55 protein-coding genes are annotated in these 54,894 nt (G+C 65.9%); 20 read left to right on the top strand and 35 right to left on the bottom strand.

Going from position 1 to position 54,894, the window contains the following annotated elements; all coding sequences use genetic code 11:
* Positions 1 to 419, top strand: a 419-nt coding sequence (locus tag QE494_RS13655; RefSeq protein WP_336619442.1) for a cation transporting ATPase C-terminal domain-containing protein, incomplete at its 5' end; no start/stop codon positions are given.
* Between the two features lie 20 nt (positions 420 to 439).
* Here the strand turns inward: QE494_RS13655 and QE494_RS13660 are convergent.
* Both QE494_RS13660 and QE494_RS13665 read right to left on the bottom strand, forming a co-directional pair.
* On the bottom strand, positions 440 to 808 hold the full coding sequence (locus QE494_RS13660; RefSeq protein WP_300044077.1) for a dihydroneopterin aldolase: 369 nt from the start codon (positions 806 to 808) through the stop codon (positions 440 to 442).
* A gap of 19 nt (positions 809 to 827) precedes the next feature.
* Entirely contained in the window at positions 828 to 1,619 is a 792-nt protein-coding gene (locus QE494_RS13665) for an SDR family oxidoreductase (RefSeq protein WP_300044078.1), read from the bottom strand.
* A 149-nt stretch (positions 1,620 to 1,768) separates the two neighbouring features.
* Between QE494_RS13665 and QE494_RS13670 the strand changes: the two genes are divergently transcribed.
* The 4 genes from QE494_RS13670 to QE494_RS13685 all read left to right on the top strand — a co-directional run bounded on the left by QE494_RS13670 (position 1,769) and on the right by QE494_RS13685 (position 3,854).
* Complete coding sequence (locus QE494_RS13670; RefSeq protein ID WP_300044150.1) at positions 1,769 to 2,917, top strand: class I SAM-dependent methyltransferase; 1,149 nt, start codon at positions 1,769 to 1,771, stop codon at positions 2,915 to 2,917.
* Positions 2,918 to 2,935: 18 nt separating this feature from the next.
* The gene (locus QE494_RS13675; RefSeq protein WP_300044079.1) at positions 2,936 to 3,130 is read left to right on the top strand and encodes a DUF2905 domain-containing protein; all 195 of its coding nucleotides are present in this window, start codon (positions 2,936 to 2,938) and stop codon (positions 3,128 to 3,130) included.
* Positions 3,131 to 3,262: 132 nt separating this feature from the next.
* On the top strand, positions 3,263 to 3,544 hold the full coding sequence (locus tag QE494_RS13680) for a BrnT family toxin (protein ID WP_300044080.1): 282 nt from the start codon (positions 3,263 to 3,265) through the stop codon (positions 3,542 to 3,544).
* On the top strand, positions 3,519 to 3,854 hold the full coding sequence (locus QE494_RS13685; protein ID WP_300044081.1) for a DNA-binding transcriptional regulator: 336 nt from the start codon (positions 3,519 to 3,521) through the stop codon (positions 3,852 to 3,854). The genes QE494_RS13680 and QE494_RS13685 overlap by 26 nt, the downstream gene beginning before the upstream one ends.
* Before the next feature lie 69 nt (positions 3,855 to 3,923).
* Here the strand turns inward: QE494_RS13685 and QE494_RS13690 are convergent, their stop codons facing one another.
* The 3 genes from QE494_RS13690 to QE494_RS13700 form a co-directional block, all read right to left on the bottom strand.
* A complete protein-coding gene (locus tag QE494_RS13690) occupies positions 3,924 to 5,147 on the bottom strand; it encodes a multifunctional CCA addition/repair protein (RefSeq protein WP_300044082.1) in 1,224 nt (407 codons plus the stop codon).
* Between the two features lie 62 nt (positions 5,148 to 5,209).
* Positions 5,210 to 5,896: a glutathione S-transferase family protein gene (locus tag QE494_RS13695; RefSeq protein WP_300044083.1), complete on the bottom strand. Its 687-nt coding sequence runs from the start codon at positions 5,894 to 5,896 to the stop codon at positions 5,210 to 5,212.
* 30 nt (positions 5,897 to 5,926) lie between these two features.
* Positions 5,927 to 7,969: a lytic transglycosylase domain-containing protein gene (locus QE494_RS13700; protein ID WP_300044084.1), complete on the bottom strand. Its 2,043-nt coding sequence runs from the start codon at positions 7,967 to 7,969 to the stop codon at positions 5,927 to 5,929.
* 9 nt (positions 7,970 to 7,978) lie between these two features.
* Between QE494_RS13700 and QE494_RS13705 the strand changes: the two genes are divergently transcribed.
* A complete protein-coding gene (locus QE494_RS13705) occupies positions 7,979 to 8,566 on the top strand; it encodes a 5-formyltetrahydrofolate cyclo-ligase (RefSeq protein WP_300044085.1) in 588 nt (195 codons plus the stop codon).
* A 44-nt stretch (positions 8,567 to 8,610) separates the two neighbouring features.
* On the top strand, positions 8,611 to 10,023 hold the full coding sequence (gene glmU, locus QE494_RS13710; RefSeq protein ID WP_300044086.1) for a bifunctional UDP-N-acetylglucosamine diphosphorylase/glucosamine-1-phosphate N-acetyltransferase GlmU: 1,413 nt from the start codon (positions 8,611 to 8,613) through the stop codon (positions 10,021 to 10,023).
* 139 nt (positions 10,024 to 10,162) lie between these two features.
* Here glmU and QE494_RS13715 read toward each other — a convergent pair whose 3' ends face one another.
* A complete protein-coding gene (locus QE494_RS13715) occupies positions 10,163 to 10,666 on the bottom strand; it encodes an Lrp/AsnC family transcriptional regulator (RefSeq protein WP_300044087.1) in 504 nt (167 codons plus the stop codon).
* Between the two features lie 124 nt (positions 10,667 to 10,790).
* Here QE494_RS13715 and glmS point away from each other — a divergent pair, with 124 nt between their 5' ends.
* The 3 genes from glmS (at position 10,791) to QE494_RS13730 (ending at position 14,281) form a co-directional block, all read left to right on the top strand.
* Positions 10,791 to 12,659: a glutamine--fructose-6-phosphate transaminase (isomerizing) gene (gene glmS / locus QE494_RS13720; RefSeq protein WP_300044089.1), complete on the top strand. Its 1,869-nt coding sequence runs from the start codon at positions 10,791 to 10,793 to the stop codon at positions 12,657 to 12,659.
* 117 nt (positions 12,660 to 12,776) lie between these two features.
* Positions 12,777 to 13,178 carry a hypothetical protein gene (locus tag QE494_RS13725; RefSeq protein WP_300044090.1) on the top strand — a complete coding sequence of 134 codons (402 nt, stop codon included), beginning with the start codon at positions 12,777 to 12,779 and terminating at the stop codon, positions 13,176 to 13,178.
* Between the two features lie 281 nt (positions 13,179 to 13,459).
* Positions 13,460 to 14,281, top strand: coding sequence for a hypothetical protein (locus tag QE494_RS13730; protein ID WP_300044092.1), 822 nt, complete (start codon positions 13,460 to 13,462; stop codon positions 14,279 to 14,281).
* Positions 14,282 to 14,316: 35 nt separating this feature from the next.
* Here QE494_RS13730 and QE494_RS13735 read toward each other — a convergent pair whose 3' ends face one another.
* A complete protein-coding gene (locus QE494_RS13735; RefSeq protein WP_300044094.1) occupies positions 14,317 to 15,249 on the bottom strand; it encodes a LysR family transcriptional regulator in 933 nt (310 codons plus the stop codon).
* A 133-nt stretch (positions 15,250 to 15,382) separates the two neighbouring features.
* Here QE494_RS13735 and QE494_RS13740 point away from each other — a divergent pair, with 133 nt between their 5' ends.
* On the top strand, positions 15,383 to 16,354 hold the full coding sequence (locus QE494_RS13740; RefSeq protein ID WP_300044095.1) for a TerC family protein: 972 nt from the start codon (positions 15,383 to 15,385) through the stop codon (positions 16,352 to 16,354).
* A 125-nt stretch (positions 16,355 to 16,479) separates the two neighbouring features.
* Here QE494_RS13740 and QE494_RS13745 read toward each other — a convergent pair whose 3' ends face one another.
* On the bottom strand, positions 16,480 to 16,989 hold the full coding sequence (locus QE494_RS13745; RefSeq protein WP_300044097.1) for a phasin family protein: 510 nt from the start codon (positions 16,987 to 16,989) through the stop codon (positions 16,480 to 16,482).
* A gap of 430 nt (positions 16,990 to 17,419) precedes the next feature.
* Positions 17,420 to 18,598: a methionine adenosyltransferase gene (metK, locus tag QE494_RS13750; RefSeq protein WP_300044099.1), complete on the bottom strand. Its 1,179-nt coding sequence runs from the start codon at positions 18,596 to 18,598 to the stop codon at positions 17,420 to 17,422.
* Between the two features lie 213 nt (positions 18,599 to 18,811).
* Between metK and QE494_RS13755 the strand changes: the two genes are divergently transcribed.
* Together QE494_RS13755 and QE494_RS13760 are read left to right on the top strand one after the other, a co-directional pair.
* Positions 18,812 to 19,648, top strand: a complete 837-nt coding sequence (locus QE494_RS13755) for a lysophospholipid acyltransferase family protein (protein ID WP_300044101.1) — start codon at positions 18,812 to 18,814, stop codon at positions 19,646 to 19,648.
* A complete protein-coding gene (locus tag QE494_RS13760) occupies positions 19,645 to 20,559 on the top strand; it encodes a lipid A biosynthesis acyltransferase (RefSeq protein WP_300044103.1) in 915 nt (304 codons plus the stop codon). The genes QE494_RS13755 and QE494_RS13760 overlap by 4 nt, the downstream gene beginning before the upstream one ends.
* Before the next feature lie 37 nt (positions 20,560 to 20,596).
* Here QE494_RS13760 and QE494_RS13765 read toward each other — a convergent pair whose 3' ends face one another.
* Together QE494_RS13765 and yihA are read right to left on the bottom strand one after the other, a co-directional pair.
* Complete coding sequence (locus QE494_RS13765; protein WP_300044105.1) at positions 20,597 to 21,517, bottom strand: alpha/beta fold hydrolase; 921 nt, start codon at positions 21,515 to 21,517, stop codon at positions 20,597 to 20,599.
* A complete protein-coding gene (gene yihA, locus QE494_RS13770) occupies positions 21,514 to 22,230 on the bottom strand; it encodes a ribosome biogenesis GTP-binding protein YihA/YsxC (RefSeq protein WP_300044151.1) in 717 nt (238 codons plus the stop codon). Before yihA ends, QE494_RS13765 begins: the two co-directional genes overlap by 4 nt.
* A 340-nt stretch (positions 22,231 to 22,570) precedes the next feature.
* On the opposite strand from yihA, the gene QE494_RS13775 reads away from it, so the two are divergent.
* From QE494_RS13775 to QE494_RS13795, 5 genes are all read left to right on the top strand, one after another.
* Positions 22,571 to 23,209 carry a cytochrome c gene (locus QE494_RS13775; protein ID WP_300044107.1) on the top strand — a complete coding sequence of 213 codons (639 nt, stop codon included), beginning with the start codon at positions 22,571 to 22,573 and terminating at the stop codon, positions 23,207 to 23,209.
* Positions 23,210 to 23,355: 146 nt separating this feature from the next.
* Entirely contained in the window at positions 23,356 to 25,500 is a 2,145-nt protein-coding gene (locus QE494_RS13780; protein WP_300044152.1) for a cytochrome c biogenesis protein ResB, read from the top strand.
* On the top strand, positions 25,497 to 26,849 hold the full coding sequence (ccsB, locus tag QE494_RS13785) for a c-type cytochrome biogenesis protein CcsB (RefSeq protein ID WP_300044109.1): 1,353 nt from the start codon (positions 25,497 to 25,499) through the stop codon (positions 26,847 to 26,849). Before QE494_RS13780 ends, ccsB begins: the two co-directional genes overlap by 4 nt.
* A gap of 213 nt (positions 26,850 to 27,062) precedes the next feature.
* Positions 27,063 to 28,064, top strand: coding sequence for a protein-methionine-sulfoxide reductase catalytic subunit MsrP (msrP, locus tag QE494_RS13790; RefSeq protein WP_300044111.1), 1,002 nt, complete (start codon positions 27,063 to 27,065; stop codon positions 28,062 to 28,064).
* 130 nt (positions 28,065 to 28,194) lie between these two features.
* Positions 28,195 to 28,824 carry a sulfite oxidase heme-binding subunit YedZ gene (locus QE494_RS13795; protein WP_300044112.1) on the top strand — a complete coding sequence of 210 codons (630 nt, stop codon included), beginning with the start codon at positions 28,195 to 28,197 and terminating at the stop codon, positions 28,822 to 28,824.
* Between the two features lie 81 nt (positions 28,825 to 28,905).
* Here QE494_RS13795 and lysA read toward each other — a convergent pair whose 3' ends face one another.
* A complete protein-coding gene (lysA, locus tag QE494_RS13800) occupies positions 28,906 to 30,195 on the bottom strand; it encodes a diaminopimelate decarboxylase (protein WP_300044113.1) in 1,290 nt (429 codons plus the stop codon).
* Positions 30,192 to 30,473, bottom strand: coding sequence for a lipoprotein (locus QE494_RS18525; RefSeq protein ID WP_369289724.1), 282 nt, complete (start codon positions 30,471 to 30,473; stop codon positions 30,192 to 30,194). The genes lysA and QE494_RS18525 overlap by 4 nt, the downstream gene beginning before the upstream one ends.
* On the opposite strand from QE494_RS18525, the gene cyaY reads away from it, so the two are divergent.
* Positions 30,447 to 30,776: an iron donor protein CyaY gene (gene cyaY / locus QE494_RS13805; RefSeq protein ID WP_300044115.1), complete on the top strand. Its 330-nt coding sequence runs from the start codon at positions 30,447 to 30,449 to the stop codon at positions 30,774 to 30,776. The two genes, QE494_RS18525 and cyaY, sit on opposite strands and share 27 nt — an antisense overlap.
* 37 nt (positions 30,777 to 30,813) lie before the next feature.
* On the opposite strand, the gene QE494_RS13810 is transcribed toward cyaY, so the two are convergent.
* The 18 genes from QE494_RS13810 to QE494_RS13895 form a co-directional block, all read right to left on the bottom strand.
* Positions 30,814 to 32,025 (bottom strand): acetyl-CoA hydrolase/transferase family protein, encoded by a 1,212-nt coding sequence (locus QE494_RS13810; protein ID WP_300044117.1) that lies wholly within the window; start codon positions 32,023 to 32,025, stop codon positions 30,814 to 30,816.
* The gene (locus QE494_RS13815) at positions 32,025 to 32,642 is read right to left on the bottom strand and encodes a hypothetical protein (RefSeq protein WP_300044119.1); all 618 of its coding nucleotides are present in this window, start codon (positions 32,640 to 32,642) and stop codon (positions 32,025 to 32,027) included. The genes QE494_RS13810 and QE494_RS13815 overlap by 1 nt, the downstream gene beginning before the upstream one ends.
* Before the next feature lie 24 nt (positions 32,643 to 32,666).
* Positions 32,667 to 33,167 carry a hypothetical protein gene (locus tag QE494_RS13820; protein ID WP_300044121.1) on the bottom strand — a complete coding sequence of 167 codons (501 nt, stop codon included), beginning with the start codon at positions 33,165 to 33,167 and terminating at the stop codon, positions 32,667 to 32,669.
* A gap of 9 nt (positions 33,168 to 33,176) precedes the next feature.
* Positions 33,177 to 33,632, bottom strand: coding sequence for a hypothetical protein (locus QE494_RS13825; protein ID WP_300044123.1), 456 nt, complete (start codon positions 33,630 to 33,632; stop codon positions 33,177 to 33,179).
* A gap of 34 nt (positions 33,633 to 33,666) precedes the next feature.
* On the bottom strand, positions 33,667 to 34,719 hold the full coding sequence (locus QE494_RS13830; RefSeq protein ID WP_300044124.1) for a phosphotransferase family protein: 1,053 nt from the start codon (positions 34,717 to 34,719) through the stop codon (positions 33,667 to 33,669).
* A 3-nt stretch (positions 34,720 to 34,722) separates the two neighbouring features.
* On the bottom strand, positions 34,723 to 35,784 hold the full coding sequence (locus QE494_RS13835) for a hydroxyacid dehydrogenase (RefSeq protein ID WP_300044125.1): 1,062 nt from the start codon (positions 35,782 to 35,784) through the stop codon (positions 34,723 to 34,725).
* Positions 35,781 to 36,767, bottom strand: coding sequence for a tripartite tricarboxylate transporter substrate binding protein (locus QE494_RS13840; RefSeq protein ID WP_300044127.1), 987 nt, complete (start codon positions 36,765 to 36,767; stop codon positions 35,781 to 35,783). Before QE494_RS13840 ends, QE494_RS13835 begins: the two co-directional genes overlap by 4 nt.
* Before the next feature lie 52 nt (positions 36,768 to 36,819).
* Complete coding sequence (locus QE494_RS13845) at positions 36,820 to 38,502, bottom strand: thiamine pyrophosphate-binding protein (RefSeq protein WP_300044129.1); 1,683 nt, start codon at positions 38,500 to 38,502, stop codon at positions 36,820 to 36,822.
* 47 nt (positions 38,503 to 38,549) lie between these two features.
* Positions 38,550 to 38,975, bottom strand: a complete 426-nt coding sequence (locus tag QE494_RS13850) for a Zn-ribbon domain-containing OB-fold protein (protein ID WP_300044130.1) — start codon at positions 38,973 to 38,975, stop codon at positions 38,550 to 38,552.
* A 3-nt stretch (positions 38,976 to 38,978) separates the two neighbouring features.
* On the bottom strand, positions 38,979 to 40,136 hold the full coding sequence (locus tag QE494_RS13855; protein ID WP_300044131.1) for a thiolase family protein: 1,158 nt from the start codon (positions 40,134 to 40,136) through the stop codon (positions 38,979 to 38,981).
* A gap of 1 nt (position 40,137) precedes the next feature.
* Positions 40,138 to 41,526 carry an NAD(P)/FAD-dependent oxidoreductase gene (locus QE494_RS13860; protein WP_300044133.1) on the bottom strand — a complete coding sequence of 463 codons (1,389 nt, stop codon included), beginning with the start codon at positions 41,524 to 41,526 and terminating at the stop codon, positions 40,138 to 40,140.
* Between the two features lie 5 nt (positions 41,527 to 41,531).
* Complete coding sequence (locus QE494_RS13865; RefSeq protein WP_300044135.1) at positions 41,532 to 42,521, bottom strand: tripartite tricarboxylate transporter substrate binding protein; 990 nt, start codon at positions 42,519 to 42,521, stop codon at positions 41,532 to 41,534.
* 71 nt (positions 42,522 to 42,592) lie between these two features.
* The gene (locus tag QE494_RS13870; RefSeq protein WP_300044136.1) at positions 42,593 to 43,750 is read right to left on the bottom strand and encodes an acyl-CoA dehydrogenase family protein; all 1,158 of its coding nucleotides are present in this window, start codon (positions 43,748 to 43,750) and stop codon (positions 42,593 to 42,595) included.
* A gap of 54 nt (positions 43,751 to 43,804) precedes the next feature.
* Positions 43,805 to 44,716: a cyclase family protein gene (locus QE494_RS13875; RefSeq protein ID WP_300044138.1), complete on the bottom strand. Its 912-nt coding sequence runs from the start codon at positions 44,714 to 44,716 to the stop codon at positions 43,805 to 43,807.
* On the bottom strand, positions 44,716 to 46,311 hold the full coding sequence (locus tag QE494_RS13880; RefSeq protein ID WP_300044139.1) for an AMP-binding protein: 1,596 nt from the start codon (positions 46,309 to 46,311) through the stop codon (positions 44,716 to 44,718). The genes QE494_RS13875 and QE494_RS13880 overlap by 1 nt, the downstream gene beginning before the upstream one ends.
* Before the next feature lie 224 nt (positions 46,312 to 46,535).
* Positions 46,536 to 47,432, bottom strand: a complete 897-nt coding sequence (locus QE494_RS13885; protein WP_300044140.1) for a LysR family transcriptional regulator — start codon at positions 47,430 to 47,432, stop codon at positions 46,536 to 46,538.
* A 34-nt stretch (positions 47,433 to 47,466) separates the two neighbouring features.
* Entirely contained in the window at positions 47,467 to 48,024 is a 558-nt protein-coding gene (locus QE494_RS13890) for a flavin reductase family protein (RefSeq protein WP_300044141.1), read from the bottom strand.
* A gap of 3 nt (positions 48,025 to 48,027) precedes the next feature.
* A complete protein-coding gene (locus QE494_RS13895) occupies positions 48,028 to 49,101 on the bottom strand; it encodes an LLM class flavin-dependent oxidoreductase (protein ID WP_300044142.1) in 1,074 nt (357 codons plus the stop codon).
* A 152-nt stretch (positions 49,102 to 49,253) separates the two neighbouring features.
* Between QE494_RS13895 and QE494_RS13900 the strand changes: the two genes are divergently transcribed.
* Positions 49,254 to 50,009 (top strand): hypothetical protein, encoded by a 756-nt coding sequence (locus QE494_RS13900; RefSeq protein ID WP_300044143.1) that lies wholly within the window; start codon positions 49,254 to 49,256, stop codon positions 50,007 to 50,009.
* Between the two features lie 7 nt (positions 50,010 to 50,016).
* On the opposite strand, the gene QE494_RS13905 is transcribed toward QE494_RS13900, so the two are convergent.
* The 4 genes from QE494_RS13905 to QE494_RS13920 all read right to left on the bottom strand — a co-directional run bounded on the left by QE494_RS13905 (position 50,017) and on the right by QE494_RS13920 (position 54,395).
* Positions 50,017 to 50,781, bottom strand: coding sequence for a crotonase/enoyl-CoA hydratase family protein (locus tag QE494_RS13905; protein ID WP_300044145.1), 765 nt, complete (start codon positions 50,779 to 50,781; stop codon positions 50,017 to 50,019).
* Between the two features lie 10 nt (positions 50,782 to 50,791).
* Complete coding sequence (locus QE494_RS13910) at positions 50,792 to 51,922, bottom strand: nitronate monooxygenase (protein ID WP_300044147.1); 1,131 nt, start codon at positions 51,920 to 51,922, stop codon at positions 50,792 to 50,794.
* A 14-nt stretch (positions 51,923 to 51,936) separates the two neighbouring features.
* Positions 51,937 to 52,917 carry a tripartite tricarboxylate transporter substrate binding protein gene (locus QE494_RS13915; RefSeq protein WP_300044148.1) on the bottom strand — a complete coding sequence of 327 codons (981 nt, stop codon included), beginning with the start codon at positions 52,915 to 52,917 and terminating at the stop codon, positions 51,937 to 51,939.
* A 257-nt stretch (positions 52,918 to 53,174) separates the two neighbouring features.
* Positions 53,175 to 54,395 (bottom strand): CaiB/BaiF CoA-transferase family protein, encoded by a 1,221-nt coding sequence (locus tag QE494_RS13920; RefSeq protein ID WP_300044149.1) that lies wholly within the window; start codon positions 54,393 to 54,395, stop codon positions 53,175 to 53,177.
* Positions 54,396 to 54,894: the final 499 nt, after the last annotated feature.

Raw genomic sequence — 54,894 nt, forward strand, 5'->3', positions numbered from 1 at the left:
ATCGTGCGGTGGTGGCACGCGCACTGGTGCAGGGCGCGTGCCTGCTGGTGGCCAGCATGGCTGTCTACACGCTGGCGCTTGGCACCGGGCTGCCGGCTGACACCGCCCGAGCCCTGGCCTTTGCCGGCCTCACCTTCGGCAACCTGCTGCTGGTGGCCCTGGATGCCGGGGCCGGTCTGCCGCCGCGTGCCTTGTTCAGCCGCGACTTCATCGCGCTGTGGTCGGTGGCTGCGGTGGCCACCGCCCTGATCGCCGCTGCGCTGGCCTGGCCTGGCCTGCGCGCATTGCTGCACTTCGAGCCGCCTGCGGCCGCTCACCTGGCGCTCACCCTGCTCGGTGTGGGCCTGGCGGTGCTGGCGGGGTGGGCGCTGGGGCGGCGCATGGAGCCAGGCCAGCAGGCGGCCTCAGCGGCCGAGTGACGCTGAATCGGCCCCGTCGCTCACCACTGCCCGGTCTCCATACGGATCGCGACTTCGCAGTCGTCGAAGATGGCCAGTTTGGCGATCTTCACCCGAACACCGATCACGCCCGGCAGCTGCATCAGCCGGGCGGCCAGCTTGCCGATCAGCGTCTCAAGCAGGTTCACGTGTTCGGCAGTGCACTCGGCGATGATGATGGCGCGCACCTTGCGGTAGTCGAGCACATGCAGGATGTCGTCGTCGTGCGGCAGCAGGGGCTGGGTGCCTTGATGGAGTTCCGCGTCAACCCGGATCGGCTGCGGCGCGGCCTTCTCATGATCGAGGATGCCCAGGTTGGCGTCGAAGCACAGCCCGGTGAGGGTGAGGGTTTGGGTCCCGGCCTTGGTCATGTCTGGATCGCCGCGGCGCTTACATGAGCGAGAAGTCGCGCTCGAACTTCATCAGGTGCTGGCCGCCGTCGACCAGCAAGGTGGTGCCGGTGATCGACCGGTTGTCCAGCGCAAACTTGACCGTGGCCACCACGTCTTGTGCAGTCGACGAGCGCCCCAGGGGCGAGAGCCGGTGCAGGGTCTCGAATTTTTCTTGCGAGAGCATGTGGCTGGTGAGGGTCAGGCCCGGGGCCACGCCCACGACTCGCAGACGCGGCGCCAGGGCCTGCGCCAGCATGGTGGTGGCTGCGTGCAGCGCCGCCTTCGACAGGGTGTAGCTGAAGAAGTCCGGGTTGAGGTTCCACAGCTTCTGGTCCAGGAGGTTGACCACCACCGCGTCGGCCGCGGCCTCGGCGTCCACAGCGGCGCGGTGTGCGTGCAGGGCCTGCGCCAGCAGCACCGGCGCGCCGGTGTTAGCCGCCAGGTGGCGTTGCAGCCCGGCGTAGCCGAAGTTCTCCGGCGTGTCGTGCTCGAACAGCGAGGCGCTGTTGACGATGGCCCGCACCGGCCCCAGGCGCTCGACCACCTGGGGCAGCAGGGCGCGGGTGGCGGCCTCATCGGCCAGGTCGGCGGCGAAGGCGGCGAAGGCCGTGCTCGTGTGGCCGGCGGCACGCGCAGCGGCCGCGCAGTCGGCCACGGTGGCCAGGGCCTCCGGCTGCGAGCCGCGGTAGTGCACAGCCACCTGCCAGCCGGCCTGTGCCAGGGCCAGGGCCATTTCCCGGCCGAGGCGGCGCGCTGCGCCTGTGACGAGGACGGTGGGAGGGGCGTTCATGGGCTGGGGCATTCCCGGGCGACAATCCCGGCGTGAGCAATAAGACGCGCAGTGTAACGAGCGGCCCGGGTGCCAGCGGCCCCAGGGGCCCCGGGGGGCCAGGCGGCCGGGGCGGTGAGTCTGGCCCGGCCGGCGCCGCTGCGGCGGCGATGGCCAGCCTGATGCGCCAGGCCATCACCCGTGCCGGCGGCTGGCTGCCCTTCGACCGCTACATGGCCCTGGCCCTGTACGCGCCGGGCCTGGGCTACTACGCCCATGGCAGCCGCAAGTTCGGCCACCTGCCTGCTTCGGGCAGTGACTTTGTCACCGCGCCGGAAATGACCCCCCTGTTCGGCCGCGCCCTCGCGGCAGCGGTGGGCGACGCCCTGCAGGCCACGGGCTGCGACGAGGTCTGGGAATTCGGCCCCGGTACCGGCGCCCTGGCGGCGCAATTGTTGGAGGCCCTGGGCGATCGGGTGACGCGCTACACCTTGGTCGATCTCTCGGGCAGCCTGCGCGCGCGCCAGCGCGAGCGCCTGGCCGCCTGGGGCGATAAGGTGCGCTGGGTCGACGAACTGCCCGAGCGCCTGGCGGGTGTGGTGGTGGGCAACGAGGTGCTCGATGCCATGCCGGTCAAGCTGCTGTCACGCCATCAGGGGCGTTGGCACGAGCGTGGTGTGGTCTGGCGCGAACCGGCGCTTGGGGGCCCTGCGCAGGCCCAGGTCCCGGGAGCGGCGGGAACGGCGGCCGGTGCCAGTGTCGGAGCCGTTGCCGGCGCCGGCGCGCTTGCCTGGGAGGACCGCCCCACGGAACTGCGCCCACCCTGCGAGGTGCCGGGTGCTTATGACTACCTCACCGAAATTCACCCCCAGGCCGAGGCCTTCGTGCGCACCCTGGCCGATCGGCTGGAGCGCGGCGCCGCCTTCTTCCCTGACTATGGCTTCCCGGAGTCCGAATACTTTCACCCGCAGCGGCACATGGGCACGCTCATGTGCCACCTGGGCCACCTGGCCGACCCCGATCCGCTGGACCGACCTGGCCGCAAGGACATCACCGCCCACGTTAATTTCACCGGCATTGCCCTGGCCGGCCAGGCGTCGGGGCTGGGCGTGCTGGGCTACACCAGCCAGGCGCGCTTTCTGGTCAATTGCGGATTGGGCGACTGGATGCAGCAGGCCCCTGTCGCCGAGCAGGTGGCGGCCCAGCGTCTGCTCGCCGAGCATGAAATGGGCGAACTGTTCAAAGTGATCGGTTTCCACAAGGGTCCCTTCTGGGACGCATTGGGTTTCAGGGAGGGTGACCGCACCGCCTCGCTCTGAGGCAGCGGTTCAGGTTCCATGATTCGCTGGTTCGTCGTCATCATTGTTGCCCTCGTCCTGATCAGCGGGCTTTCGCCCCTGCTGCAGAAGCTGGGGTTCGGCCGACTGCCGGGCGACTTTCGCTTCCGCCTGTTTGGACGCGAATGGTTCATTCCCATCACCAGCACGGTGCTGATGAGCGTCGTGGTGGGCGTGATCGCGCACTTCATTTAGGGTGGCACCTGCTTGGCGATCGCCAACTCCAACCTGAGTGGCGTGTCGTCGTGACCCGATCGTCCGTCCACCTGGATCAGCCCTTGTGGCCAACTCATTGCCGGGGGTGGTTCATTGAACTACACTTTGGTGATGAACTTCGAGTGGGACGCGGCCAAGAGCGAGGTTTGTTTCCTGGAGCGGGGCTTCGACTTCGCGTTTGTCCTTCAGGCCTTTCTTGATCCCAACCGAGTCGTGCATCAGGACGTACGACGCAACTATGGCGAAGACCGCTATCAGGTGATGGGGCAGATTGAAGAGCGCTTGTTTGTCGTGGTCTACACGACGAGGCAAGAAGCCATCCGGATCGTCTCAGCGCGCAAGGCCAACCACCGTGAGGTAAAGCAGTATGAAGACCGTACGCGTAACGATTGATCCGGCCCAGCACGCCACATTGCCCAAGGGGCGCATTGACAAGGCGCGGGTCGATGCCACCTCGGAGGCAGATATCGCGCGACACGCTGCGACCGATGAAGCCTTGGCCATGCAGGATGCAGCCCGTTTTGCTCGACGTGTGCGCAAGCGCCTCGGATTTAGTCAAGCCGAGTTCGCAGAGCGAATCGAGGTGTCGCTCGACACGATACGCAACTGGGAACAAGGCAAGCGCTCGCCAACGGGCGCCGCAAAGGCTTTGCTCAAGGTTTTGGAGAAGGCGCCGGAAGCCGCACTTGCGGCGCTTCGCTGAGCTCAGCGGCTGATTCCTGGCGGCTCTTGGGCGGTATCGACACCCGTATTTCTGAGGTGGGCCCCGGACCTAAACGCATGCCGCTTCCACCGCCGCCACCCGCGCCGCGTGAATGCGTTCGCCGACCGCCTGGCCCTTGACGCCCTGGGCCAGCGCCTCGGCCGACACCCGCGCGGTGTCTACCGACTGCGCCGCCGCCAGCGCCGCGAGCAATCGCGGGCGTTGCGGATAGGCCGACTCGGAGAGGCCGCCACGTCCCCGTGCGTCGCACTCACAGGCCAGCAGCACTTCGTCAAAGCGCGCCGGCTTGCGAAAGGCGTCGCAGCGCTCGAGCAGGCGCACGAGGGCCGCGGCACCGAACTCGCCGCTGCGGTGGATGTTGCCGTGTTCGCGCGCCACCACCTCGGCCAGCTCGCGGCAGTCCACCGGCACACGCAGGCGTTGGGCCAGCCCCTGCAGCAGGCGCACGCTGCGCCCTTCGTGACCGATGTGGCGCGGCCACTCCTCGGGCAGGGTGGTGCCCTTGCCCAGGTCGTGGACCAGGCAGGCAAAGCGCACCGCCAGAGGCGCTTGCAGCCGCGCCGCCATGTCCAGCACCAGCAGCAGATGCGTGCCGGTGTCGACCTCGGGGTGATACTCGGCGCGCTGGGGGACGCCCCATAGGCGGTCGACTTCAGGCAGCAAACGGGCCAGGGCGCCGCAATCGCGCAGCACCTCGAGCATCCGTGAGGGGCGTGCCGCCATCAGTCCACGCGCGAGTTCCTGCCATACGCGCTCGGCCACCAGGGCGTCGACCTCGCCTTCGGCCACCATCGCCCGCATCAGCGTCTGGGTCTCGGGCGCGACGGAGAAATCAGGAAAGCGCGCCGCAAAGCGCGCCAGCCGCAGGATGCGCACCGGATCCTCACGAAAGGCCTCGGTCACATGGCGCAGCACCCGGGCCTGCAGGTCACGCTGGCCGCCGAAGGGGTCGACCAGCTGGCCGTCCTCGCCGCGGGCAATGGCGTTGACGGTGAGGTCACGCCGCGCCAGGTCTTGCTCCAGCGTCACTTCGGGTGCGGCATGGACGCTGAAGCCGTGGTAGCCGGGCGCCGTCTTGCGTTCGGTGCGCGCCAGCGCGTATTCCTCGCGGGTCTGCGGGTGAAGAAAGACCGGGAAGTCGCGTCCCACCGGCAGGTAGCCGGCGTCAACTAGCGCCTGCGGGGAGGCTCCGACCACCACCCAGTCACGGTCGTGCACCGGCAGCCCCAGCAGGGCATCCCGCACCGCACCGCCGACCTCGAAGACTTGCATGCGGGCAGTGTATCGGGGCCCGCATGCCTCCTGCCTCCTGCGGACCGCGGGCGAGATTGCCTTCAGCGAGCCTTCCGGTACGGCTCCTCGAAGTCCCGGAAGTCGCACTCGGTCAGCGCGTCGTCGACCCAGGCGCACACCCCCGGCAACTGGCGCACACGCGCGACATAGGCGGCGATGTCGGCAGGCAGGGGCAAGGCGTAGGTGAGCAGGCGCATGCAGACCGGGGCGTAGAAGGCGTCGGCCACCGAAAAGTCGCCAAACAGCAGGCTGCTCTCGGGCTGGCGCTCGAGCGCATCGCGCCACATCTGGACCAGACGCGCCACGTCCTGGCGCAGGCCCTCGTGCTCGGCCCACAGGCGCGCGCCCACCTCGGGCAAATGGGCCTCGATGTTCATCGGGCACAGGCTTCGCAGCTGGCCAAAGCCCGCGTGCATCTCGGCGCACAGGCTACGGGCCCGGGCGCGCTGGGCCCGGTCGGCAGGCCAAAGTGCCTTGTCGGGGAAGCGCTCAGCAGCGTATTCCGCGATCGCCAGCGAGTCCCACACCGCCAGATTGCCGTCCACCAGCACCGGCACCTTGCCCACCGGGCTCACCCGGTCCATCGTGGTCTTGAAGTCGGAGGCGGGATCGAAGCCATCGAACCGAACCTTCACCTCCTCGAAGGGAATGCCGGCTTGCTGCATCAGCACCCAGGGGCGCATGGACCAGGAGGAATAGTTTTTGTTGCCGATATAGAGCTTCAACATGGGCTGTCTCTCGAAGGTCAGGCGGGCGGGTCAGGGCAGGTCTGGACTGGGCTCGGGCTTGTTCGCGTCGCGCGGTCCGACCTGTCCCAGGCGAGCGCGCAGCGACTGCGGCTGGCCGGACAGGACGGCGGCGTAAACCGTGGCGTTGGCCAGCACTTTCTTCACGTAGTCGCGGGTCTCGCTGAAGGGCACGTTCTCGGCCCAGATGGCGGCCTCGAGCACCGGGCCGTTGCGCCAGTTGCGCGCCCGGCTGGGGCCCGCGTTGTAGGCCGCGGCGGCCAGTGACATTGAGCCGTCAAAGTCGTCGAGCACCAGCTTGAGGTAGCCGGTGCCGATGGCGATGTTGGTCTCGCGGTCGTTGATCTGGTCCGGGGTGAAGCCGGTGAGACCGATCTTGCGCGCCGTCCAGCGTGCCGTGGCGGGCATGACCTGCATCAGCCCCGATGCGCCGACATGGGAGCGTGCGTCCATCACGAAGCGGCTCTCCTGCCGGATGAGGCCGTAGACAAAGGCCGGGTCCAGGTTGATCTCGCGGGCACGCCGCACCACAGAGTCGCGCAGGGGCGTGGGGTAGCGCTGCTCCACGTCAAACTCGGTGCGGGTGCGCTCGCTGGTGTTGATGCAGCGGTCCCAGACCTCGCGCTCGCAGGCAAGCTGGGCCGCAGCCAGCAGCTCGCGCTCGGGCAGGCCGCCGGGCCGGGCCAGGTTGGTGGTGTAGTTCCACTCCCGCACACCTTCACTGCGCAGGCCAATGACGATGGCGTGTAGCGCGCGCTGCAGGCCCGGGTCTCGCTGGGCGGCCTCCCGCTCGGCGGGGGTGAGCGGGGCGGGGCGTGCAGGCAGAGTGATGCGCTGGCCCTGACCCTCGAGCGCCAGCTGCTCGTAGAAGCCGCGCGGCGAGGCCAGGTTTGCGAGCAGGCGGCTGCCCTCGGCCTTGTCGGCCTCGGTGTCTGTTGCCAGCAGCGCGCGGGCGCGCCAGTAGACCCAGGCGCTGTCTTGCAGCATGGCGGGTGCCATCTCGGCAATCGCTTCCAGCACCAGGCGCCATTGCGGACCGCCGGCGGCCCGCAGGGCGGCCCGCGCCTTCCAGGCCAGCATGTCGTCGGTGAGTTCAGCGCCTTGGCCCGCGCGGGCGTAGTAGCCCAGCGCATCGGGCGACAGGCGCTGGGCGGCTTGGCGGGCGATGGCGCCCCAAGCCCAGGCCAGCTCCCCCTTCGAAAGGTGCAGCGACCACTTGCGCTCGAGACGGCTGGCGGCCTCCTGCGGATCGGTGGCGGCCAGGCGGGCCAGTGCCAGCACCACCAGCTCTTTGCGCACCTTGGAGCCGGCAATGACACGGCCGTCCAGGTAGCGCGCGGGCTGGGCCATGGCCGTTTGTACCTGGGCTACTGCTGCCGGCGCCACCAGGGTCACCGCATCCTGGGCCATGCGCAACTTGTTGTACTCGGCGGCCAGGCGGGCCTTGCGCCAGACGTCATCAGCACTCAAGCCCGCGACCTTGCTGGCGCCCCGGCCGGGCCCCTCAATGAGCAGGTCGCGTGCTGCGGTGGTGCAGGCGTCTTCGGCGTCGCGCTGCGCAAACCACAGGCGCCTCACCTCCTCGGTGATGGCCTCGCTGGGGCCCTCGCGCAGCAGACGTACCAGCAGCGCGTAGCAGCGCACCTGCGGGTCGTCGTTCATGCGGAAACGGCCGATCTCGGCGGAGAAGGTGGTCCAGTCGCGGCGTTGGCCCAGCAGCAGAAGCCAGTCGTTGCGCAGGCGGTCTTCCTGGTAGGTGCCAGCCCAGCGCGTGAAGAACTCCTGCAACTCCTGGGCACTGGCCACATCGAGCCGCGCCCGCAGCTCCCAGTAGGCGCCCCAGGGCTCGAGCAGGTGTCCCCGCAGCTGCGGCAGCAGCTGGGTCAGCCGCTGGCGCTGGGCGGCGCCCTGTCCCTGGCGGAAGACCTGCCCCATTTCCAGCGCAACCGCATCACCGCGCGGGTCGGGCGACTGCCCGGACTGCCCCTGCACAGGCCCCGACACAAGCGCAGCCAGCGGTAGGAGGAACCCTGTCAAAATCTTTCGGAACAACATCGGGGAATTATGGACAAGTCGGATGCCAAAAAGGCCGTTCGCCAGCAATTGCTGGAGGCCCGGCTGAACCTGCCGGACCGCCTCATCCGCTCGGACCTGCTGCAACGCGTGATGCGCATCTGGCTGGTGGGCCGGACAGACCAGGCCATTGGGGCCTACTGGCCGATCAAGGGCGAGTTCGACCCCCTGCCGGCCTTGCACCGCTGGAAAGAGGACGGCGAGCTGCTCGACCAGCCCCTGCGCCGGCGCATCGGCCTGCCGGTGGTCGACAAGGTGCACAAGACCCTCACCTTCCACGCCTGCTACCCCGGCTGCCCGATGGAAGAAGACGCTTACGGCATTCCCAAGCCGAAAGACACCGAGGTCATCGTGCCCACCCTGCTCTTTGTGCCCTGCGTCGGTTACAGCCCCGGCGGCTATCGCCTGGGCTACGGCGGGGGCTTTTACGACCGCACCCTGGCCAGCCTGCAGCCCAAGCCCCTCACTGTGGGACTGGGCTTCACCAACGGCTTTCTGCCCGACTTCGAGCCCGAGCCGCACGACGTGCCGCTGGACGCCATCCTCAATGACAACGGCGTGGTGTGGCCGGTGGGCTGACGGATCCAAGCATGCAAGTGCAAAGACATTCACAAGGACATTCGATGGCGGCAGTGGACGTGGTGGTGATGGCGGCGGGCAAGGGCACGCGCATGAAAAGTGCAGTCCCGAAGGTACTGCACCGTCTGGGCGGCCGCGCCCTCCTGGACCATGTGGTGGCCGCTGCTGCCGGCCTGGCCCCGCGCCGCCTGGTGGTGGTCACCGGCCACGGCGCCGAGCAGGTGGGCGGCGCAGCCCGCGGCTTTGCCAGCGCCCTCGGCCTGGCCTGCGAGACGGTGCTGCAGCAACCCCAGCTGGGGACCGGCCACGCGGTGCAACAGGCCCTGCCCCTGCTGCCAGACGACGGCATTTGCCTCGTGCTCAATGGCGACGTGCCCCTGATCGAGACGGCCACCCTGCAGGCCCTGGTGCAGGCCTGCGCCGGCGAGCGCCTGGCCCTGCTCACCTGCGACATGGCCGACCCCACCGGCTACGGCCGTATCCTGCGCGAGGCCGATGGCGCGGTGCGCGGCATCGTGGAGCAGAAGGACGCGAGCGAAGAGCAGCGCCGCATCACCGAGGTCTACACCGGCTTCATGGCCGCGCCCAACCGCCTGATGCGCAGCTGGCTCTCGCGCCTGACCAATCACAACGCCCAGGGCGAGTACTACCTGACCGACGTGGTGGGTCTGGCTGTAGGCGATGGCGTAGCCGCCTGCGCGCTCATGACGCAGGACCAGCCCCAGGTCGACGGCGTCAACAGCCCGGTGCAGCTCGCCACGCTGGAGCGCGTCTACCAGTTGCGCCGCGCCCAGGCGCTGATGGAGCAGGGCGTTCGCCTGGCCGACCCGGCGCGCTTCGATGTGCGCGGCGAGCTGGTTTGCGGCGCCGACGTCGAGATTGATGTGAACTGCGTCTTCCAGGGCCGGGTTGAAATTGGCGAGGGCGCACGCATCGGCGCGAACTGCGTCATCGCCCATGCCCGCATCGGCGCTGGCGCGGTTATTCACCCCTTCACCCATATTGATGGCGAAAAGTTTGCCGAGACCGCGGGGGTGCAGGTGGGCGCTCGCGCGCTTGTCGGCCCCTTTGCCCGGCTGCGCCCTGGCGCGGTGCTGGGCGACGAGGTGCACATTGGCAACTTTGTCGAGGTGAAAAACTCCACTCTGGACGAGGGCGCCAAGGCCAACCACCTCGCTTACTTGGGCGACGCCACCGTGGGCGCGCGGGTGAACTACGGCGCCGGTTCGATCACCGCCAACTACGACGGCGCCAACAAGCACCGCACCGTGATCGAGGCCGACGTGCACGTGGGCAGCAACTGCGTGCTGGTCGCGCCCGTCACCCTGGGCGCGGGCACCACCGTGGGCGGCGGCTCCACTATCACCAAGGACACGCCACCAGGCTCGCTGGCGGTAGCCCGGGGCAAGCAGGTGCACATTCCCAACTGGCAGCGGCCGGTGAAGAAAAAGCCCTGAGCTGGCCCGGGCGGTATTGCCGGCTTGTTCCAGGCTTGTTCCAGGCTTGTTCCTCACGCAGGCCCCCTGTATTTCCCACCGGGGCCCCGTGCCCCGCACAGGCTCTGGGTAGGCCCTGGGTCCTTTCGCTCAGGGCCTTTCAGCGCCGCCCCGCCTCCAGCGGCAAGCGCGGCGCGAACTTGGCCCGCTTCACGCTGAAAAAAGCCTTCACATTGCGCACGTTCGCGTCGGCGGTGAACAGGCGCTGTTGCAGCGCCAGGTAGGCTGGCATGTCGGCGGCGCGCACATGCAAGATGAAATCTGGCCCGGGCGAGACCCGGTAGCACTGTTGCACCGCCTCGTCAGCCACCACCCGACGCTCGAAGGCCTCCAGGTGCTCGGCGCCCTGGCGGTCTAGCGTCACCTCCACGATGGCCTCCAGCCCATGCCCCAGCACCGGCGCCAGGCGGTCGGGCGATAGGATGGCCACCTGCCGCTCGATCAGGCCCGCCGTCTGCAGCCGCTTGACCCGGCGCAGGCAGGTGGGCGGGGAGACATGCGCCAGCCCGGCCAGCTCGAGGTTGCTCCGCGAGGCGTCCTGCTGCAGCAGGTCTAGCAGGGCGAGGTCCGTGGCATCCAGGTCAAACGCGTCAGTTTTTTCCATTTGAAGAAATTTTATTTCTCAAATTGGTAGATGAGAAATATAAAAATGATTTAGATCGATTTTCGGCCTTTAATTCCGCCCTGCAGGGCCTACAGTCCCCCCAACTTATTCCGGAGCTTCTCCCATGTGCGGCATCGTCGCTGCGGTTTCTCACCGCGATATCGTCCCCCTTCTGGTCCAGGGCCTGCAGCGCCTGGAATACCGCGGTTATGACTCCTGTGGCGTCGCGGTGCATGCCGACGGCCTGCGGCGCGCCCGCAGCACCGAGCGGGTGGCCGAGTTGATGCAGCAGGTCAGCACCGAGCACCTGGTCGGCAGCACCGGCATCGCCCACACCCGCTGGGCCACCCACGGCGCGCCGGCGGTGCACAACGCCCACCCACACTTCAGCCACGGCCCGGGCGCCACGCCGGCGGACCGCGCCGGGCGCATTGGCCTGGTTCACAACGGCATCATCGAAAACCATGAGGAGTTGCGCGCCGAGTTGCAGTCGCGCGGCTACCTCTTCGCCAGCCAGACCGACACCGAGGTGATCTGCCATCTGGTCGACAGCCTCTACGAGGGTGACCTGTTCGAGGCGGTCAAGGCGGCGGTGCGCCGGCTGCATGGCGCCTATGCCATCGCGGTGATCTGCAAAGACGAGCCGCACCGGGTGATCGGCGCGCGCGCCGGCTCGCCCCTGGTGCTGGGCGTGGCCCCGCAGGAGCTTTTTCTTGCCAGTGACGCCATGGCCCTGGCCGGCGTTACCGACCAGATCGTCTACCTGGAAGAGGGCGACCTGGTCGACCTGCAACTCGGTCGCTACTGGATCGTCGGCAAGGACGGCCGTCCCGCCGAGCGGCCGGTGCGCACGGTGCAGGCCCACAGCGGCGCCGCCGACCTGGGGCCCTATCGCCACTACATGCAAAAAGAAATCTTCGAGCAGCCCCGCGCCATTGCCGACACGCTCGAAGGCCTGGAGGCGGTGGTGCCCGAGCTGTTCGAGGGCGCAGGCCAGCCTGCGCCGGGCGAGGGCGCGCACCGCACCTTCGCGCAGATTGACTCGGTGCTGATCCTCGCCTGCGGCACCAGCTACTACAGCGGCTGCACCGCCAAGTACTGGCTGGAGTCGATTGCCAAAGTGCCCACCCAGGTCGAAATCGCCAGTGAGTACCGCTACCGCGAATCGGTGCCCAACCCCAACACGCTGGTGGTCACCATCACCCAATCGGGCGAAACCGCCGACACCCTGGCCGCATTGCGCCACGCGCAGTCCTTGGGCATGCGCCACACCCTCACCATATGCAATGTGGCCACCTCGGCCATGGTGCGGGAGTGCAAGCTGGCGTATGTGACACGCGCCGGGGTCGAAGTGGGCGTGGCCTCCACCAAGGCCTTCACCACCCAACTCGCGGGGCTCTTCTTGCTCACCCTCGCCCTGGCGCAGGCCAAAGGGCGATTGAGTGCGCAGGAAGAAGCGGCCCACCTCAAGGCCATGCGTCACCTGCCCGCGGCACTGTCGGCGGTGTTGGCGCTCGAGCCCCAGGTCATCGCCTGGGCGGAAGACTTCGCCCGCAAAGAGCATGCTCTCTTTCTGGGCCGGGGCCTGCACTACCCCATCGCCCAAGAGGGCGCGCTCAAGCTCAAGGAGATCACCTACATACACGCCGAGGCCTATGCCGCCGGCGAGTTGAAGCACGGGCCCCTGGCCTTGGTCACGGGCGAAATGCCGGTGGTCACCGTGGCACCCAACGATGCCCTCTTGGAAAAGCTCAAAAGCAATATGCAGGAAGTGCGCGCGCTCGGCGGCGTGCTGTACGTGCTGGCCGATGCCGACACCCGCATCGACAGCGGCGACGGCCTGCACGTGATCCGCATGCCCGAGCACTACGGCCCGCTCTCGCCCCTGCTGCACGTGGTGCCTCTGCAGCTCTTGGCGTACCACACCGCCATTGCGCGGGGGACGGATGTGGATAAGCCGAGGAATTTGGCGAAGAGTGTGACGGTGGAGTGATTTCTCAGATGTCGCTCACATCCGTAAATGCCTTGCATAGTGACAAATGCTTGGCATCGGCGCGATACTTTGCACGATGATCAGGATCGCTATTCGCAATCAGCTTTGGAGTCCGAAATGTGCATCAAAGACACTTTGAGCAAATCCATTCGCCATGTGTGTGTGGCGGCTCTTCTCATCTCGGGATTGGCGACCCATTCGTTTGCCAGCGAGAGTGACCGCATCACTCAACTGGAAATTGAAGTTCAACAACTCAAGCAACGATTGAGTAGTCTTGAAAGACCGCCTGTCAGTGGAGTTGCTTCGCCAAAGCCATTGGCCTCAAGTGAGGGGTGGAGGCAGCTCGCCAACTGGCGCTCACTGAAAAAGGGTATGAGTCATGCGGAGGTTCGGTCACTGCTTGGCGAGCCGCAAACAGTTAGTGCCTCAGGCCCATTCACCGACTGGTCTTACTCAAACCGTGGCGATATCAGATTCGTCAGAGAAAAACTGGATGGGTGGACCGAGCCAAGGCAATAGCTTGCGATAGCGGTGTATCCGCCCGGAAGGACCAATAGGTCCCTCGCCCTTGAGCTACGCGAGAAATCGCGAAAAGGCGCTGAGAAAAGCTTAAATCAGGTTCAGCCTGCCACGGGGTAGTGAGTGGGGCGGGTCCCAGTCGCAGGCTTCCTCCATAGACGCCGCCAAGCACCAGACCCTTAGCTCCGAACTTTGCGCCTTGTGCTGCCGCCGCCAACCCCGACGCCGCTTCACACACCCGTGCTAAATTGGCCAAATTGACAACAAAAAGCGAATTCGCAATGACCCTGAAAACCATCCTCCGCCTTTCGGCAGCGCTTCTTGCTGCAGTGTCTCTGTCCGGGTGCCTGGATGTGGCCCAGAAAATCGCGGTCGACAAAGGCGAGCTGAGCTACACCGCTGAGCTTCGCATTGACGCCAAGCTGGCCGCCTTGGCCAACAAGAAAGACGGGTTCTGCGCGGGCTTTGATGAGGCCAGTGGCGAGTCCATGAAGGTCCAGGTGAGTGAGTCGGCTGTCGACGGCAACGTGGTGTGCAAGCTGACTGCCAAGGGGCCGATCGAGAAATTCGCCACCTTCACCGCCGGCAACAAGGAAACCGCGTTGGTGAATGTCTCGCGTGCCTCTGAAGGGGCCTGGCGTATCGACAGCAGCTTTGACATGAAGGACAAAGGCGGCGCCAACCCGATGATGGAGGGCATGATGCAAGCCATGCTGGCCGGCCGCACCCTGAGCTGGTCGGTTACCGTCCCCAAGGTGCTGGAGACCAACGGCCAGGTAGCCAGTGACGGCAAGACCGTGACCTGGTCTGTGCCCCTGGCCTCGGCCTACAAAGAAAAGCAGTCCTTCCATGTGGTGTTCAAGGCCGAGCGTCCCTGGTACTCGTTCTTGCTCGACCTGATCGACGCGATCAAGAAGTTCTTCGGCTCGCTGTTTGGTGGTAGTGACAAGGCTCCGGCGCCGGCCGCCGCACCTGTCGCCGCGCCCGTGGCAGCTCCAGCTCCCGCTTCAGCCCCCGTGGCAGAGCCTGCGCCTGCGGCAGCCCCTGCCTCTGCGACCGAGTCGGCAGCGTCGGCCGCTGCCCCGGCCGAGCCGGCCCGCTAATCAGCCGCAGACCCGGGCTGCCAGCGCGGTAGCCCTCAGGCCTTGGCCGCCCATCCGGTCACCCGCCTCACCAGCGGGTGGCCGATTTTCTTTTGCGGGGTGATGGCGAAGAACTGCTCCTCCACGCCCTCGCAGTCACCCACACGCTGCACCCCGTAGCGCTGGATCAAGTCCTCCTCGACCAGCGTGGCCGCCGGGAACAGGCCCATGCCGGCGGCGCCGAAGGTTTTGAGCAAGGCGCTGTCCTCGAACTCCCCGGCCACCCGGGGTCGCAGGCCCTGACGCTCGAACCAATGGTCCAGCCGGGCGCGCAGCGCGCCGTGACCTGTGGGCAGTAGCAGGGGCAACTCGCCGTTCGCAAGCGCCGCGCGCAAGGCCTCGGCGCGGCGCTCGCGACCCTGAGCGCCGCGACCGGCGGGGAGCCGGTCTGCCAGGGCGGGTGCCGCATACCAGGCGATGGGTGAGGTGCCCAAGGGGTGCCCGTAGAGCCGCAGGCTCGGGTTGGGCGGGGGCGGCCGGTCGGAGATCACCAGGTCCAGCTTGTGCAGGGCCAACTCACCCAGGATGTCCTCGAGCTCGCCGTCATGGCACAGAAGCCGCAGGCCCGGCTCGTCCAGGATGGGCGCCAGCAGGCGATACACGGCGAGCTTGGTCAGTCCGTCCGGAATGCCCACGGCCAGCCGCACCCCGGCCGAGTCGGCCGCGGCTCGCACCGTGTCCGGCAGCGACTCCCCCAGGGCGAAGATCTGCTCCGCCTGATGCATGGCCGCCACGCCGGCCTCGGTCAACGCCACCCCGCGGCCGGCCGGTTTGAGCAGGGCGCAGCCAAGCGACTGCTCGAGCTCGCGCACCTGGGTGCTGATGGTCTGGACGGCCATGCCCAACTGCTCGGCCGCCCGCGACATGCCGCCTGCCTTGGCGACGACCCAGAAGTAGTAAAGGTGCCGATAGCTAAAGGTGAGAGCCATGCCCGATATTGGCGAAGTTTCTGAATTTCAGGAAGAACCTTCACCAAAACACTGATTTTTTAGATGGATTTGCTCCCTTAAGGTGCGTCCATCTCCTGGCGCCTTGCGCGCTGTTGCTCAAAAAGAAAACGGCATGGAAACCATTGCTCCCCTTTGGCTGTGGGCCACCTTCGTGGCCATCGTCCTCGTATCCCTGTTCGTTGACTTTGTCGTCCTCAAAAAGCAGGGCGCCCACGAGATCGGAGCCCGCGAGGCCCTGAATTGGTCGATCGTCTGGATCGCCCTGAGCCTGGTCTTCAATGCCCTGTTCTGGTGGGCGGTCCGGGACACGACGGGCTCCACCCAGGTGGCCAACGAGAAATCGCTGGAGTTCCTCACTGGCTACCTGATCGAAAAGTCGCTGGCCGTCGACAACATCTTTGTCTTCCTGATGATCTTCACCTACTTCGCGGTGCCGCCAGCGTTCCAGAAGCGGGTGCTGATGATCGGTATCGTCGGCGCGATCGTGCTGCGCACGGTGATGATCCTCGTGGGGGGGTGGCTGCTGGCCAACTTCCACTGGGTGCTCTATGTCTTTGGCGCATTCCTCATCCTCACTGGCCTGAAGATGTGGTGGGCCGCAGGCAAGGAGAGCGACCTGGAGGGCAATCCCGCGCTGCGTTTGCTGCGCAAGGTGATGCCGGTGAGTTCCGGCTTTGACGGCGAGAAGTTCTTCACCATGGAAAACGGCCGCCGCATCGCGACACCGCTGTTCATGGTGATCTGCCTGGTCGCTTTGACTGACGTGATCTTCGCGGTCGACTCAATTCCGGCGATCTTCGCGATCACCTCCGACCCGTTCATCGTCTTGACCAGCAACGTCTTTGCCATCCTGGGCCTGCGGGCGATGTACTTCCTGCTGGCGGCGGTGGCAGGCAAGTTTCACCTGCTCAATTACGGCTTGGCAGTCATCCTGGTTTTCATCGGTACCAAGATGTGCCTGGTCGACGTGTTCAAGATCCCGGCGGTGGTGTCGCTGGTCGCGGTGGTGGCCATCCTCGCCGTGACCATGATCTTGAGTGTGCGTACAGCCGGAGGGGGCCACTCGCCGAAATCCTCCTCATAACAAGAGTGGCCGCGCTCTGAGGCGCGGCCACCCTCCCTTTTTTCTCGGGGACTGCCCTTTGCCCGGCCTAGCGCCGGGCTTTTTTTTGCTTGCTTGCAGTTCGCACCGACAGCATGGCCCTGGGGTCAGTGGTGCCGGGCCATACCCGCCATGGTTCCGCTCATGGGCGCGGAGAACACCGACTGCCACGCTTGGAACAGCGGGCCGGCGGCGTTGGCGGCCTGTGCAGCGGATTGCTGCTGCAGTCCGGCCGGCCGCATGAATTCACTCTGTGCTTTGAGTGAGGCCAGCATGAGTTCTTGGGAGTATTGCGCCCACTCGCTCAGGCTCGACAGCACCACGGTCGACTGAATGGCCACCAGCTCTATAGGGCTGGTGGCGCTGCGCAAGCGATCTGCCGTCCGCTCCTGCAAGAGGGCCGCACGTTGAATCATGTGTTGCTGCGTCTGCTGAAAGCTATCCATTGCCCGCAGCAACGCCCCGGTGGTGGAGGCGGTGTTGGCCAATTGCTGGCGGGTGAGGTCAGCCATGCCGCTGCTGCCTGCCGCCAGGTCGGTTTCGTGCGGTTCGGTGTGCGCTGCGCTGTGCGACCCGCTGTGGGATGAGTTGTGAGATGCGGTGCCCTTGCTTGCCATGAGATTTCTCCTGTGATGTGCCCCTGCTGGGCCTTGGCTCCGAAAATGATCCGGCTGCGCACAGGAACCTGGCCGTCAGTGGATTGGCGAGATGCTTGTAGGCAAATCGGCCGAGCCGTGATTGGTCAGGGGTCTCAATTCAAGCGGCCTGTCGTTGACAAGCTCGCTGCGCTCGGGGGCTTACAGCCCCGCTGCCGCGCGCAGCGCGGTAGCCTTGTGGTGGTCACGTCACGCCGCTACGCGGCATGAGTGCCCCCCAAAGCCCAAGTTGGCGCCATGCGCCTGCGTGCCTCAATTGAGGCACGCCGCTGCACGCAGCGCGGCAGATTTGTTGGTCTTTTGGCTACGGCGCGGGCCTTTGGCCCTTCACATCGGCTGCGCCGATATGAGCCTGCGCCGAAAGCCCGACAAGCTCGCTGCGCTCGGGGGCTTACAGCCCCGCTGCCGCGCGCAGCGCGGCAGCCTTGTCGGTCTTTTCCCAAGTGAACTCGGGTTCGTTGCGGCCGAAGTGGCCGTAGGCGGCGGTCTTTTGGTAGATCGGGCGCAGCAGGTCGAGCATCTGGATGATGCCCTTCGGGCGCAGGTCAAAAATCTCGTTGACCAAGGCGGCGATCTTCTCGTCGGGGATGACGCCGGTGCCCTCGGTGTAGACCGTCACGTTCATCGGCTTGGCCACGCCGATTGCATAGGCCACCTGCACCTGGCACTGCTTGGCCAAGCCCGCGGCGACCACGTTCTTGGCCACGTAGCGGGCGGCGTAGGCGGCCGAGCGGTCGACCTTGGAGGGGTCCTTGCCGGAGAAGGCACCGCCGCCGTGCGGGCAGGCGCCGCCATAGGTGTCGACGATGATCTTGCGGCCGGTGAGGCCGCAGTCACCCTGTGGGCCGCCAATGACGAAGCGGCCGGTCGGGTTGATCAGGTAACGGGTGTCCTTGAGCCACTCCTTGGGCAGCACCGGCTTGATGATTTCCTCAATGATGGCTTCGACGAATGAGTCCTTCATCTTGTTGCCGTCGCTCTGCTCGGGGCTGTGCTGGGTGGACAGGACGACGGTGTCGATGCTGTGCGGCTTGCCGTCCACATAGCGCATGGTCACCTGGCTCTTGGCGTCAGGGCGCAGGAAGGGCATGGAGCCGTCCTTGCGCTTTTGCGCCTGACGCTCGACCAGCCGGTGCGCGTAGTGGATCGGCGCGGGCATGAGCTCGGGCGTCTCGTTGCAGGCGTAGCCGAACATCAGGCCCTGGTCGCCGGCGCCGGTGTTGAGGTGGTCGTCGGAGGCATGGTTCACGCCCTGGGCGATGTCGTTGGACTGCTTGTCGTAGCAGACCATGACCGCGCAGCCTTTGTAATCAATGCCGTACTCGGTGTTGTCGTAACCGATGCGCTTGATGGTGTCGCGCGCAACCTGGATGTAGTCGACATGCGCGTTGGTGGTGATTTCACCGGCGAGCACCACGAGACCGGTGTTGGTCAGTGTCTCGGCGGCCACGCGCGATCGCGGGTCCTGGGCGAAGATCGCGTCAAGAATTGCGTCCGAGATCTGGTCGGCCACCTTGTCGGGGTGACCCTCAGAGACCGATTCGGATGTGAAGAGGTAGTCGTTCGCCATTTGAGATACTCCGTACTGGTTGAAGGGCGCGTTGCCTTCGCTGGAGCTTCGGCGAACGCTTTAGCAGTGGTTGTTTAACGTCGCCCTGCAAGTAGTTCATAACTCGGCGACGAGCAGATTCTAGCGTCCCGTGCCCAGGCTTGTGTCCATCGCCCTTTTGTTCATTGCGCCTGCCAATCGCCCTTTTTTCTTTTTCACCCGAACCCTGCTTTCATGACGGCCCTGTTCCGCCTGCTGTCCCTGATGCCGCTGCGCCTCCTGCATGCGCTGGGCGCTTTGGTGGGCTGGGTCGTTTGGGCGATGTCGCCCGTGTGGCGCCGGCGCTTCGCGCAGCACGCTGCCCAGGCCGGCTACTCGGCCCGGGAGGTGCGTCCTGCGGTGGCGCACACCGGCCGGATGGTGGCCGAGTTGCCCCGGCTCTGGTTTGGCACCACCCCGCCCATTGACTGGGACAACAAGGCGAGTCTGGACGCTGCTTTCGCCAGCGGTCGCGGGGTGATGGTGCTGGTCCCTCACATGGGCTGCTTCGAGGCGGTGGCAGTGGCAATTGCCGGCGGCCTCGGCCCGGACGCCCCGCCCTTCACGGTGCTGTTCCGGCCGGCGCGCAAAGCCTGGCTGGCGCCCTTGGTAGCCGCCTCCCGCAACCGCCCCGGCTTGCTAGCGGTGCCGACCAACCTCACCGGCGTGCGGCAGATGGTCAAGGCCTTGCGCGCCGGCCAGGCCGTGGGTCTGCTGCCTGACCAGGTGCCGCCCGAGGGACAGGGCCTGTGGGTGCCCTACTTTGGCAAGCCGGCCTACACCATGACGCTGGCCGCCCGGATGGTGCTGCAGACCGGCGCCGAGGTCCGCCTGCTCTGGGGCGAGCGCCTGCCCGCCGGCCGGGGTTACCGGCTCCATGTGCGCGAGCTGCAGTCGCCGCTGGCCAGCGACCTGGAGACGGCGGTGGCGCAGATCAACCAGGGGATGGAGCAGCTGGTGCGTGAGTGCCCGCAGCAATACCTGTGGAGCTACAACCGCTACAAGCAGCCGCGTCGGGAGCCGGGCGCATGACGGTTGCGCGCCCGCTGCGCCGGGCCGGGTCGCTGGCAGGTGGCTATGTGCTGCTGGCCTTTCTCTGGTGCTTTCACTGGCTGCCGCTGTCCTGGCAGGCCGCGTTTGGCCAGGGCCTAGGCGGGCTGCTGTGGCGGCTGGCGGTATCGCGCCGGCGCATCACGCTGCGCAACCTCGCCCTGTGCTTTCCTGAGTTGACCCAAGAGGCGCGCGAGCGCCTGGGCCGCGAGGTCTTCGGCTGGTACTGCCGCAGTGTGCTCGAGCGCGGGCTGCTCTGGTTTGCGCCGGTGGCCCGCCTGCGTCGCCTGATCCGCGTCGAGGGCGACCCGGGCTTTGCCGACCGCCACCCGGGTCCGGTGATGTGGCTGGTGCCGCACTTCATGGGCCTGGACGTGGCCGGGGTGGCGACGCAGCTCCACATCCGCCGTGGCCTGGCTTCGATCTATCAGACGCAGACCCAGCCGGTCATAGATGCCGCCATGCGCCGGGCCCGGCTGCGGCACGGCAACACAGAGCTGTTCTCGCGCGCTGACGGGGCGCTGCCCCTGGTGCGTTCGGTGCGCCGAGGCTTCGGTTTTTTCAACCTGCCCGACATGGACTTCGGCCCCCGGGATGCTGAGTTCGTGCCGTTTTTCGGCGTGCAAGCTGCCACCCTGGTGGCGCCTTCGCGGCTGGCGCGCAGCCTGGGGATGGCTGTGCAGCCGGTGCGAGTCCGCTTGCTGCCTGGCGGTCAGGGCTATGTGGTGCGTTACTTGCCGCCGCTGGAGGACTTTCCCACCGACGACCCGGTGGCGGACGCCCGGCGAATCAACGCTTGGATCGAGGCGCAGGTGCGGGAATGCCCTGCCCAGTATTTCTGGGTGCACAAGCGCTTCAAGACCCGGCCACCGGGCGAGCCCGGCCTGTACTGAGGGTGAGGGCGAGCGGACCGGACCGCCCCGCCGTCGTTCAGGCGGCCAGGAAGGCCGCCAGCTCCGAGATCACCCGCTGGGGCTGTTCGTGCACCAGCCAATGGCTGGCCTCGGGCAGGCGGTGCAGGGTCATGCGCGGCACCCAGCGCTCCAGGCCATCGAGCAGACTGGGGAGCAGCGCCTCGTCCTGCATGCCCCACAGCACCAGGGTGGGCACTTCCACGGTGAGCATTGCGTCGGGCAGGGTTACAGCCGCCGCAGCCGGGTCCTCCGGCCGGGGCGGCCGCAGCGGCGAGGCTGCGTAGTAGCGGCAGCCAGCCGCCAGGCCAGGGCCACCCCGCCAAAGTGCGCGGTACTGGTCGCGGGTGGCTGCGTCCATCCAGGGAACGAAGCGGCCCTCGGCATCCTGAAACCAACGCCACAAGCGAGCGTGGTCGTCGGCGCCCATCATCTCGGCGGCGTCGGGCCGCAGCAAGAAGTTCATGTAGGCGCTGGCCGCTTGCTGCGCCGGGTTGTGCACCAGCTCACGGGCGAAGGTGCCGGGGTGGGGTGAGTTGAAGATCGCCAGCCGCCGCAGGTGGCGGGGTTGGTCAGCGGACTGTCGGTTGGCCAGTCCCCAGGCCGTGGCCCCGCCCCAGTCGTGGGCCACCAGGGCCTCGGCCGGTTGGCCCCGGCCTTCGATCTCGATCAGCGCCGCGATGTCGGCAATCAGGTGCTTGGCCCGGTAGGCCTCCACTTCTGCGGGCGCGCTGGAGCCTGCATAGCCGCGCAGGTTCGGCGCCACGCAGCGGTAGCCGCCGTGCTCGGGCCGGGAAAAGTGCGCCAGCAGGGGGTCCCAGACGAAGGCACCCTCGGGAAAGCCGTGTAAAAAAACCAGTAGCGGCCTGCCAGGCTCGCCTGTCGCCCGGCAGTCCAGGGTGATGCCGTGGGGGAGGGTGAGCGGGAAGGTCTCGATCATGGTGTGTGGGGCAGCCGGTCGGGATCGGGGTCGATATCGATAGTGGGTGGGGGCGCAGGTGCACGTGCTTGCCCTGAGCCCGCGTCGTCGATGCCCTCGGTCGGCTTTTCCGAGACATCGCTCGGGTGCGTCCACTGCCACAGCAGATGCGCCACCTCGCCGACGCCCTGCTTCTTCAAGGCGGAAAAGAGCTTCACCTCCCCGCCGCCCGCCTGCAAGCGAGTGATCGAGAGGGCCTTGTTGGCCTCCTGGCGATTGAGCTTGTCGGCCTTGGTCAAGAGCACCAAGAATTTCAGGCCCTGCTCCACCCGCGGACGGATGACGTCGAGCAGGATCTCGTCGAGCTCGGTTAGGCCATGACGGGGGTCGCACAACAGGACCACTCCACGCAGGTGCGGCCGGGTCACCAGGTAATTGGCCATCACCTGCTGCCAGCGGATCTTGTCCTGCTTGGGCACTGCCGCATAGCCGTAGCCGGGCAGGTCGGCCAGCACCGCATCGTGCACGCCCTGCTTGCCCAGGGTGAACAGGTTGATGCTTTGGGTGCGGCCCGGCGTCTTGGACGCGAAGGCCAGGCGCTTTTGCTGGGTGAGGGTGTTGATGCAGGTCGACTTGCCGGCGTTGGACCGGCCGACAAAGGCGATTTCGGGATGGGCGTGGTCTGGCAGGAACTCCAGCCGCGGCGCGGTGGTCAGAAAGCGGGCGGTGTGCATCCAGCCTAAGGCCTGCGCAGGGGTCACGGCCCCAGGGAGGGCCGGAGCGGTGGCAGGTGAAGGGGGCGTCGGGCCCGGGGCAGCGGTCATTGGCAGTGGGGCCTGGTGGCTTAGGGGTGTCGGGAATCGGGCCGGCGCGATCAGGGCATCCGGGGCTTGGGTTTGTTCGGGGTCTCCAGGGCCTTTTTTGCTTTTCAGCTTTTGGGGCTTTTACCGCCCAGAGGCATACGCGACCCGGATGGCCATGGCGTATCGAGGGCCGGACGGTATCCGCTAGGGCGCAGGCCCGAGGAGGGCATTGTAGAATCCTCGGGTTCTGCGCCCATCTCAAGATTCGACCATGAAGTTGCACGCTTCCCTGCTCGTGGCTGCCCTGCTGGCGGCGCCCGCGATGCCCTCCCTGGCCAACACGCCTGCCCCCGCCAAGGCCGCTGCCGCCAAGCCCGACCTGGCCGCCGGAGAAGCGCGCTACACCGCGATGTGCGCTGCCTGCCATGGCGCCGACGGCAATTCCGGCTCGCCGGCCTATCCCAAGCTGGCGGGCCAGCACCCCGAATACCTGGCCAAGCAGTTGCAGGAATACAAGTCCGGCAAGCGTGCTAATGCGGTGATGCAGGGCATGGCCGCTGGCCTGTCCGACGCCGACATGAAAAACATTGCCGCCTGGGCGGCCAGCCAGAAGCCGAAGTCTGGCTTTGCCAAGGACAAGGAACTGGTCTCCCTGGGTGAGCGCATCTGGCGCGGCGGCATTGCCGACCGCAACATCGCGGCTTGCGCTGGCTGCCACTCGCCCAATGGCGCCGGGATCCCTGCCCAGTACCCGCGCATTGCCGGCCAGCACGCCGACTACACCATCGCCCAATTGACCGGGTTCCGTGACGGTGTTCGCAAGAACAACGTTCAAATGACCCAGGTCGCGGCCAAGCTCAATGACCGTGAGATCCGCGCAGTCTCCGACTACGCAGCCGGTCTGCGCTGAAGGCGCCGGCTTGACCTGAGGCGGGGCGTTCCGCCGGGCTTTAACATCCGACAGGCGGAGCGCTTTCCTAGCGTCCGCCTGTTTTCTTTTTGCCCCTGCTGCCGACCCGGTGGGCGCCGCCCCCGCATACTCCTGATGTCATGACGATGATCTCCGACAGCCCCTCCGCCGATGCGGGCCGCCAGGCCCTTCGCCCGGTATTGGAGCTGCTGTCGTCGATGCGCTTTGCGATCTCGCTGCTCTCCGTCATCTGCATCGCCTCGGTCATTGGCACTGTTCTCAAGCAGCACGAGCCGGCGACCAATTACATCAACCAGTTCGGTCCCTTCTGGGCCGCGTTGTTCACCTCGCTGGGCCTCAACGCCGTTTACAGCGCCTGGTGGTTTCTCCTGATTCTGGCCTTCCTGGTGCTCAGTACCTCGCTGTGCATTGCCCGTAACGCGCCCAAGATCCTGGCCGATTTGCGCTCGGCCAAGGAGAGCATCCGCGAGCAGGCGCTTCAGGCCTTTCCGCATCGGGCTCAGGGCGATGTGTCGGGTGACTCTGAGGCCGCCGCCCGGCGCATCGGCGGAGCGCTGGCCCAGGCTGGCTGGAAGGTCAAGCTGCAGCGGCGCGAGGGCGTGCAAGGCGCGGGCTGGATGGTCGCCGCCCGTGCCGGTGCCGCCAACAAGCTGGGTTATCTGGCGGCGCACAGCGCCATCGTGCTGGTCTGCATCGGCGGGCTGCTCGATGGCGACCTGATCGTGCGTGCCCAGATGCTGTGGGGCGGCAAACAGCCCTACACCGGCGGCGGCATGATCGCCGAGGTGCCGGCCCAGCACCGGCTCCCGCTCACCAACCCGACCTTCCGCGGTAATGTCATGGTTGCCGAGGGCATGCAGTCGGCCACTGCCATCCTCAACCAAAGTGACGGCATCCTCCTGCAGGAGCTGCCTTTCGCGATCGAGCTGAAGAAGTTCATCGTGGAGTACTACTCCACCGGCATGCCCAAGCTGTTTGCCAGCGACATCGTCATTCATGACAAGGCGACGGGTGAGGCGGTACCAGCGCGCGTGGAGGTGAACCACCCGGCCCGCTGGCGCGGCATCGAGATCTACCAGTCCAGCTTCGACGACGGCGGCTCCAAGGTGACGCTGCAGGCGCTGCCCCTGGCTGCCGGCGGCAAGCGCTTCGAGGTCGACGGTCTGATCGGCGGCACCACGCCGCTTTCCCGCGGCCAGGCGGCTGATGCCGACCAGATGACACTGGAGTACACCGCGCTGCGGGTGATCAACGTCGAAAACATGAGCCAGGCAGGCGCTGGCGCTGAGGTCAGCGGCGCCGACCCGCGCAAGGTCGACCTGGGTCAGGCGATTGAGTCGCGCCTGGGGGCGGGCCACAAGACCACCACCCCCAAGACGCTGAAAAACGTCGGCCCCAGCATCACCTACAAGCTGCGCGACGCAGCTGGCCAAGCGCGCGAGTTTCACAACTATATGTTGCCGGTTGCCCTCGGCGCGGAGGGGGAGCCGCCGGTATTTCTGCTGGGCGTGCGCGAGAACGTCGCCGACACCTTCCGCTACCTGCGCCTGCCGGCGGACGCCAACGACTCCCTCGACGGCTTCCTCCGCCTGAACGCCGCGCTGCGTGACCCGGCGCTGCGCGCCGAGGCGGTGCGCCGGTACACCGTGCAAGCCACCGACGCGGCCCGTCCCGACCTGGCCCGCCAACTCGAGTCCTCGGCGGCTCGTGCGATCAATCTCTTCGCCGGCGCAGAAGCTGTGGACGGCAAGCAGGTGGCCGGGCTGCAAGCCCTGTCCGATTTCATGGAGGCCAACGTCCCCGAGGCCGAGCGCACCCGCGCCGGCGAGGTCGTGATCCGTATCCTGAATGGCACCCTGTACCAGTTGGCTCAGCTCGCGCAGCAGCGTGCCGGCCAGCCCCCACTTCCCGCCGACGCCCGTACCCAGTCCTTCCTTAGCCAGGCAGTCCTGGGGCTGAGTGATCTGGCGCTTTATCCCGCGCCCCTGGTCTTCCAGCTCAAGGACTTCCAGCAGGTGCAGGCCAGCGTCTTCCAGGTGGCCCGTGCCCCCGGCCGCAACATTGTCTATTTGGGCTGCGCATTGCTGATCCTCGGCATTTTCGCCATGCTCTACGTCCGTGAGCGCCGCCTCTGGGTCTGGCTCGCGCCGGCCCCGCAGGGCGCTGCCACCACCGCCGCAACCCTGGCCCTTTCGTCCAACCGCAAGACCCTGGATGGCGACCGAGAATTCGAACGCCTGCGCGACCTCATCCTCGAGCTGAAGAAATGAACCCGGCCACGACCACCACCACGCTGACCCTCAATCCCAGCTTCCTCGCCCGGCGCAATGCGCTCGACTGGGTGTTCGCACTGCTGGTGCTGGTGGGCGGCGCGTTCGCCTTCACCCGCTACCAGGCGTCCATGGACGTCTACGAGAAAGCCATCCTGCTCGGGACGTTGCCCTGCGCCATCTGGCTGGGCTGGTTCTGGCGGCCCCTGTCGGTGCTGTCGATCGGCGTGGCGGTGCTTTCCTTGTGGGCGATCACCAGCTACCAGGGCGACCTGGCCCGGGCCGACACCGTCTTCTGGCTCAAGTACTTCCTCTCCAGCCAGTCCGCCATTCTCTGGATGAGCATGCTCTTTTTCATGAGCACGGCGTTCTACTGGGGCGGCATGTTGGTGCGTGGTGCCGCCGGCTCCTTCGAGCGTCTGGGTTCAGGCCTGGCGTGGGCCGCGGTGGTGATGGCTCTGGTGGGAACCATGGTCCGCTGGTACGAGAGCCATCAGCTCGGCCCCGACATTGGCCACATCCCGGTCAGCAACCTCTACGAGGTTTTCGTGCTGTTTTGCTGGATGACGGCCCTGTTCTATTTGTACTTCGAGCGCCAGTACGACACCCGGGCCCTGGGCGCCTTCGTGATGCTGGTGGTGAGCGCTGCGGTTGGCTTCCTGCTTTGGTACACCCTGGTGCGCGAGGCGCACGAGATCCAACCCTTGGTTCCCGCTCTCAAGAGCTGGTGGATGAAGCTGCATGTGCCCGCCAACTTCGTCGGCTACGGCACCTTCGCCCTCGCGGCCATGGTGGCCTTTGCCTATTTGATCAAGGTCCAGGCGAGCGAAACCCGCTGGTGGAAGCTGGCGCCGCTGGGCCTGCTGGGCATCGTGCTGTGCTTCGAGCCCTTGGTATTCCGCCAGTCGCCCTCCTCGGCCGCGGGCGGGGAGGGCGCCGCCGGCACGAGCGCCTACTGGGTGGTTTACTTCGGAATTTCCGCCCTGATCGTGACGGGTATCCTGGCGCTGCGCCGGCGCATTGCCGAGCGCCTGCCTGCGCTGGAGGTGCTCGACGACGTGATGTACAAGGCCATCGCGGTGGGCTTTGCCTTCTTCACCATTGCCACCGTTCTGGGTGCGCTGTGGGCCGCCGAGGCTTGGGGAGGCTACTGGAGTTGGGACCCCAAGGAAACCTGGGCGCTCATCGTCTGGCTCAATTACGCCGCCTGGTTGCACATGCGCCTGATGAAGGGGCTGCGCGGAGCGGTCTCGGCCTGGTGGGCGTTGGTCGGCTTGGCAATTACCACCTTTGCTTTCCTGGGAGTGAACATGTTCCTCTCTGGCCTGCATAGCTACGGCAACCTCTGAGCGTTGGCGGCCTTAGGTGCCGCTCACCCAAACTTTCACAGGACGCCGCTTTTCGCGTCGGCCGTCTGTCTCTGTTGAAACTGCGGACCCCTGGCAGTCCTGCGAGGTCCGATCGGCCTTGACCGCGCAGGCTCGGCGGGCATCCGTTCCGTGGTATCAATCGGTATGCGCTGGCCACTCGGCGGCGCCCCCCGGAATGGAGCGATACAAGCCATGTTGATTAAGACCCAGCGCGACGGATTCGTGCATGAGCGGCCCAGCGAGATCACCCCCCGCGCGATCTATCAGGAGCGGCGCGACCTGATGCGCTGGATGGCCAGCGGCGCTGCTGGCGTGGGCCTGGCCGCCTGGGCGGGGCGCGAGGCTCTCGCCCAGTCCGCCACTGCCAGGCCGGGCAAGCTGGCTCCGCTCCCCGGTCGGCGCTCCGCGGTTGCCGGAGCCGCCACCGTGGAAAAGGTGACCGATTACCGGGACGCCAGCACCTACAACAACTTCTACGAATTCGGCACCGACAAGACCGACCCGGCCCGCAACGCCCACACCTTGCAGACGCAACCCTGGACGGTGGAGATCGACGGTCTGGTGCGCAAACCCGGCCGCTATGCCATCGAAGACCTGATCAAACTCAGCGCCCAGGAAGAACGGATCTACCGGCTTCGCTGCGTGGAGGGCTGGTCCATGGTGATTCCTTGGGTCGGCTACTCCTTGTCCAAGCTGATCGACAAGGTTGAGCCCCTGGGCAGCGCGAAGTACGTGGAGTTCACCACCCTGGTGGACCGCAAGACCATGCCCTATGTGAACTCCAGCGTGCTGGACTGGCCCTATGTCGAGGGGCTGCGCATGGACGAGGCCCGTCACCCGCTCACCCTGCTGGGCTTTGGCATGTACGGCGAGGTCATGCCCAACCAGAACGGCGCGCCGGTGCGACTGGTCGTGCCCTGGAAGTACGGTTTCAAGAGCGCCAAGTCGATCGTGCGCATCAGCTTCACGGAGCAAGAGCCCGGCACTGCCTGGAACAAGGCGGCCAAGAACGAGTACGGCTTCTATTCCAATGTGAACCCTCAGGTGGACCACCCACGTTGGAGCCAGGCCACCGAGCGGCGAATTGGCGAAGATGGCCTTTTTGCCAAGCGCCGCAAGACCCTGATGTTCAACGGCTATGAGCCCCAGGTCGGCCAGCTTTACGCGGGCATGGACCTGCGCAAGTTCTACTGAGAGACCGGCCGTGTCCGCCCCTGCACCATCCTCCGCATCGCCGGCGGCCGTGCGCCCATCGCCAACTGCCTACCCCCGAGGCGGTGGCACCCCGCACCAGCCCCCGAGGCTCCCCTCGCCGGGGCCGACATTGCGGACCCGAATCAACCGCTGGCTGATCGCTCGCTGGGTCCAACCCCTGCTCACCGTCCTGTGCCTGCTGCCCCTGGCGTGGCTACTTTTCGCCGCCTTCACCGACCAACTGGGCGCCAACCCGGCCGAGGCCCTGATCCGCGCCAGCGGTGATTGGGCGTTGCGTTTTCTCTGCCTGACCCTGGCGATCACGCCTTTGCGCGTCGGTCTGCAACTGCCCACGCTGGGGCGTCTGCGGCGCACCCTGGGCCTGTTCGTGGCCTTCTACGCGCTGAACCACCTGCTGGCCTATTCCTGGTTCGACATGGGTTTTGAGTTGGACGACATCGCCAGTGACATCGCCAAGCGCCCCTTCATCCTGGTCGGCATGGTGGCCTTTGGCCTGCTGCTGCCCTTGGCGGCCACGTCGTTAAACCGGGCAGTGAAGGCGCTGGGAGCGGTGCGCTGGCGCATCCTGCACAAGGCGGTATTCGGCATTGCGGTGCTGGCCCTGCTGCACTTTTACTGGATGCGTTCGGCCAAGAACGATGTGGCCGAGGTGGTGGTCTATGCCCTGGTGCTGGGCTTTTTGGTGGGCTGGCGGGTTCGCCATGCCTGGCAGGACCAGCGAGAAGGCGTGATCAACTGAGTTGGCAACGCTGACCCGGTGGCGGGTTGGGCAAGCGCCTCCAGACCCTGCGTACGGTGGTACGCAAGTCAGTCGGCCTTCTCAGCCCACCAGCCGCTCGCCCCGCATCTGGTCTTCCACCGTCTCGCGTTCCCGAATGAGGTGCGCCTGCTCGCCGTCGACCAGCACCTCGGCCGGGCGGCCACGGGTGTTGTAGTTGCTGGCCATGCTCATGCAGTAGGCGCCAGCTGAGAGAACCGCCATCAGGTCGCCGGGCTGCACCGCCAGGGCGCGGTCGCGGCCGAGCCAATCTCCGCTCTCGCAGACCGGACCGACCACGTCATAGACGGTGGTGTCCGCACCCTCGCGCTCGGTGAGCGGGACGATGGCGTGGAAGGCTTCGTACATGGCCGGCCGCGGCAGGTCGTTCATTGCTGCGTCGACGATGCAGAAGTTCTTTTGGTCCCCAGGCTTGAGGTACTGCACCTCGGTGATGCACAGGCCGGCATTGCCCACCAAGGAGCGGCCGGGCTCCACCATGAGGTGGCGGTCGCCGAAGCCGCGCGCGTCGAGCTTGGCCAAGAGCTGCTGCCACAGCGCGTCGGCCTCGGGCGGCGTGTCGCCCTTGTAGTTGATGCCCAGGCCACCACCGAAGTCGATGTGGGCCAGACGCGTGACCTGGGCCTCGATGGCCTCGACGAGCTCGAGCACACGGTCCATTGCATCCAGGTAGGGGCCGGTCTCGGTGATCTGCGAGCCGATGTGGCAGTCGATGCCGACCACCTTCAGCCCGGGCAAGCTGGCCGCGCGCCGGTAGGCCGCCAGAGTGCGCTCGTGCGCCACGCCAAACTTGTTGCCCTTGAGGCCGGTGGAGATATAGGGGTGTGTCTTGGCGTCGACGTTGGGGTTGACGCGGATGCTCACGGGTGCGCGCAGGCCCATGCTCTGGGCGACTTCACTCAATACCTCGAGTTCGGGCTCGCTCTCGACGTTGAAGCAGCCGATGCCTGCTTGCAGCGCCTGGCGCATCTCGGCGCGGGTTTTGCCCACGCCCGAAAAGATGATCTTGGCCGGCTCGGCCCCTGCGGTGAGCGCACGCGTGAGTTCGCCGCCGGAGACGATGTCGAAGCCGCAGCCCGCGCTGGCGAAGACTTGCAGCACCGCGAGGGACGAGTTGGCCTTCATCGCGTAATGGATGGTGGACTGGCGGCCGGCAAAGCCGCGCTGATAGGCCGCCAGGGCCGAGCGCATCCCGGCCTTGGAATAAACGAAGAGCGGCGTGCCATGGACCTTTGCCAGGTCGGACAGGCGGCATCCCTCCAGCCACAGTTCAGAGCCGCGGCGGGCCAACTGGGGCGAGCCGGGCAGGGAGGAGACGGAGGGCTGGGTCATGGCTGGCGGAGGGGCAAGGCGGGGGCTGCAGCAGGTGCGGGACGAGCGGCTGGCGAGGCGGTCGACGCGGAGGCCGGCGCAGAGGCAAGCCCCTTGGGCGCGGACGCCGGTCCCCGTGGCAGGACCTGGGGCTTGGCGGACGGCAGCACGAGGTCTCCCTTCTGGCCGCAGGCAGATAGGCTGGTGAGTGCAGCCACGCAGAGGGCGAGGCCTAGAATCGTCTTCGTCTTGCGGAACATCGAAGAATTGTAATGACCGACCTGGAGTACCTGGACCATGCCGAGGCCTTGCTGGGCCGGGTTGAAGCTTGCTGTGACCGATTCAACGACGAGACCGACGCCGACATCGACAACCAGCGGGTCGGCGGGATGGTCACGCTCACGTTTGCCAATCGCAGCCAGATCATCGTGAACTTGCAAAAGCCGCTGCAGGAGGTCTGGATGGCCGCCCGCGCTGGCGGCTACCACTACAAGTTCGACGGTGCCTGCTGGATGGACACCAAGGGCCACGGTGAGTTCTTCGGCCACCTTAGCCGCTGCGCCAGCGAGCAGGCGGGGACGGCGCTGGATTTCAGCGCCTGAGGGCGGATCTACCCGCCCGTTCGTTTCGGCATCCGTCTCACCCGCCTGCCTGGCGCCGTAGCGCCTCGCGCCCGTGCGGATCCGCCAGATCCGCGATGAGCGCGCCACGCTCCTGGAGGGTGGTGCCACGCAGGTCCGCCACCCCATGCTCCGTGACGATCAGGTCGACGTCGGTTGCTGTCGAGGTGACATGTCCGCAGCGCGGCACAATTCGGCTCGTTCCCTTTCCCGTGACGGAGACCAGCGCCGCGATCGCCAGGCCGCCGGCGCTGGCCCGTGCGGCGCGGAAATAGTCCGTCTGGCCACCCACCGTGCCCACGTAGCGATCGCCCAGGAGCTCGGCGTTCAACTGCCCGGCCAAGTCGGCCTCTATCGCTGAATTGATGGCCATCCGGGGTGATCCCGGGACGGGGACCACCAGTTCCGCCGGCGTGGCAAAGCCCAGCAGACCGTCGACAGACAGAGACTCGTACAAGCGCTGGCTGCCCACAGCCAGCGAGGCCAGGCAGGTGTCTGGCCTCGTGGTGTCGAGGGCGCCGCTGTCGGCGAGGTCGAGCAGCCAGTCGCCGGCCATGCCCGAGCGGATCTTCAGGCCCTTGTGCCCCCGGAGTGCCTCGGCAATGGCCGCGGCCAGTCCGCCGATGCCCAGTTGCAGTGTCGCGCCGTCGGGCACCAGGCCGGCGACCCGGCGGGCGACCGCCCGCTGCGCCTCGCTGGGGGCCTCGGCCGCCGGTTCCGGCAAGGGGGTGTCGCTCTCGTGGGCTACCACCACCCGGCTGTGGTGCAGGCGGCCGCGGCCGCGCGTCTTCGGGACCCTGATATTGACTTCGACGATCACCTGCCGGGCCACCTGCGCCGCCTCCCAGACATAGTCGAGCGTGCAACCCAGGCTGTGGAAGCCGTCCGCGTCTGGCGGAGACACTTGCAGCAGCACCACGTCGACCGGCATCTGGCGCGATGCGATCTGGGCCGACAGCTGGGACAGCGAAGTGGGTACCACGCGCGCGCGCTCGCGGGCCACCGCCTTACCCAAGGTGCCCAGGCCGCAGTAAGTGGTGAGCCGCAGGCCCTGGGGCAGGTCACCCGCCCAGGCCGGGTTCAACGACAGGCCGCAGTACACCTGCAGCGGATCGAGCTGCGGGGCGAGCGCGAAGAGCTCTGACACCAGGCCCAGGGGCTCGCTGCAGGCCTGGCCAACGACGATTCGGTCGCCGGTGCGCAGGCATTGCGCCAGCGGGAGCGGAGGCATCAGGTGGCGGCGGGCGATCCGGAGGCCGCCTGCATCTGCAGGTGCTGCGGCAGCTTGCCTGCGATCGTAAGCGTCATGCTGCCCGTGCCCTCGCTGGCGTGGCCGTCGAGGTCGGCAGACAGGGCCACCGGCTGGATACGGTGCCAGTGCTCTTTGTGCGTGCTGTCGGGGAGCACGACCTTGGAGGGGTGCGACACATCCCAGACGTCTGACTCCAGGTGGTTCTCCCCGCGCCACACGCCCAGCCCCTTGCCGTCGTCGTAGCCGCCGCTGTAGCCCAGGCCCTGCATGGCGATGGAGGCGCCTCGCGCCAGCACACCAATGCGCATGGACTGGCCGCCCTCGAAGCTCACATCGACCTGCGCCTGCCGGAAGCGGCGTGTACCTTCATGCAATTGCACGCTCAGCGCGATTCGGGTGGCGTGCATTGAGGCCTGCGTGCGACGGTCGGTGACGACACCGGTGGTGTAGGGCGTATCGTCGCCGCGTCCCGAGAACAGCAGCGAGCCGCTGTGGGTGTCGGTGGAGAAGAACAGGAAGGACATGACATGCCCCTTTTCGGCGAGCGTCACCTTGGGGCCGGTCACTGGCTCGGGCACGCCCATTCCGCGGCGCACGCCCCAGGAGTGGTCTCGGCAGGCTCACCAGCGGTCGATCTCGATGCGCTGGCCGCCGGCCTCCAGCCAGCCGCTGGCAACCCCGATCTGGTCGAAGCGGCGGTAGTCCTCGACGGTGCGACTTTGCAGGCGGCTGTAGTGCGGGTGCTCCTCATGGGCCGGCTCCACGCAGTCCCAGCGCAGTTGCCCGTGCAGCGGGTGCTCGCCCGGTGCGATGTCGATCTGGAAGGACTTGAGCGGCTCCACCGGCTGCACGCGCAGCGGACCGCACACGGTCTCGACGCTGCCATTGAGCGAGCGCGACACGCGTACGTTGTACTGCTTGCCGCCTACGATCATCACCGCCCCTCCGTCCAGGACATTCATGTTGCGGTAGGCGCCCATCGTGACCTGGATGGCCACGCGGCCGTCGGGCGAGTAGATGGCGAACCAGTAGCGGTCGAACCAGCGCGGGTCACTGGTCCAGACATGGTCGAATGTGGTGGGCAGCTGGTGCCAAAGGGTGTCGTCGAGAGGTGTGAGCATGGGCTGTGTTTAATGCGAAGAGGGGGTGCTGGGCGCGGTCGGCACATAGCGCATCGGCACGCGCGAGGCTCGCTCGGTCATGTGCTGCACGATGGCACGATGCTGTTCGGGCGCGAGGCCCTCGCTGCAGACCGCCTCGGCGAGCAGTTCGCGCAGGCGCCCGTTGGTTTCGTCCAGAGCGGCGTTGTCGACCGGGTCGGGCTCGGCCTCCGCCAGGCAGGCCGCCACACGGTCGGCAAGGCCGCTGGCCAGCGAAGGCTGCAGCGCCGCCAGCAGCCGCGCAGTCGCATGGTTGTCCTCGCGAATGAAACCTGGCAACGCAGGCAGGGCGCCGGTGAGCATGCGCAGGTTGGCCACCAGCCCGTCGAGCATGGTGCGCGCAAACGGGTCGGCGACGCAGGGCGCCACCAAGGTCTCGAGGATGCGACAGGTGCCAAGCAGCTGGTCTTCGACGCTGGGTTTCATGGGGTCTTGCTTTGCGCAGTTACTCGCGAAACGCTCACGATGCGGCCTCCATCATCTGGAACATCGGGCGGTACAGCCACGACGGTGTCTGGAACACGCGGTTGTAGCGGCCGTCCACAAACTCGGCGACGGCAGTCAACTGGATCACTGCCAGCTTCCAGCACGAAAACACGTTCCACCACAGGAGGTCGGCCTCGCGGACGCTGTGTCCTGTCAACTCGCGATAGGCCTCTACGATCTGCTGGCGCTCCCAGTGTCCTGGGATTTGGTGCTCACGCCTGCGCACCGGGTTGGTGACCCAGCCCAGGTCGTCGAGCGGGTCGCCTATTTGCGCCGTTTCCCAATCCAGCTTGGCCGTGATGTGGCCATCCTCGACGAGGGCGTTGCCGGGCTTGAAGTCGCCGTGTACCAAGACGATCGACTCCGCCTGCGGCGCGAGGCGCCGCAGCCAGGCCAAAACGTAGTCGAGCTCGGGGTGCGGCTCGAGCTGGGCCTTCCGGTATTCGCCTTCCCAGTGCGCCAGCGCGGCCAGGGAGGGGCGTCCTGCGGGCAGGCCCAAGCGCTGATCTAGGCCATGTGCCTCCCAATCGACGGCATGGATACTCGCCATTAACCCAATGAACGCTCGGGCCAGCGTCATACGGGATTCGAGCGGCTGCGAGCCGTTGAGGATCATGTAGTCGCACTGCCCGGGCATGCGCTCCATCACCACCGTCGGCGCGCCCAACCAGCGCCCGTCCTCGTCAATCCAAAACACCCGGGGCGCAGGGACCGCGGTGCCTGCCAGCGCTTCGAGCACCGCAAACTCCCGCGTGCGCTCGGTGTGCAGCAGGGTACCGGCCGCGTCGCGCATCAGCATCATTCGATGGCTGTGCGTGCCGGCGTCATCGGTCCAGGTGACGTCCAGTGACCAGTTCTCGCGCGAGAGTCCGCCGGCTCTGCGCACCAATCCCTCCACCGCAATGTCCCGCGCGGACGGAATGGACTGGCGGATCAGGCCCGTCAAGCCGCGGGTGACACCGGTGGCAGGGTCTTCGGTGACGGCGGTGGCAGGGGTGGTGCGGGCCATGGCGACGGCTTCAGTCATGCATCAATTTCCGTGGAGGGCGCCAGCCCCGGCGAAGGGCTGGCCCATGACGCGCTCGTAGCGCGCGATAAAGGCCGGCCACACCTGCGGGTTGACCAGTCGGGCGGGTCGCTCGCCGCGGGCGAAGGCCAGGATCTGGTCGGCAGACATGGCCGCCATCTGGCGGCGCGCGCCAGCGGAGACGCCCGCTGTATGGGTGGTGGCCAGGACCTGGTCCAGGCGCAAAAGCGGATGGTCGGCCGGCGGCGGTTCTACCGCCCAGACGTCTAGGCCCGCGCCAGCCAGGTGGCCGCTGACCAGCGCGTCGTACAAGGCCACCTCGTCGTGGATACCGCCACGCGCGGTGGTGATGAACAGCGCGCCCGGCTTCATCGCGGCGAAGGCCGAGCGACCGAGCAGTCCTTCCGTCTCCGGCGTCAACGGGCAGTGCAGCGAGATCACATTTGCGTCTTGCAGCAACTGCTGGAGGGTCACGGATTGGGCACCGCGATGCGTGATCTCTTCGGGGCTTAGGTAGGGGTCGGTGGCCAGCACCCTCATGCCGAGCGCCCGTCCCAAGGCAGCCACACGCGTCCCTGCATGGCCGATACCGACCAGGCCCAGTACCGCGCCCTGGAGGTCGCTGCCCATGGCCTGTTGCCGGGTGAAGCGCTCGCCGCGGCGCAGGCGTCGGTCGGATTCGGCAATTCGCTTGGACAGTCCCAGCAGCAGGCCGATGGTGTGCTCGGCGACGGCCGCAGCGTTACTGCCGGCCTGGTTCATCACGCAGACGCCGGCGGCGGTGCAGGCCGCCACGTCCACCGTGTCGTAGCCGGCACCGTACGCGGATACTGCCAACAGCTGCGGGCTACGTTCGAGCAGCGCCTGTCCTGCCAGCCAGTGCGCCGGCAAATCGTCGCGGGCGGAAGCGATGTGATAGACGTGAGCTTCGTGAAAGGCCGCCCAGGTCCGAGCCTCGTCGCCATGCACCGGGTGAACCTGCAATGCCACGCCTGCCGCTGCGCCCACCCGGGAGTCGAAGGTGTGGGCGTCGAGCGGCGTGTCCAGGCGCAGCACGCGCATCATTCAGCCTTCATCCCGGTGGTGCGGACCAGGTCACCCCAGCGCCTGCGTTCGCGGGCGGCGAAGGCCGCGGTCTCTTGTGGTGTCGAAGTGGTCAGGCGCGCGCCGACTTCGAGGAAGCGTTTTTGTAGCGCCGGGTTGGCGGCCACATCGGCCATGGTCCGCGAGAGCTTGTCCAGCACCGCTTGCGGGGTGCCCGGCGGTGCCACGATCGCGCCCCAGGAAGTCATGACGAAATCGGGCATGCCGGCTTCTGCCATCGTCGGTACGTCTGGCAGGGTCGGCCAGCGCTCGGGGCAGGTCACCGCCAGGCCGCGTACCTGGCCGTTGGCCAGGAAGGCCGCGTAGCTGGCCATGTTGTCGATCGCCACGTCGATGTTGCCCGCCAACAGCAGCGACACCGTCTGCGGGCCGCCACGGGTGGGGATATGGGTGGAGCGGACGCCCGTGCGCTGCTGGAACAGCTCGCCCGCGAGGTGAGGCGTGGTGCCCACGCCAGATGAGCCGTAGCTGATGCCCTGTGGCCGGGCCTTGGCCCAAGCGATGAATTCAGTGAGGGTCTTGGACGGGTTGTACTGCGCCGGCACCATCACCACGTTGCAGTTGGCCCAGAAAGTGGACACATAACCAAGGGACTCGGGGTCATAGCCCAGGCGCGGGTACAGAAACTGGTTGATCGACAATGTGCCGATGGTGGCCGACATCAGCGTACTGCCATCCGGCGCCGACTTGGCGCCGGACTCCATGCCGATATTGCCGCCGGCGCCGGTACGGTTTTCCACGACGAAGTTCTGGCCCAGGCGCTTTTGCAATTCGTCGGCCATGATGCGCGCCAGCGTGTCCGACGCCCCGCCAGCGGGAAAGGGATTGATGATCTTGACCGGCTTGTCGGGCCAGTTCCCCGACTGCGCCTGAGCCTGAGGCAGGGCGAGCAGGAGCAGCGACAGCAGGGTGCTGCCCAGGCGGGCGGCGGTGGCGAGCTTCATGGAGATCCTTTCCGTTTAAGGGGGGCGATGGGAGACTCGTCAAACTCGGTTGTCAGGCGTGCCGCCGCTCCTGCTCGAGGGCTTCGAGCACGAAGGGTGCCGCGATGGCGCCGTTGATCTTGCAATCTAGAAACACGGGGCCCTGGGGGTTGCGCAGGGTGTCGCCGATCGCGCGTAGGTCTTTCAGATTGCGGATCGTGAAGGACTGGTAGCCGAAGGCGGCGGCCACCGGTGCGAAGTCGATGTCCAGAAATTGCGACTTGGCCACTGGCATGCTGCGCTCCTTGAGGAAGTGCATCTCGGCGCCGTAAGCGCAGTCGTTCATCACCACCACCACCAGGGGCAGGTCCTCGCGGGCGCCGGTCTCGAGCTCGCCCAGCGTCATCAGCAGGCCGCCGTCGCCGATGAACAGCACAGTGGTCTCATCCCGCCGAGCACAGGCAAAGCCCAGCGCGGTCCCGATACCCATGCCGACCGAGGAGTTGTCGATGGTCGACTTGAAGTGCGACGGCCCAGGCACCCCGAAATAGGGCACCACCTGGTAGAAGTTGCCGGCGTCGTAGACCGCATTGCGCTGGGCCGGCAGCAGCGTGTCGAGTTCCATCGTCAGCACGCGTGGGTCGACCGTACGGGCCGTGTGTGCAGGCTGAAATTCGCTGGCCATGTCAAAGTGGGCCAGGGCCTCTCGGTTAGCTTCGGTGTGCAGGGGCTTGTCGGCCGGTGCGCGCTCGGTGAGGGCGGCCAGCAGGTCCTCGAGTGCAGGCACCACATCAGCCACCATCGCCACATCCGCCGTCCACCAGCGGCCGATGTGGCTACGGTCGCGATCAACTTGAATCACCGGCGCTTTGGCTGGCAGGGCGTGGCCGAAGCTGGTGGTGCGTTGGTTCAGGCCTGCTCCGAGCGCGATGACGCAGTCGGCCTGGTCAAACAGGCGCCGTCCGCCGGCATGCGAGAACGAGCCGATGAGGCCGCCGTTGAAGGCGTAGCCTCGGAACATGTCCTTGGCCTTGAGGGTGGTCGCGACCACGGCGCCCACGCGCTCGGCCAGGCGTTCGACCGCCTCCCGCGCGCCGGCCTCGTGCGCGCCCAGGCCGCAGATGATCAGGGGCTTGCGGCTGGCGGCAAGCAGCGCCGCGGCCGCCTGCAGCGCGCCAGGTGTCGGGCGCTGGCGCGGCGCCGGGCGGCGCGGCGCCGGGGGCGGCTCGACGACTGGTGGGCAGGCCCGCTGCACGTCGGTGGGCAGCTGCAGCACGGTCAGGCCCTCCTGCGCAGACGCCAAGGCGGCGGCTAGCGTCACCCGCGCCGAGCCGGCGTGGGTGACCGTGAAGGTGCGCAGGCCGGCAGCCTTGAACACGGCGTCGGCGTCGAAGCGCTTGCCGTCCGGCCCTAAGCCGTTGGGGGCTGGGCGTGCAGTGGGCGTCGCGCCGACGATCAGCAGCACACGGGCGCCGCTGCGCTCTGCATACAGCGCGCCATTGAGCGCGTTGGCCGTCGCCGGTCCACGGCCGACGATGGCGATGCCCAAGCGGCCAGAGGCGCTCGCATAGCCCTCGGCCATCGCGACAGCGCTGGCCTCGTGCCGTGCGCCGTGGAAGCTGAGCCCGAGCGAATCGATCGTGGCCACCAGCGCGGCGGTGTCATCACTCATGAGGCCGAACACCGCCTCCACGCCGGCGGCCTGGAGGTCATGCGCGATCCATTCATAAACCGGGCGGTTCGTTACTTCCTGCATGGTCATTGGCTATCTTGGGCCGTGGCGCCTGGTCGGTCCGCGGGCGGCTACGCCGCCGGTGTGAAATACAACTCGGGGCCCTCGGCCCGCTGCTCGAAATGCCCCTCTACGGCGTCGCCGATGGCCAGTCCACCGCCGCGCCACCGGCCCAGCGCACGCACGCCTTCCTCAAGGTCAATCGTCACCAACGTGTAGGGCAGCTCGGGCGCGAAGGCGGGGTGGAAAGCGTGGTGGCAGTGCGTCCAGCTGTGGACACGGCCGCGGCCGCTGGCCGGCATCCACCGCGTTTGGTCGCTGAAGCAGCCGTCGCACAGCAGGCGGGGGTAGTGGCGTACCTTCCCGCAGTCGGCACATTGCTGCAGCAGCAACTGGCCGCGGGCGGCGGCTTCCCAGTAGGGGGCGGTGAGCGGGCTGCCGACGGGGGAGGGCCTCGCGGGTGCGCCTGAGGTGTTCGAGAGGGAGACTTGGCTCATGGTTTAACCCTTGCGCATGATGGCGATGGCACCGTCGCCGAGGTCGCCGTAGCCCGTCACGAGCCCGACTTCCGCGTCTTGAACCTGGGCCCTGCCGGCATCGCCGCGCAGCTGGCGAACCAGCTCGACGATGTGGTTGAGGCCCCATACATGGCCCTGCGATAGCAGCCCGCCGTGGGTGTTGGTGGGCAGTGCCCCGCCGAGGCGCAGCCGACCGCCTTCGACGAAGGGGCCGCCTTCGCCCTTCTTGCAAAAGCCCATGTCCTCCAGCTGGCGGATCACGGCGTAGGTAAAGCAGTCGTAGATCTCGGCCACATCAATGTCGGCATGGGTCACGCCCGCCATCTGGAAAGCACGCTGGGCAGCCTTGGCTATGCCCAGGCTGGTCATGTCTGGGCGTTGGGTGATGGAGCCGGGTTGGTCCGGATGCCCCTCGGCCACACCGGAGATGAAGACGCGCCGGTGCCGGAGGTCGGCCGCGCGTTCCGCCGAGCTGACGATGCAGGCAGCGCCGCCATCGCTCTCGAGGCTGCAATCGAGCAGGCGGAAGGGGTCGGCGATCATGCGCGAGCTGGCATGGTCCTCGAGGGTGATGGGCTTTTTCATCACCGCGTTATCGTTCAGCAGCGCATGCTGCCGGTGGGCCACAGCCACCTCGCCGAAGTGTTCGACTTTGGTGCCGTACAACTCCATGTGACGTCGCGCCATGGGTGCGTAGATTTGCGCCGGGGCGACGTTGCCCAGGGGGTACTCGAACTCGGTCACATAGTGGAACTGCGGCATCGTGTGGATGCGCGCGCCGGCTTTGGTCGTCGCTGCCCCGGTGACGTTTCGCCCGAAGGCGATCAGCACATGGTTACAGACGCCGGTCGCGACGGCGGCTGCGGCGGCTTGCAAGGCCATCGTCGGGCTGGCGCCGCCATGTGGGACCAGCGCGGAAAAGCGCAGGTCGGTGATGCCAAAGTTGTCGATGAAGTCTTCGGCGGTGCCGCTGACGATGCCGATGGGGATCACGCCGTCGATCTGCCGGGGGTCGACTCCGGCATCGCGGATTGCCTTCAGCGACGCCTCCATTTGCAACTCGAGGGCAGTCTTTTTCGAGCCACGCACATAGGCGGTTTCGCCGATGCCGGTGACGCAGGCCTTGTCACGCAGGGTCACTTCAGTTTCCTTGTTTGGAAGAGGGCAGGGGTGCCGACATGACCGTCGCCAGGGCTGGCCGCCGCTGCCTTGCCCTCTGATGTTCGCGCGCCAGTTGGCCCCGGTAGAACACGGGGTCCAGCTCCAGCGCATAGCGCGGGGCGGCGGGGTAGTGCTTGCGCAGGAAGGCCTGCTCCGCCGCCATGGCGGCGCGGATCGTCGCCTCGTCGGGCGGCGCCATGGCGCCGGTCACCAGCTCGGTCACCCATTGCGCCTGGTCGTCCATCATGCGGATATTGCCGCCGCCGGCCACGTTAAACATGCCGACGAAGTACAGGCTGGGGCATTTGGGGTGAATGACACGCAGAAAAAGATCGAGCCGGTGTCCATCGAGCGGGCGCAGAGCCGGCGCGAGGAAGGGCAGGTCAACGTGGTAGCCGGTGGCGGCGATCACGGTGTCGAAGGTCTCTCGGCTGCCGTCGACAAAGCGGACCTCCTTGCCCTGTACCGAATCGATGCCCGGCTTGGCCTTGATCCGGTCCCACACGAAGTGCGACATCAGGCTCGGGTGGCTGGTCGGGTGGGTGCGGCTCTTGGGAGTGACGAAGCCCCACTGCTCCATCCGGCCATGCACGATGCGGGTCAGCGTTTCGCGAATGGTGCGGCGCAGGGGCCAGGGCATCCAGGACTTTTCCAGACGGGCCAGCACGCGTGAGGTGGGTACGCCAAACAGCATGCGCGGCATCATCAGCACTGGCGAGCGCGCTGAGATGAACGTGGACTGCGCGACCACGCAGATGTCTGCGGCGATGTCCACCGCGCTGTTGCCAACGCCCACCACTAGCACCCGCTTGTCACGGAATGGCTCGGGTACCCGGTAGCTGTGCGCATGCAGATATTCGCCTTGGAAATCGGCTCGCCAGTCGGGGTGGGCGGGCGAGCCCTGGTGGCCGGTGCCCACCACCACGGCGTCGAAGTCGTCGCTGGCGCCATCGGCCAGTGTCACGCGCCAGCGCCCCGCCGCCTGCGGCGAGATATCCGCCACGCGGGAGCGGAAACGGATGTGGGGTGTGACGCCGAAGGTGTCCGCATAGGACGCCAGGTACTGGTGGACCTGGCGGTGGTCGGGATACAGCGGGCCACCCTCGGGGAAGGGAAAGTCCTGGTAGGCAGTGACCCGCGCCTCGGAGTTGAGGTGCAGCGAGGCATAGGCGGGAGACAGGCCGCTGTCGTTGTTGTAGACCCACAGACCACCGACCTGGCTGCCCAGCTCGTAAACCACCACCGCCACTCCACGCGCCAGCAAGTGGCGCGCGGCGCACAGGCCGGCGGCACCTGCGCCGATCACGGCCACGCGGCGCGTACCGCTAGGGGCCGTGTGCACGACGGGTGAAGCAGCCTGCGTGGTCATCAGCCTTACTCCATCTTGGCGCCGGAGATGCGCACGACTTCCTTCCACTTCACGCGCTCGCGCTCTGCGAACTCCGCTGTTTCTCGGGGCGTGGTCGGCTTGAGAATGGCGCCGGTCTCCAGGTATTTTTCACGCAGCGTCGGGTCTTTGGCCAAGTCGGCGATGGCCGCCGACATCGCGTTGGTGATCGCCGCCGGGGTGCCCTTGGGCAGCACGAAGGCGCCCCAGGAGGTGATGATGAAGTCCTTTACCCCAGCCTCGGCCATGGTTGGTACCTCAGGCATGGTGGGCCAGCGCTCGGGGCAGGTGACTGCCAAGGCCTTGACCCTCCCAGCCTTGATCAAAGGCGTGTAGCTGGCGATGTTGTCGATGGCGAAGTCGGTGTCGCCAGCCATCAGCGCGGGCATGGATTGGGCCGCGCCGCGGAACGGAACATGGACGGCCTGGATGCCGGTCACCGCGCGGAACAATTCGCCCGCGAGGTGGGGCGTGGTGCCTATGCCGGCCGAGCCGTAGTTCACCCCCTTGGGCTGCTTGCGAGCCCAGTCGAGGAACTCGGCGACGTTACGGGCCGGGTTTTTCGGCGCTACGACCAGCGCGTTGCAGTTCTCCCATATCTTGGAGACGTACTCAAAATCCTTTGCCGGGTCGTAATTGAGCTTGGCAAACAGGAATTGGTTGATTGACAGCGTGCCGATAGTTGCGGAGGAGATGGTGGTGCCATCGGGTGCAGCAGCCTTTACCGCCTCCATGCCGATGTTGCCGCCGGCGCCTGTCCGGTTCTCAACCACCCAGTTGCCGCCCAGCTTGCCCTGCAAGCGCTCGGCGAGCATACGGGTCAGTACATCGGAGGCTCCGCCCGCGGTGAACGGAACGATGACCTTGATGTTGGACGAGCCTGGCCAATTCGCCGGGGCCTGGGCCTGGGCGCCGATGGCAACGCAGCAGGCGGCGAAGGCGGTCGCCTTCAGAAGTTTGCGCAGGGTCAGTGTCATGACGTGTCTCCTTTGTGGTTGTTAACGGTGAAGTGGGGGAAAAGTGGCGTGGGTTTCGAGTGCGTAGCGGCCTAGGCCTTCGGGGGCTTCGGCAGGAGTGAGTTAGCGATGATCTGCTTCATCACTTCGGCGGTGCCGCCGCCGATACGGCACATGCGTGCGTCGGCAAAGGCCCGGGCGATCGGGTACTCCCACATGTAGCCCCAGCCGCCAAACAGCTGCAGGCATTCGTCCATGACCTTGAACTGCAGGTCGGTGGTCACCAGCTTGCAGGAGGCGGCGTCCACCGCGTCAAGCGTGCCCCGGGCGTGCAGGTCGATGCAGCGGTCGACAAAGACCCGCTGGGCCAGCACCTGCGCATGCAGCGATGCCAGGGTGAAACGGGTGTTTTGGAAGTCAGCAAGCGTCTGGCCAAACATCTTGCGATCGGCTACATAGGTCCGCGTCCATTCCAGCGCCGCCTCGGCCGCCGACACCGCACGGATCGCCTGGATCAGGCGCTCGCCCGCGAGTTGCGTCATCAGAATGCCAAAGCCGCCGCCCTCGGTGCCGAGGAGGTTGGACACCGGCACGCGCAAGTCGGAGAAGAAAAGCTCGGAGGTGTCCTGCGCCTTGCAGCCGATCTTCTCCAGCTTGCGGCCACGGGTGAAGCCGGGCCGGTCGGTCTCGACCAGGATCAGGCTCACGCCCTTGGCTTTTTGCTTGGGGTCGGTTTTGCAAGCCAGCAGGACCAAGTCTGCGGTGTGGCCGTTGGTGGTGAAGACCTTTTGGCCATTGATCACGTACTCGTCACCATCGCGGATCGCCTGGGTGCGGATGTTCTGCACATCGCTGCCGCCGGAGGGCTCGCTCATGCCGAGCGCGACGACGACCTCGCCGCGGGCCATCCGGGGCAGCCACTTGCGCTTCTGTTCCTCATTACCAAAGTCGACCAAGTAGGGCGCGACGATGTCCGAGTGCAGGTAGAAGGTCGGCCCGGTGGCGCCGGCCCGCGCCATCTCCTCGACCAAAATCGCGCTGTACAGAAAGTCGGCGCCCATGCCACCGTATTCCTCGGGAGCATTGACGCACAGCAGGCCAAGCTCGCCCGCCTTCAGCCAAAGCTCGCGGGGTACCTGTCCGGCCTTTTCCCAGTCGGCGTGGAAGGGGGTGACATGTTCCTCGATGAAGCGGCGGACAGTACCGCGAAAGGTGTCGTGGTCGGGGCTAAAGAGTGTGCGTGGGATCATGGGTTCTTGCCTATGCAGGCGCCGCCTGCGGCTTTAAGGCGGTCATTGGGTCAATCAAAGGATTGCGAGCGGCGTGAGTGGGCTGCCGGTCGCGCCGACGATGGGCAGCGCCGCCGCCACGAACAAAAACTCATGCCGCCCGGTGCGCACCAGCGGTTCGAGCTGCAGGCCTTCCAGCAGCGGGATGCCGAAGTCACGGATCACGCACTGGTGCACCGGAAACACCGTGCCCGGGGCGAATGGCAAGACCTCCACCGCATAGTTGTCGGCACCGATCAGGGCTACGTCTTGCTGCGCCAGCCACAGGCCGGCGGCATGGTCGATGCCGGGCTCGGTATTGAAGTCGACATCGGCCACACCTCCCTGGGTCGCCAGCCAGCCGGTGTGCAGCAGCACGGCGTCACCCGGCTCCAGCTGCAGCCCGGAAGCGCACAGGCAGGCTTCGAGGTCTGCGCGCGAAATCACTTCTCCGGCTTCGAGTGGCCGACCGCGGTGGGCTACGACGTCGAGCAGCACGCCGCGCGTCACGGCTGGCGGCATCTTCTCCACCCCGAGCCGCGTCGCGCCGCTGGTGCTGCGCAGGCTGTCTTCGCGGTAATTGTTGAACAGGCGGCTGTCGCACCAGGCGTGGCACAGAGCGTCGATATGGGTGCCGATGTGGAGCGGCATGACCACCGTGTCCTCGGCGAACTGAAAGCCGCCGGGACGCTTGGCGCCGGCGGCATAGTCGCCGCCGTCACGGCCCATGAAATGCTGTAGGCTTGCGCGATGGCGTGGCACTGGGGTGCGGTGGGACAGCAGCTGCGCCAGCCGCACGACCTCGCCGGTTCGCACCAGGCCGGCGGCGCGCTTCACCTGCTCGGGGCCGATGTGGTTCATCGCGCCGGCTTCATCCTCGGGGCCCCAGCGCCCCCAGGCGTTGGGCCTGTCGTTGTGGAAGGTGTCGTCGCTCATGGAATCGGCCATCAGGTCGGTGGCAGCAGGGTGTTCAGCCTGGCTTTCTGCACCTTGCCGGTGGTGGTCAGAGGCAGTTGCGCGTCGGTGGTGAAGTGGAAGCGCCCCGGTACCTTGTAGCTGGCCATCTCGCTCGCACAGAAGGCCTTGAGCGTCTCGGCAGTGGGCGTTGTGCTCGGTTCGGGGATGACGATGGCTACCAGGGCCTCGTCCAGCGTCGGGTGCGGCACGCCAATGACATAGGCGGTGCGTACCGCCGGGTGGCGCATCAGAACTTCCTCGATCTCGGCGGGGGCGATGTTGATGCCGCCGCTCTTGACCATTTCCTTGATGCGACCCTTGTAATAGAGGCGCCCCTCGTCATCGAACTGGCCCAGGTCGCCGGTACGGAAGAAGCCGTCGGCGTCAAACGCCTCGGCGGTCGCCTGCGGGTTCTTGAAGTACTCGCGCAGCACCGGACCGCGCACGCGGATCTCGCCGACCTCGCCCGCGGGCAGGGGATCACCGGATTCGAGGTGGCAGATGCGCAGCGCCACGCCAGGCAGGGGGTGTCCCACCGAGTGCAGGCGCACCTCCAGTGGGTCATGGGCATCGGCCACTGCGCAATTGCCGTAGGTCTCGCTCAGGCCGTAAATGTTGCAGATCTCGGTGGCGCCCAGTTCCACCGCCCGCATCACCTGCTCGGGCGTGCCGATGGTGGCGCCGCTGCGCAGGCTGGACAGGTCGTGGCTGGGGCGCGCCGGGTGCTCCCACAGGGCCTGGAAGATGTTGGGCGTGCCGTAGGCGAGGGTGCAGCGCTCGCGTTCGATCAGGGCGAGCGCCTCGCCCGCGTCGAAGCTTTCCTGCAGCACGATGCAGCCTCCGTGCGTCAGTAGGTTGGGCGCGGCGTTGACGATGCCAAAGCTCCAGAACAAAGAGACCGCCAGCCACAGGCGGTCCTCGTGCGTCACATGCTGGCGCTCGCCGATGTGGAAAGAGTTGCTCACCCAGTGGCGGTGCTGCAGCAGGATGCCTTTGGGCGCTGCAGTGGAGCCGGACGTGTACAGCAGCAGGGCCACGTCGTCGGGCTGCGTGGCTGCTGCGGCTACGTCCACCTGGGTCTGAGGTACCTCCTGGCCGCGGGCCAGCAGCTCCTCCCAGGTCATCTCGCCGGCCGCAGACTCTCGTCGCGCTTCTGCGCCCACCCAAACGGTGTACTGCAAGGTGGGCAGCTGCTCGCAGCCCGGTCGCAGGTCCGCCAGCAGGGCGCGGAAGTCCTGGCGGCGTAGCCGCTCGTTGGCGACCAGGCAGCGGACCTCCGCATGGGCCAAGGTGTATTCAAGCTCGCGGCGGGTGGACCAGGTGTTCACGCCGACTGATACCGCGCCGATCTGCTGGATGGCCAGGAAGGTCAGCAGCCACTCGGCACGGTTACCCATGAGGATGGCGACCGTGTCGCCACGCGACAGCCCCAGGCCCAATAGGCCGCGCGCCACCCGGTTCACCTCGTCCTGCAGCTGCGTGTAGGTAAGCCGCCGGCGGGTGTCCACCAGCGCCTCGCGCTCGCCAAAGCGGCGCGTCTGCTCCTGCAGCAGGCGCGGGATGGTTTGGCTGTCGGGACTTTGCATCTTGGGGGAAGCTAAAAATTCGAAATCTCGAAATAGATTCCAGCGATTGGAAAAGTTTAACTGCCAGCGGCTGGGCAGGCAAGCACCTCCCGCTAAGGGTCTACGCTATGAACTTGCCCGCGAGCTGGGTGACGACGTCTACCGCGGGCTGCGGGTCGGCCGGCGCGTGATCTGAGTCGACCGGGTGCTGGGCAAACAGCGCACTTTTAAGCGGTTCGGCACTTTCAATCGAAAGACGAACTTTGCCGCGCCAGGTCAACGACTCCCCGCACCAAGGGTTGCTCCGCGGCATCGTGCCAAGCGATGACGAACTCAAGCGCAGGGTGCTGCAGATCGGGAAGCAATCGGACAAGTTCAGACTTTGCCAGGTGTCCGCGAACCAAGACTTCTGGAAGAAGCGCAACTCCAGCCCCCGCTACGACGATCTCAATGAGAGATTTGGTGTGATTGCAAGTCGAGATCGAATCGGGTGCAACGTTCAACTCGGCCAGTGACGATTGAGTCATCGTGTGACTTGCTGAAGGACTCGTGAGTGCCCAAATCGCATGTGACCGCAGCACGTCCACGGGGGATTCCAAGGGAGTTTCACCATCCAGGACACTGGGGGCTCCAACCCAGATCATCTGGACGGTGCCTAGCGAGGCTGTTCGAATAGCCGGCGCGACCAGCGGGCCCGCGAGAAGTGCGACATCAAGTTTTCCGGCCTTGAGCTTGTCCGCCATGGCCGCAGTGAGGTCTACATCCACATGCCAGGTGACTTGAGGCATGCGCTCGTGCAACCGCGCCATGAAGGTGGCAAACCAGCTGAGTGCGGCAAACTCACCGACGCCGATGCGAAGAGTTCCGGTGATCACCGCCTGTTTGTCGATGGAATCAACGACGCCGTGGATCCGCTGGAGCAGCGGTTCCACCATCTCTATCAGTTCGCGGCCTTGGAGCGTGAGCTCCATGCGACGACCTTGTCGACGAAACAACTCGACCCCCAAGGCCGATTCCAGGTCGCGGATGCGTGCAGAAATGGCGGGCTGCGAGGCATGCAACTTCTCGGCCGCTGCGGCAAAAGTGCCTAACTTGGCGATGCAGCAAAGCGTTTCGAGATTGACTAAAGTGATGCGCGGCATGGCCTGGGAGGCATTTTGGCCACTAATTATGCAGTTAGCCCAGCCCGCCCCACAGCCTTTCCTGGTCGACCGCAGCGGTGTCTATCACGAAGGTTGTCGGTGTGCAGTAGTGCCCCGCGTTGAAGATCAGCGGCTGGCCGTCACCGAAGCTCACTCTGCGGACGCGGCCAATGAACAGGACATGGTCACCACCGTCGGATGTCGCGTGAGTTTCGCACTCGAAGCGTGCCAGCACCCCTGGAAGTAAGGGTGAATCACACAGCCCGTCTTGAAACTCCAGCCCATCGAACTTGTCGCGATTGGGGGTTGCGAAATGGTGCGACAGATTCCACTTATCAGCTGGCAGCACATGGATGGCAAAGTGGCCTGAAGCCAGGAAAGCGGGCAGCGATGCTGACTTTCGCCCGATACTCCAAAGCACCAGCGGCGGATCCAGCGACAGCGCAGAAAACGAATTGGCGGTGAGTCCTTCGCGCTTGCCATCGGGCGCACGTGTGGTGATCACCGTGACGCCCGTGGGAAAACGGCCCAGCGCGTGACGCAGTTGGCGCGTGTCGAAACCAGCGTCCAGCGTGACGGTTTTCAGTTCCACTCTTTAGCGAATATTCGGGGCGACTTGTTCAGCCATCAGACGCATGGATTCGCGCGCAAGCTGAGGATCTTTCCAGTCGACGCCGGCGTACAGCAAGGTGCCGAATTCGCCAGTTTCCGCGCGGAGCATGGCAAGCTGGTCGGCCACTCTTGCCGGAGAGCCGTGAATGACCAACTTCTCCATGACCTTATCGAGTGTGATCTCGTCGTCTGATTGATCGATATGCTCTTTGAACACACCCAATGCGCCTCGGCGCTTGAGCTTGGAAAAAAGCGAGCGGTAGTAGTAGTAGTAAGGGCCATCCGTGCCCATTGCGTAGGCTTGCGCAGTGCGGTCATCGGCAGCCACAAATATGGTTTTGGCGACACGCCAGTTCGCCAGCTCTGGCGTGCGGCCAACGCGCTCGCAACCTTCGACGTACTTGACCCAATGGCTATTCACCCATTTGGGCAGCAAAAAATTCGCCGATATCGGGTCCCATCCCCGCGCAGCGGCTTCGCTGATGCCCTGCGAAAACGGGGTGACAGCGGTCACGACCACGGGCGGATGCGGACGTTGCAAGGGGCGCGGTATTGTCCCCATCCCAGTCTCGGGAATGTGAGTGCGCTCCGTGGAGAGATTCCAGAACTGGCCCTTGATGTTGTAAGGCGGCTCGCTGGCCCACAACTGCAACACCTGATTGATCGCCTCGAGAAACATGGCGGGGCGGGGCCCGTCGATGTTGCCAAAAATCTCTGCATCCGAGGGCAGCGCGCCTGGGCTGATGCCCAGAATGAAACGTCCACCCAACATGTGATCGAGCATCGCCATTGCGCTGGCTGTAGCGGCCGGGTGGTGGTTTGGCATGTTCAAGGTACCGGTACCCAAACGGATACGCTGGGTGACGTGCGCCAGGCTGGCAATGAACATGGCGCATGACGTGATGTTCTCTTCAGGGTCGGTGGTGTGCTCGCCGCAATACCCCTCCGTGAAACCAAGTTCGTCGGCCAGCATGAAGGCATCGCGGTCTTCTCGCAGGGACTGCTGCCAATCCTTGCCGATGGGATGCATGGGCATCGTGAAGAAACCAAGTCGCATTGCTTCTCCGTGGACGTGAGTGTCTAGGTTAGGTGTTAATCCAAGAGGTGGAGTCTAGGGACGCGGTAGGCGGTTAACCAGACACATATTTGGATGCCGAAGGTTCAGATTTGCAAATCCATGGCGAAGGACCGGCGTGATACTGTCTCAGAATGACCATCATCCAATCCTTTGCTGGCGCGCAGCATCGTCGACGAGCGGTCGCTAAGCCCCAGTTCGAGGGGTGGGTGACCGATGTGATCGGAAGCGGCTTGGAACGCAGCCCACTCGACGGGAGGCCTTCGCCCCAGGTTTTTCTGGTGGAGCAGCCGCCGGGCTGGGAATTGCAGACGCACTTCCACTTGCACCATCAGTTCCAGGTCGTTCTGCGTGGCAGTGGCTCGCTGGGCAGGCATGCTGTCGAGCCGTTGGCGGTGCATTACGCGTCCCCTCACTCCGGCTACGGGCCGCTGGTGGCGGGTAGCGAGGGTCTCGATTACCTCACGCTGCGGTTGGTTGGCGATACCGGTGCCTGGTACCTGCCTGATGCACGTGAACATTTGGCAGTACGGATTCCGAAACAACAGCTCCATGCGAGTCCTGCAGCGGATCCTCCCGAAAATCTCGCGCTGCTCCGGCATCCGGTGCAAGAAGTGCTCATCGCCCCCGACGATACGGGTCTGGCCGCTTGGCTCGTCCGATTGCCAGCCGGGGCTCCCTGTGAAGAACGCGACGACGCGCGGATTGATGCCGGTCGCTTTTATGTCCTCACTAGGGGTAGCTTGCACATCCAAAATGACCTGCTGGAAGGTCCGGCTGTGATTTACGTTGGCGCGAGCGAAGTGCTTCCGATAGCGTCCGGAAGCCGTGGCGCGGAGATGCTGGTGCTCCAGTTTCCGCAAGCAGCCCTGTATCCGCTCCCGACCTGACCGTTTCCTATTCGCCTTGCCACCTGGGCGCTCGCTTCTCGGCGAAGGCGCGTGCGCCTTCCTTGGCATCGCTCGAATCCAGCACGGGACGTGTGATCGGTTCCTGGCAGGCCCAAATTTCATCGAGTGACCAATCGCGCTGCTCCACAATCACTCGCTTGCTGGCTGCAAGGCTCATTGGCGCATTCGCCACGATGCGACGCGCCAGTGCCTTCGCTTCGTTCAGCGCTTGCCCTGGTTCAGTCAACGCGTTGATCAAACCGCACTGGTACAGGCGTTCTGCAGACATCATGTCCCCGGTGAGCGCCAGTTCCATCGCGATGCGTTGCGGAAGGAGCCTGGGCAGCCGTATCAGGCCGCCTGCTGCTGCGGCCAAGCCGCGTTTGGCCTCGGGAAGGCCGAACTTGGCGTCGCGCGAGGCGACCAACAAGTCGCATGTCAGCGAGGCCTCGAAGCCGCCAGCCAGGCAATAGCCCTCCACCGCCGCGATCACAGGCTTCTTCGGAGGGGTCAGGGCCATGCCGAGAATGCCGCGGCCGTCTACGCGCGTGTTCTCGCCTCGCAGGAAGGCCTTGAGGTCCATCCCGGTGCAAAAATTTCCACCCGCCCCCGTGAGGATGCCTACGCGCAGCTCAGGGTTTCGATCCAATTCGTCCATCGCCTCGCACACGCCATACGAGACTGCCCTGTTGACGGCGTTGCGTTGGTCGGGGCGGTTGATGGTCACGATCACGATACCGTCTTCATGTTCGACCATCACTTCCGGGGTCATGACTTCTCCTTCAATCGCTGGGCGACGCGACGTTGGCAAGACGCTCTGCGGCGTTGGCGTATTCCAGCTGCAAACGGTACATGACGTCGCGCACGGAACTCTCTTCGCTGATCATGCCAATCACCTGCCCTGCCGGGAAGGAGTACAGATCCTTGCGTTTGGACCGGACCACGCGAGCATGGGCCTCGTTGTAGAGGATGCCTTGGAGCGGTGTTGGCAAATAGTCTGGCGCGCCAGGGCGCTCCCAAGCCTCAGAAAGTTCGCTTTTGAGCATGCGGACCGTCTTTCCGGTCCGTGCCTTGCGCCTGGCGGTGTCTTCGGCGCGGGCCGCGAACATGGCTTGCTTCTCAAATTCGTCAAGCTCGCTCTCCCGCGTGCCAAGCCAGACTGTTCCGCACCATACCCCCTGGGCGCCTAGGGCCTGCGCCGCAAGGATTTGCTCACCTGTCGCTATGCCGCCCGCCGCCAGTACGGCGACTCGATCGCCGCAGGCACGCACAACTTGAGGCACCAGCACCATGGTTGCGATTTCGCCCGTGTGGCCTCCGGCCTCGGTTCCCTGCGCCACGATCAACTCAACGCCCGCCTCGATATGTCGCCCCACATGGTCGGCCTTTCCGCACAGGGCGCCAATCATGATGTTGCGGGCGCGAAGTTCCTCGACTACGTCGCTTGGTGGGGGGCCTAACGCACTGACAACCAGTTTGACTTGCGGATGCGCCAAAGCAACCTTCAGCAGACGACGGGCACCGTCTGGCGTCATGCCACCGCGACCCGCCACAATTTCACGCTGGACGCGTTCATGCTCGTCGGGAGGCAGCGGCGCAACGCCTTTGCTACTGAGAATGCTCTCCATGAAGTCGCGGTGGCTCCGTGGAATGAGTTTCTCCAAATCGTCCAAGCTCTTTTCGGCTTCTTCATCGTATCGGACGGGAATGATCACATCCACACCATAGGGTTTGCCATCGGTGTGAGCATCAATCCACCGCAGCTCGGCCTCGAGTTGCTCGGGCGAGACGGTGGACGCTCCCAGTACGCCGAAGCCGCCGGCGCGGGTCACTTCAACGACAACATCGCGGCAATGTGAGAAGGCAAATATTGGCAAATCGCAGCCAAGCCGGCCGCAGATTGGAGTGCGCATGGGGTGTCCGGTTCTCAGAGAGCGATGCCTAGCTTCTTTGTCACCGCACTCCAGCGGCCGATCTCCGCTGCCATGAACGCACGCGCTTGCGTCGGGGTGGATCCGAGCACTGGCGTGATGCCCAGGCCAACCAGCTTTTCTTGCACACCTGGTTTTTCCATCGTGCGCATCGCCGCGCGCGCCAAGCGGTCGGCGAGTTCAGGGGGCGTTCCACTCGGAACCGCCAGAAGGTTGTAGGTGCCTGCCACCACATCCAGGCCTGCTTCTCGGCAGGTGGGTACCTCCGGGGCGATTTTTTCACGGGCCTCGGCCATACAGCTGATGATGCGCAGCCGGCCCGATTTGGCATGTGGTGCCAATGTACCTGTTGTCTCGATGATGAATTGCACATTGCCCGAGATGGTGTCGGTAATCGCCGGCCCGCTTCCAGCATAGGGGACATCCAGGATGTTGATGCCCGCCTGATCCTTCAGCAGTTCGCCGGCAAGGTGAACGGTCGTGCCCAGTCCCGCGTGGCCATATGAGAGCTTCCCTGGGCGGCTTTTCGCATACTCCACCAACTCTTTCATATTGGTCACTGGTACGGCCGGGTTCGCGGCAATCACGAAAGGTGCGTTCGACAACAGCGACAGCCATTGAAAGTCATCGATCGGCGAATAAGGTGACTTTGCGCGTGAGACCGGTGCCGCCACTGCCGTGGACCCCGTGGCCAGCATGAGGTGGTTTCCATCCTTGGGTGCGCGCATAAAGCCGATGGCCACGGTCATACCGCCCGCGCCAGGTTTGTTTTCTACGACGACTGCCCGGTTGAGTTCGTCGCGCATGCCGTCGGCAAGGATGCGCGCGAAAAGGTCGCCCGACCCCCCAGGTGGAAAACCCACGTAAATCCGCAAGGGCTGCTCATTCTGAGCCAGGGCTGGCAGGGTCGTCGCCAGTGCCGCAGTTCCGGATGCGGCGAGCATGCGACGGCGGCTGAACAGGGTGGGTTGATTCATGTTGTCTCCTAGGCCTTCTTGATAAAACATGGCGCAAAAGCCAGCTTGCGGGCGTTACCGACTGGTGTCCAATCATTTTTCATGTTGGCCACCAATTAGGTTTTCTGAACCACGGGCACTGCCGCATTGGCCGTGCGTACATGACTTCAATCGGTCGCCCATCCGAGACCCAGACGAGCCAATCGGAGTACCTGGGCAAAAACTTGGATTTGAGAGGAAACAGAGCCCCCTCGGCTGCTGAGACGATCGGCGGGAGGTCACGGTTCCTCAGGCCGGCAGGCGCCGCGTTCGGCGGTGAGCTGCGCAATGTCCGCCTCGTCGTAGCCACACTCTCGCAGGACCTCCTCGGTGTGCTCACCCAGCCGCGGTTGCATTCGCGTCATCTGCATCGGCGAGCCCTTCATCTGCACAGGGCTGGCGGGGAAGCGCAGCATGCCTTCCGAGGGGTGTTCCGCCATATGCCAGAAATCCACGCTGGCCAAGTGGGGGTCTTCGGTGAGGTCCTCGAGATTATTCACGACGGAAAAGGGTACATCCGCATTCGAAAGCAGCGTGAGCCATTCAGCGTTGGTCTTGCGTGCGGCCTGCCGCTCCACTTCGTCCCAGACCTCACGAAAATGCTTTTGGCGCGCCGCAAAAGTTGCAAATCGCGGGTCCTCCATGATGTGCGGCTCGCCGGCAAGTTCAAAAAACTGGCGCCAGTTCGCATCGGAATAGGGCAGCAGGGCGAGGTAACCATCCCTGGTCTTGTAGGGGCGGCGCGACGCGGTGCTGACTGGCTGGTAGCCCATCGGGCCAAGCGGCGGCTCAAAGCAGTAACCCCATTGATGCTCAAGCATGTTGAAGGCGACCAGGCTTTCGAACATCGGAACCTGTATGTCCTGCCCCTCTCCTGTGCGCTCCCGATGTGCCACCGCCGCCAAGATGCCGATCACGGCATGCATCCCGCCCACTTTGTCGGCGATGATGGTTGGCATGAAACGAGGCTGACCCGCGATGACGGATTGAAGTTGCGCCAAACCGGAGGCCGCCTGTCCAATGTCGTCATAGGCTGGCCGGCCTGCGTAGTCGCCTTCATCGCTGTAGCCGGTGACATGGCAGTAGATCAGGCGCGGGTCGTTCCGTGACAGCGTCTCGTAGTCGAGCCCCAACTTGGTCGCGGCTGGCGTGCGCAGCGAGTGCAACAGGATGTCTGTTCCGCGCAGGAGGCGGCGCAGCACTTCTTGCCCGCCAGCGGACTTCAGGTCGACGACGATGCTGCGCTTGCTGCGATTGCTGGAAAGAAAGAATGACCCCATCCGCGACGAGCGACGCGGACCGATCGCGCGGGTGAGGTCGCCTTCAGGTGGCTCCAGCTTGATCACGTCCGCGCCCAGATCTCCGAGGTACTGGCCTGCCATTGGGCCGAAGATCATCGACGCAATTTCGAGCACGCGGATCCCGGCTAGGGGGCCTCGTTTGGTTGGTTCTGGACTCATTTCTGTGGAACTTCAAAAACGTCGGTCGGACTCGGTAGGCGGCTGGCGGTGTTCGCGTTGGGTGGCGCTCCTCACTGAATCGAGCTGGCACAGTAGTGGTGTCCGTGCGTCTAGGCCAGCCTGTTGCACCTTTCCAGGGGTGATCAGGGTCTGTACGGTGTTGCGGCTTCGGTGGATGCAGATCCGGGCCTGGCAGTCAATCACCTTGACCGCGCGGGAGCAGGGGTCCAGCCTGCCCGGGCGCCCACAGGAGCCCATAGGCGCCCCGCGCTCACCGCAGCGGCGCGCCTGCTTTTGTCGCAGGCGAGGAATGGTCTCGCTCTCGGGGGTGGTCATTGAAATCGGTGCAATAATTTCTAAATCTCGAAAACTAATCCTGTTTTTGGAAAAGTTTAGCGATGACCGGTGGTACCCGCAAGCGGCTTTTGCTAGGGGTCTATGCCAGGGTTGACGGCTGGTAGGAAGTCGAGTAATTTCAGTTAATCGAATCTATTTTCGA

The organism is Ramlibacter sp. (assembly GCF_029866045.1).
In the GTDB taxonomy this organism is placed as follows: domain Bacteria; phylum Pseudomonadota; class Gammaproteobacteria; order Burkholderiales; family Burkholderiaceae_C; genus Ramlibacter.

Coding starts and splice junctions, on each gene's coding strand:
- QE494_RS13660 (WP_300044077.1), bottom strand. CDS start 808: ATGACCAAGGCCGGGACCCAAACCCTCACCCTCACCGGGCTGTGCTTC.
- QE494_RS13665 (WP_300044078.1), bottom strand. CDS start 1,619: ATGAACGCCCCTCCCACCGTCCTCGTCACAGGCGCAGCGCGCCGCCTC.
- QE494_RS13670 (WP_300044150.1), top strand. CDS start 1,769: ATGGCCAGCCTGATGCGCCAGGCCATCACCCGTGCCGGCGGCTGGCTG.
- QE494_RS13675 (WP_300044079.1), top strand. CDS start 2,936: ATGATTCGCTGGTTCGTCGTCATCATTGTTGCCCTCGTCCTGATCAGC.
- QE494_RS13680 (WP_300044080.1), top strand. CDS start 3,263: ATGAACTTCGAGTGGGACGCGGCCAAGAGCGAGGTTTGTTTCCTGGAG.
- QE494_RS13685 (WP_300044081.1), top strand. CDS start 3,519: ATGAAGACCGTACGCGTAACGATTGATCCGGCCCAGCACGCCACATTG.
- QE494_RS13690 (WP_300044082.1), bottom strand. CDS start 5,147: ATGCAAGTCTTCGAGGTCGGCGGTGCGGTGCGGGATGCCCTGCTGGGG.
- QE494_RS13695 (WP_300044083.1), bottom strand. CDS start 5,896: ATGTTGAAGCTCTATATCGGCAACAAAAACTATTCCTCCTGGTCCATG.
- QE494_RS13700 (WP_300044084.1), bottom strand. CDS start 7,969: ATGTTGTTCCGAAAGATTTTGACAGGGTTCCTCCTACCGCTGGCTGCG.
- QE494_RS13705 (WP_300044085.1), top strand. CDS start 7,979: ATGGACAAGTCGGATGCCAAAAAGGCCGTTCGCCAGCAATTGCTGGAG.
- glmU (WP_300044086.1), top strand. CDS start 8,611: ATGGCGGCAGTGGACGTGGTGGTGATGGCGGCGGGCAAGGGCACGCGC.
- QE494_RS13715 (WP_300044087.1), bottom strand. CDS start 10,666: ATGGAAAAAACTGACGCGTTTGACCTGGATGCCACGGACCTCGCCCTG.
- glmS (WP_300044089.1), top strand. CDS start 10,791: ATGTGCGGCATCGTCGCTGCGGTTTCTCACCGCGATATCGTCCCCCTT.
- QE494_RS13725 (WP_300044090.1), top strand. CDS start 12,777: ATGTGCATCAAAGACACTTTGAGCAAATCCATTCGCCATGTGTGTGTG.
- QE494_RS13730 (WP_300044092.1), top strand. CDS start 13,460: ATGACCCTGAAAACCATCCTCCGCCTTTCGGCAGCGCTTCTTGCTGCA.
- QE494_RS13735 (WP_300044094.1), bottom strand. CDS start 15,249: ATGGCTCTCACCTTTAGCTATCGGCACCTTTACTACTTCTGGGTCGTC.
- QE494_RS13740 (WP_300044095.1), top strand. CDS start 15,383: ATGGAAACCATTGCTCCCCTTTGGCTGTGGGCCACCTTCGTGGCCATC.
- QE494_RS13745 (WP_300044097.1), bottom strand. CDS start 16,989: ATGGCAAGCAAGGGCACCGCATCTCACAACTCATCCCACAGCGGGTCG.
- metK (WP_300044099.1), bottom strand. CDS start 18,598: ATGGCGAACGACTACCTCTTCACATCCGAATCGGTCTCTGAGGGTCAC.
- QE494_RS13755 (WP_300044101.1), top strand. CDS start 18,812: ATGACGGCCCTGTTCCGCCTGCTGTCCCTGATGCCGCTGCGCCTCCTG.
- QE494_RS13760 (WP_300044103.1), top strand. CDS start 19,645: ATGACGGTTGCGCGCCCGCTGCGCCGGGCCGGGTCGCTGGCAGGTGGC.
- QE494_RS13765 (WP_300044105.1), bottom strand. CDS start 21,517: ATGATCGAGACCTTCCCGCTCACCCTCCCCCACGGCATCACCCTGGAC.
- yihA (WP_300044151.1), bottom strand. CDS start 22,230: ATGCACACCGCCCGCTTTCTGACCACCGCGCCGCGGCTGGAGTTCCTG.
- QE494_RS13775 (WP_300044107.1), top strand. CDS start 22,571: ATGAAGTTGCACGCTTCCCTGCTCGTGGCTGCCCTGCTGGCGGCGCCC.
- QE494_RS13780 (WP_300044152.1), top strand. CDS start 23,356: ATGATCTCCGACAGCCCCTCCGCCGATGCGGGCCGCCAGGCCCTTCGC.
- ccsB (WP_300044109.1), top strand. CDS start 25,497: ATGAACCCGGCCACGACCACCACCACGCTGACCCTCAATCCCAGCTTC.
- msrP (WP_300044111.1), top strand. CDS start 27,063: ATGTTGATTAAGACCCAGCGCGACGGATTCGTGCATGAGCGGCCCAGC.
- lysA (WP_300044113.1), bottom strand. CDS start 30,195: ATGACCCAGCCCTCCGTCTCCTCCCTGCCCGGCTCGCCCCAGTTGGCC.
- cyaY (WP_300044115.1), top strand. CDS start 30,447: ATGACCGACCTGGAGTACCTGGACCATGCCGAGGCCTTGCTGGGCCGG.
- QE494_RS18525 (WP_369289724.1), bottom strand. CDS start 30,473: ATGGTCCAGGTACTCCAGGTCGGTCATTACAATTCTTCGATGTTCCGC.
- QE494_RS13810 (WP_300044117.1), bottom strand. CDS start 32,025: ATGCCTCCGCTCCCGCTGGCGCAATGCCTGCGCACCGGCGACCGAATC.
- QE494_RS13820 (WP_300044121.1), bottom strand. CDS start 33,167: ATGCTCACACCTCTCGACGACACCCTTTGGCACCAGCTGCCCACCACA.
- QE494_RS13825 (WP_300044123.1), bottom strand. CDS start 33,632: ATGAAACCCAGCGTCGAAGACCAGCTGCTTGGCACCTGTCGCATCCTC.
- QE494_RS13830 (WP_300044124.1), bottom strand. CDS start 34,719: ATGACTGAAGCCGTCGCCATGGCCCGCACCACCCCTGCCACCGCCGTC.
- QE494_RS13835 (WP_300044125.1), bottom strand. CDS start 35,784: ATGATGCGCGTGCTGCGCCTGGACACGCCGCTCGACGCCCACACCTTC.
- QE494_RS13840 (WP_300044127.1), bottom strand. CDS start 36,767: ATGAAGCTCGCCACCGCCGCCCGCCTGGGCAGCACCCTGCTGTCGCTG.
- QE494_RS13845 (WP_300044129.1), bottom strand. CDS start 38,502: ATGCAGGAAGTAACGAACCGCCCGGTTTATGAATGGATCGCGCATGAC.
- QE494_RS13850 (WP_300044130.1), bottom strand. CDS start 38,975: ATGAGCCAAGTCTCCCTCTCGAACACCTCAGGCGCACCCGCGAGGCCC.
- QE494_RS13860 (WP_300044133.1), bottom strand. CDS start 41,526: ATGACCACGCAGGCTGCTTCACCCGTCGTGCACACGGCCCCTAGCGGT.
- QE494_RS13865 (WP_300044135.1), bottom strand. CDS start 42,521: ATGACACTGACCCTGCGCAAACTTCTGAAGGCGACCGCCTTCGCCGCC.
- QE494_RS13870 (WP_300044136.1), bottom strand. CDS start 43,750: ATGATCCCACGCACACTCTTTAGCCCCGACCACGACACCTTTCGCGGT.
- QE494_RS13875 (WP_300044138.1), bottom strand. CDS start 44,716: ATGGCCGATTCCATGAGCGACGACACCTTCCACAACGACAGGCCCAAC.
- QE494_RS13880 (WP_300044139.1), bottom strand. CDS start 46,311: ATGCAAAGTCCCGACAGCCAAACCATCCCGCGCCTGCTGCAGGAGCAG.
- QE494_RS13885 (WP_300044140.1), bottom strand. CDS start 47,432: ATGCCGCGCATCACTTTAGTCAATCTCGAAACGCTTTGCTGCATCGCC.
- QE494_RS13895 (WP_300044142.1), bottom strand. CDS start 49,101: ATGCGACTTGGTTTCTTCACGATGCCCATGCATCCCATCGGCAAGGAT.
- QE494_RS13900 (WP_300044143.1), top strand. CDS start 49,254: ATGACCATCATCCAATCCTTTGCTGGCGCGCAGCATCGTCGACGAGCG.
- QE494_RS13905 (WP_300044145.1), bottom strand. CDS start 50,781: ATGACCCCGGAAGTGATGGTCGAACATGAAGACGGTATCGTGATCGTG.
- QE494_RS13910 (WP_300044147.1), bottom strand. CDS start 51,922: ATGCGCACTCCAATCTGCGGCCGGCTTGGCTGCGATTTGCCAATATTT.
- QE494_RS13915 (WP_300044148.1), bottom strand. CDS start 52,917: ATGAATCAACCCACCCTGTTCAGCCGCCGTCGCATGCTCGCCGCATCC.
- QE494_RS13920 (WP_300044149.1), bottom strand. CDS start 54,395: ATGAGTCCAGAACCAACCAAACGAGGCCCCCTAGCCGGGATCCGCGTG.